Here is a 55936-nt window from a genome sequence, read left to right as displayed (position 1 = left end):
AGCGGTCGGGAACCAAACGGCCCGGAGACACATCCTCCTCCCGCGCATACTCCTCGCGCGCCGTCCAGAGGGCACGGGCTACCGCCAGGGCGCGACGACCGCGGACGGTGTGCAGTCCGCTGAGACGACGCCACGGCTCCTCGCGTGCGGGCTTGGGTGCGCGCGTGCGGACGGCCTCGAACTCCTCCTGGGCGAATCCGGTCTTCTCCTGCTCGTCGAGCTCAGCTGCGAGGGCATCGCGCACATCGATGAGGTGCAGCACGTCGAGGGCCGCGTACTCCAGCCATCCCTGGGGCAGAGGGCGCGTCGACCAGTCCGCAGCGGAGTGCGCCTTGGCGAGGGTGATCCCGAGCGTCTGCTCCACCACGGCGCCGAGGCCGACGCGTTCATGGCCGAGAAGCCGGGCGGCGAGCTCCGTGTCGAAGATCCGGGGCGGCTCGAGACCTGCCTCGCGGAGGGACGGCAGATCCTGGCTCGCGGCGTGGAGCACCCACTCTTCGTCGCCGATCGCTGCCTGCAGCGCCGACAGGTCGCCGATCGCGGGCGGATCGAAGAGATAGACCTCGCTCCCGCGACGGTAGACCTGGATGAGATAGGCGCGCTGCGAGTACCGGAACCCGGACGCCCGCTCCACGTCGACCGCGACCGGACCGTGCCCGGCCGCCAGGCGCGACGCTGCGGCCGCCGCCGTCTCCTGATCGGCGATGACCTCGTATTCAGCCACGTGTACTCCGCTGCCCGCCGAACACGGCGATGTTCTCCGAGCCCGGGGGGAGGCCTGCCAACATGCAGACCAACTCACCCCAGGCATCCATATGACTGGCGAGGTCCCCCTCGGGGGACCACGAAGCGCGGAGCTCGATCTGCGCGCCGTCGCCCTCCGCGGCCAGCGTTCCGAATCCCTTCGAGAGGGTCTTCGTCGCTGTGCCGGATGCCGCGTGGAACGTCGCTCCACGTGCGGCGAGGGCGTCGACCAGCCAAGACCAGGCTACGTCGGCCAGAAGGGGGTCGGTGCCGATCTCGGGTTCGAGCGGTGCCTGCGCGAAGCAGACGATCCGCCACGGTCCGCCCCAGGCATCCGGTTCGGACGCGTCGTGGAGGATCACGATGCGTCCGGTGCCGTAAGGGGATTCGCCGTCGTCGTCGGGACGCACGTCACCGGCGAACGCGATGGCATCGGGAGCCAGCGAGGAGGGGGCGGCGATCTCGCGCACCACGAAGTCGTCGCGGAAGCCCAGCGCGCGGAGCTCGTCGCTGACGGCGGGGAAATCCGGCGTCGCGGACGGAGGTTCGGTCACGGCGACAGACTAGAGTGAGGGCACCATGATGGCTTCCAGGCGCGCCGCTCCCGACGTCGCCCGGCAAGGAACCGTCATCGCCCTCCGAGGCACGGTGGTCGCACTCGCGACCGCGTTCGTGAGTGCGACGGGGCTTCTGGCGCTCCTCGCCGGAGGCGTCGCCCGGAGAGTGGTGACCCCGTCGGCACGCGTCCCCGACACGACGATCATCGACGTCGACACCGCGGCGCAGACGATCACCCTCTCGCGCTCGGACGACACGGTCCTCCCGGGCCGCTACGGCCTCTTCACAACCGGGACGCAGAGCTACATCAAGCTCGGCACGGTGCTCTCCGCACGCGGCGAGACGGTGACGCGCAAGCTGCTGACCCAGATCGACGAGTCCGACAGTCTGGCATCGGCCGCCGCCTTCAGCGGGTGGTACTTCTCCGACCCCGCCGAGCTCCACCTCCCCTTCGAGCGCGTGGAGGTCGGAACAGCGCTCGGCGTCTGTCCTGCGTGGGTGTTCCCCGGCGCTGCGTCCGAGGATGCCGCCCCAACCGAAGACGTGTGGGCGGTCCACATCCACGGTCGAGGCACGACGCGCGCCGAGACGCTGCGTGGCGTGCCGCTGTTCCATGCGGCGGGGATCACATCGATCCTGGCCTCCTACCGGAACGACCCCGACGCTCCCCGGAGCAGAGGGGGCACGTCGGCCCTCGGGGCGACGGAGTGGCGCGACGTCGATCGCGCGATCGGCTACGCCCGTCGGGCCGGAGCCCGACGCATCGTGTTGGTCGGGTGGTCCATGGGCGGCGCCATCGCGATGCAGCTCGCGGTCAACTCCGCTCACCGCGACCTGATCGGCGGGGTCGTCCTCGATTCCCCCGTCGTGGACTGGCGCCAAGTGCTCAGCCACCACGCGGCCCTCAGCGGCATCCCTCGTCCGCTGACCCGAGTGGCCCTCGATGCTCTGACTCGTCGGTGGGCGTCCCCGCTGACCGGCGCCGCCGACCCGATCTCCTGGGACCGTCTCGACGTTCTCGCCCAGGCCCGAGATCTCGTGACGCCGACGCTGATCCTGCACAGCGACGGAGACGACTTCGTCCCCGCGCAGGCTTCGCGGGATCTCCGCGACCTGCGCCCCGACCTCATCGAGCTCGAGGAGTTCGAGGGTGCCCGCCACACGAAGCTGTGGAACTACGACGAGGAGCGCTGGACGAGCCGCATCCGCGAATGGCTCGACGCGCGAGGGCTCAGCGTCGCCGGAGCCGCAGGTAGCTGAAGCCGTCGTCGTCGACGAGGACGCCGGCCGGCCACGTATCGATCGGTCGACGAAGGGGCAGGAACGGCCCGGCCGTGGGAACCAGATGCGGCGCGGCGGTGACGCAGTACTCGTCGATCAGGTCGTCCGCTGCGAACTGGGCCGCCAGGGTGGGGCCGCCCTCGCACACGATGTGCCGCAGCCCTCGCTCGATGAGCGATGACAGGATGCCGGTGGCCGACATCCGTCCCTCGCTCGCCGCGACGGGCACCACGGTGACACCGTGGGCAGCCGGGGGCGGCTCCGCGCCCTCGGGCATGACGAGCAGCACCTGGTCGTCGGGGCCGTCCGGATCCGGGTCGAGGCGGTGACCGGCAAGGTCTCCGGAGCCGGTGATCACCGCCAGTCGCGAGCGACGGGGGAGCAGGTAGCCCTCTGCCCGCACGGTCTCGGCGCCGACGATGATCGCATCGGCGCTGGCGCGGATGACGCCCAGGATCGCCCGGTCAGCGCGGTTGGTGAGCGTGTCGCTCGTGCCGTCGGGCCCGACCGCGGATCCCGTCAGGGACGTGATCATGTTGAGCCGGACCCAGTTCTCCTGAGCGGGCGCGTACCGATCGGCGATCCAGCGACGGCCGTCCGGACTCGCGGCATCCACTCGCTCCCCGGATGACGGCAACACCTCTGTGACCCACACCCGGCCATCCTCGCACGCGGCGAGGGCGCCTGCCCGGGTGACTAGGCTTGACGGGTGCCTGTCACCTCCTCCGGAACCACTCATCTGAGCGAACGCGATCCGAAGGTGAGCGGAGCCGAGATGGTCGCCGCACTCGTACCGCCTCCGCAGTTCGATCACGCGACCTTCGCGACCTACCGTGCCGACGAGTCCTACCCGTCTCAGCAGGGGGCGAAGGACCTGCTCGAGGTGTTCAGCTCGGGCCGCGGGGCCCCCGCGGCCCGCGGCGGGTTCTTCCGCCGGGCCAAGCGCGAGGCTCCGATGAAGCCCGGCGTCTACCTCGACGGTGGGTTCGGCGTCGGCAAGACCCACCTCCTCGCCGCGATCTACCACGCGATGCCGGCCCGTCGGAAGTACTTCGGCTCGTTCATCGAGTACACCGCCCTCGTCGGCGCGTTGGGATATCAGAAGACGGTCGAGCTGTTCCGCGGCGCCGACCTCCTCTGCATCGACGAGTTCGAGCTCGACGACCCGGGCGACACGATGGTGATGACCCGACTGATCGCCGAGCTGGTGCCGACCGGCACGAAGCTCGCCGCGACCTCGAACACACCGCCGAACGCCCTCGGTGAAGGGCGTTTCGCCGCGCAGGACTTCCTCCGCGAGATCCAGGCGATGTCCGAGCACTTCCAGACGATCCGCATCGACGGCACCGACTACCGGCAGCGTGCCGTCGACGGTCACGCCGTGGTCCTCGACGACGCCGCCTACGAGAGCGCGATGACGGATGCCGCGGCATCCGCCCTTGTCTCCGATGACGACTTCAGCGCGTTCATCGGTCACCTGGCGTCGGTGCACCCGTCGCGCTACATCCGCCTCATCGAGGGCATCGGAGCGATCGGTCTGCGGAACGTGGTCGGTTTCGATGATCAGGCTGCCGCGCTCCGGTTCGTGGCGTTCGTCGACCGGGCCTACGACGCGCAGATCCCGATCCGCGCGACAGGCGTGGCCCTGGATTCGGTGTTCCGCGAGGACATGCTCGCGGGCGGGTACCGCAAGAAGTACCTCCGCGCCGTCTCGCGACTGGTCGCTCTCACCCACTCGTAAGCAGCGTCACGTTCTTCTCGGAGTGCCGGGAAACCTGATGTTTACCTCGTCGCCACCCTCGTAACCGGCGCGAAACACGGACGCGCCTCCGGGCGAAACCGCGGACCTCGACACTGGGGGCACCCGACGCTACACCTGCGTCCCTGCAGAGAGGTTCCCTTCGAGATGGATCAAGGCAACACCGCATTCATACTCATCGCGGCCGCACTAGTCCTGCTGATGACCCCAGGTCTCGCGTTCTTCTACGGCGGCCTCGTCAAGGCGAAGAGCGTCATCAGCATGATGATGATGTCCTTCGGCGCACTCGGCCTCATCGGCGTCCTGTGGGTGCTCTACGGCTACGCCATCGCGTTCCCGGGCGAGTCGGGAACGGTCTTCCCGTGGGCCATCGATGGCGGAGCGATAGGCCTGAGCAACGCACTGGAGCTCGCTGACGGGGCAAGCTACCCCGAGCTGGCATTCATCGCCTTCCAGGCGACGTTCGCCATCATCACCGTCGCTCTGGTCTCTGGCGCGATCGCCGATCGGGCCAAGTTCGGTGCGTGGATGATCTTCGCGGGTGTCTGGGCGACCGTCGTCTACTTCCCGGTTGCCAGCTGGGTCTTCAACTTCGGTCTCGCTGACGACGGATCGTTCGAGTACGGCGGCTGGATCACCCACGGTCTCCAGGACGTCTTCGGCGTCGGCGTCATCGACTTCGCCGGCGGCACCGCGGTCCACATCAACGCCGGTGCGGCGGCTCTCGCCCTCGCGCTCGTCCTCGGCAAGCGCGTCGGCTTCCAGAAGGGCGTCCACGTCCCCCACAACCCGCCGTTCGTCCTCCTCGGCGCCGGCCTCCTGTGGTTCGGTTGGTTCGGCTTCAACGCCGGGTCCGAGCTCGCGGCCGACAACACCGCTGCGCTCGCCTTCGTGAACACGATCGCCGCTCCGGCCGCGGCGCTGCTCGGGTGGCTCGTCGTCGAGAAGATCAAGGACGGCAAGCCGACGTCAGTCGGTGCCGCCTCGGGTGCCGTCGCAGGTCTGGTTGCCATCACCCCCGCCTGCGGTTCGCTGGACCCCATCTGGGCCATCGTCCTCGGCATCATCACCGGTGCCGTCTGCGCCCTCGCGATCGAGCTGAAGTTCAAGCTCGGTTTCGACGACTCGCTCGACGTGGTCGGCATCCACCTCGTCGGTGGTCTGATCGGAACGCTGTACCTCGGGTTCTTCGCCCGCGGCACGGGGCTCTTCATGGGCGGAGACGCTTCGCAGCTGATCGTCCAGGCGATCGCGGCCTTCGCCGTGCTGATCTACTCCTTCGTGCTCGCCTTCATCATCGGCTTCGCGATCGAGAAGACGATCGGCTTCCGCGTCAAGAACGAGGACGAGATCGCCGGTATCGACACGATCGTGCACGGTGAGGCCGGCTACGTCCTGGAGGACGCCAAGGTCTGAGCCGTCACAACACACGGAGGGCGTCGCGGGATTACCCGCGGCGCCCTTCGTCGTCGTTCGTGACACGTTTCATTTTCTGCTTGTGCGTTCTCGGCCGGCTGCCCTACGTTGAGCGGGAAGCGCTTTCCACACTGTCTCCGTCCAACGAAGGACGAGAAAGGACGACGATGTCCCGCATCCGTACGACCGCCGCCTGGGCGGCCGCAGCCGTTTTCGCTATCTCGCTGGTCGGCTGCACCCCTGCCACGTCTCAGTCGGGCGGTTCGTTCGACCCTGATGAGAAGGTCTCCCTCGATTTCGCGTGGTGGGGCAACGACGACCGTGCGGCTCGCTACGCGAAGCTCATCGAGGCCTTCAACGAAGAGCACCCGAACATCACGATCAAGACGACGTTCACGGACTTCCCGAGCTACTGGGAGCAGCGGCAGGTCGAGGCAGCGAGCGGCAGTCTCCCGGACGTCTTCCAGTTCTCGGACAGCTACCTGCGCCAGTACGGCGAGAGTGGTGCGATCCTCGATCTGAACGAGGTGGCCGATCAGATCGATGTCACGACGTTCGACGACAGCCTGCTCGGCACGGGCCGATTGGACGGCACGCAGTACTCCCTCCCGACCGGTTACAGCCTCTGGGCGAACTTCGTGAACGAGGACCTCTTGAAGAAGGCGGGTCTCGAGCTCCCGGCGGCGGGCTCGTCGTTCGAGGAGTTCGATGACTGGCTCGCCGAGGTGACAGAGAAGACCGGCGGCGACCCCTTCGGCGGGACCGATTACACGCAGCGCATCCAGGTGTTCGAGCTGCAGCTTCGCGCCGCGGGGAAGGCGCTGTACACCGACGACGGTGAGCTCGGCTTCACGAAGGACGAGTTGGCGACATTCTGGGAGTCCGGAGCGCCGCTGCGCGACGGGATCACCATTCCCCAGCAGCAGCTCGAGGAGATCAGTCCCATCTCGGGCTTCGGCTCGACCCGGACGCTCAGTGAGATGAGCTGGAGCAACTTCCTCGGCGGGTACCTGGCCGATTCGGGTGCGTCGTCCATCGCGATCGTGGCTCCGCCGACGACGGATGCCGGGGCGAAGGACCTCTACCGCCAGGGCGGTCTGCAGGTCGCGATCTCCTCGCGGACGAAGCACCCCGAGGCCGCCGCGATCTTCCTCGACTACGTCGTCAACAGCCCGGAGGCGGGGGAGATCTTCGGCACGACCCTTGGCTTCCCGGCATCCAGCAGCAAGCTGGAGGGCACGAAGCTCGAAGGGCCCGATCAGCAGGTCGCGGACTACATCGAGTCGGTCTCCGACCGGATCGGCGACGCCCCGCCGCCGGCGGTCGTGGGATACGGCTCGCTCGAGCAGAAGTTCTGGGATCTGGGCAAGGAACTCGGGCTCGGAACGAAGTCGGTGGATGCCGCGGTGGACGAGTTCTTCGCCGAGGCGGACGTGATCCTCAACAACTGACCGGACCCGCGGACGAGGGCTAGGGTGACGGCGTGGCATCCCGTCTGATCTCCGCCCTCGTCCGCTTGTTCCGGTCCTCGCCTGACACGACCCGGCCCGCCGGAACCGTGCGTGTGATGCCCGGCGACGTGCGGGACCTCCGCATCAGCTATCGCCCGGAGTCGGACGGGGATCCCGACGCGGGTGAGATCGTTTGGACCTGGGTTCCGTTCGACGAAGCTGACGGGCGTGGCAAGGATCGTCCGGTCCTCGTCATCGGGCAGCACGGTCGTGACCGGCTGTACGCGGTCCGCCTGACGAGCAAACCCCACGACCGTGATGGAGAGCATCTGGCGCTCGGATCGGGGGAGTGGGATGCCTCCGGCCGCCCGTCATGGGTAGACCTCGGCCACCTCTACAGCGTCCCGCCGGTTGCGATGCGGCGCGAGGGAGCGGCCCTGGACCGTCGCCGCTTCGATCAGGTCGCCGCAGCGCTGAAGGCCCGGTACGGCTGGTCCGTCTGAGGCCTGAGAACGACGAAAGCCCCCGGAAATCCGGGGGCTTCTCGGTGGGCGATGCCGGACTCGAACCGACGACCTCTTCCGTGTGAAGGAAGCGCGCTACCAACTGCGCCAATCGCCCGAATGACACTCGGGCCGATGACCGAGCATACCGGATGCCGCGGCCCCGACCGAACCGGCCCGCGCCGTGACGGCGAGACACGCGCGGGGCGGCGCCGGTTTTGCGCTGGCGCGGGAATCGTCTAATGTTTAACGAGTGCCGGAGCGATCCGGAACGAAATGCGGATGTAGCGCAGTGGTAGCGCATCACCTTGCCAAGGTGAGGGTCGCGAGTTCGAATCTCGTCATCCGCTCGAGTGTGGGGATCTTCCTCCGGGGAGATCACGTCACGTGGGTCAAACCACACACGGTGGCGTGGCCGAGTGGCTAGGCAGCGGCCTGCAAAGCCGTCCACACGGGTTCGAATCCCGTCGCCACCTCCACTCACAACTCAACAGCCTTCACAGGCGCGATTGGCGCAGCGGTAGCGCGCTTCCCTGACACGGAAGAGGTCACTGGTTCGATCCCAGTATCGCGCACAGACAAACCCCCGGTTATCCGGGGGTTTTTTGTTGCGCCGACAGGGCGCGCGATCGCGCGCCCCGCGCCGTCAGCCGGCGGTCTCGTCGGACTCCGGCAGCTCGTGCAGGCCGGCAGGCGAGTTCGCCAGGGTCATCAGCCGCGCGACCCAGTCCTGATTCAGCGGGATGCGGGTGTCGTGGCGGCGCCGGAACTCGAGACGCGCCGCGCGGTTCATCCAGACGGTCGTGCGCCCGGTGCCTTCTCCCGCTGCTCGCGACCACGTGAACAGGAACGCCTCACCTCGGCGGAGCTTCGCGTAGATCACGGCTTCGAGGTGCACGAGGGTGCGGTCGTCGATGTCGAATCGAGTGGTGGCGTTGTAAGAGAGGAGTCCCATGGAACCGACCCAGGTCTAGGCGTACAGAGAGGGCGGAGCTGCGGTCTCCTCTGTCATTGTGCCATCCGATCAGCCGTTCCCGTGTCCGGCGCGGCCGTGTCACACCGGGGGATCCCTCGCTGACAGACTGACCCCATGACCACCGCCCGGATCGTCGCCCTCTTCGTCGTTGCCGCCCTCGCCGAGATCGGCGGAGCCTGGCTGATCTGGCAGGCCGTACGCGAGAACCGCGGCTGGTGGTTCGCGCTCCTGGGCATCGTCGCACTCGGGGCGTATGGGTTCGTCGCCGCGTTCCAGCCGGATGCGAACTTCGGTCGAGTCCTCGCGGCCTACGGCGGCGTCTTTATCGCAGGTTCACTCGCCTGGGGAATCGTGGTCGACGGGTTCCGTCCGACGCTCTGGGATTACGTCGGGTCGGCGATCGCCCTGGTGGGGGCCGCGATCATCATCCTGGCTCCCGTCGTCACCGACGCAGGAGAGGCGTGACCGCGAACCCGGGTCGCCTCATGGGACGATGACCGCGCGGCCGCGGACCGTTCCCGCGGCGAGGGCCTCGTATGCCTTCGGTCCGTCGTCGAGCGAGTACCGCTGGATTTCGACGCCGACCTGCCCGGAACGAGCGAGGTCGAGCACCTCGATCAGCTCGCTGCGCGACCCCCAGTAGGGGATGCGGAGAGCCGCGTCGTAGGCGATGGAACCGAAGCCGACGTGCGCTGTTCCGCCGCCGATCCCGACGATCGTGACGTCCGCGTCGAGCGCCGCCGCCGCGACGGCGGTCGCGATCGTGGGCTCGGCGCCGACGAAGTCGAAGACGGCGTTCGCTCCCAGGCCGTCGGTGAGTTCGCGGATCCGATCGACCGCGTTCTCGTCGCTGATCACGGTGTGGTGCGCGCCCACCTCCCGTGCCAGCTCGAGTTTCTCGTCGGTGACGTCCAGCGCGATCACCGTCGCCGCCGAGACGGCACGGAGGATCTGGATCGCGACGTGGCCCAGCCCGCCCGTTCCGATGACGACCGCGGTCGTCCCGGCGCCGAGCTTCGGCAGGGACGTCTTGATCGCGTGGTAGGGCGTCAGACCGGCATCCGTCAGTGACACGTTCTGCACGGGATCGAGGTCGCCCAGCGGCACGAGGTGACGTGCGCTGTCGACGATCATGTACTCCGCCATCGAACCGGGCGCGCCGAGACCCGGAGGCATGATCCCTTCGGCCTGCGCGTTCGTGCAGTAGTTCTCCTTGCCCTGAGCGCAATTGCGGCAACGACCGCAACCCCAGGGCCCGTATACGGCGACCGCGTCGCCGACCTGGAGGTGTTCGACGCCCTCGCCGAGCTCCTCGACGATGCCCGCGCCCTCATGCCCGAGGGTGAGCGGGAGCGGATACCCGGCGGCGGTGTACTCCTCCTCGCTCAGACTCATGACGAACTCGTCCGAGTGGCAGACGCCCGCGGCGGTGACCTTCAGGAGGACCTGACCGGGTCCGGGAGAGGGCTTCTCGATCTCGACGACTTCAGGGTGGGAACCGATGCGCGTGTACTGGAGTGCCTTCATGCTCCGCACGCTACGCCTGCGGATCCCCCGCGCGCACGGCCCTGCGCCCGCGCAGCCGGGACGATAGGATCCGGCCATGGCCCACCTCGTGCTCACTGTGGTCGGCGACGACCGTCCGGGACTCGTCAACGCCCTCGCCGAGCAGGTGTCCGCCGTCGGCGGCAACTGGGAGCGCAGCGAGCTCGCCGAACTCGCCGGCGCGTTCGCCGGCATCGTCCTCGTCACGATCGACGATGACCGCGAAGCCGACCTGGTCGCGGCTCTCGAGGGGCTCGACGGGATGCTGCGCGTCACCGTCCACGGCGGCCGGGCCATCGCGTCCGCTGACGCCGTCGAGCGCTCCCTCGAGGTGACGGTCCTCGGCAATGACCGTCCCGGCATCGTCCGCGACGTCACCGCCGCGATCGCCGCTCACACTCTCAGCATCGACACGTTCCGCAGTCGCACGCTCGACGCGCCGATGGCCGGTGGGACGCTCTTCGAGGCGACTGTCGCGTTCCGTCTCCCGGCTGGAGCGGACGCCGCCCCGGTGACCACCGCGCTCGAGGAGCTCGCGGGCGAGATCCAGGTCGACCTCACCGTCGCCTGACCCCGGGCGCCCGCGGCGCGGGGTCAGCGGAACAGGAGCGGCACCGTGGCTGCGGCCACGACGAGCGGCGCGGCGACGAGACCCCAGAGGATGAACCGACGCCACGGCAGGTGGACGTCTGCGGCGACGAGCCGTTGATGCCACAGAAGTGTCGCGAGCGAGGCCCACGGGGTGATCAGGGGGCCCGCGTTCACTCCGATCAGCAGCGCCGCAAGACGTTCCGGCGTGTCTGCCGTCGTCTCGAGGAGCAGGTACGCGGGCAGGTTGTCGAGCCCATTCGCTGTGACGAGCGCGGTTCCCGACATGCGCAGGAGGTCGAGGGGCTCCGACCCCGAGCCTGCGAGCGCCGTGGCGAGCTGGCCGGAACCCCACGCCTCGAGCGCCGCGACGGCGGAGAAGAGGCCGGCGGCGAAGACCAGCAGCGACCACGGCACCAAGCGGATGCCGAGGGCCCGCGGCGAACGCCAGGCGAAAAGGACGAGCAGCGCGACGGCTGCGCCCGTCGCCGGGATCCATGGCTCGATACCGCTGACCAGCAGGGGGAGCAGTGCCAGGACGACGATGGATGCCGCGACCAGCTGCACCCTGTCGCTCACCCGCGGCGGCGCCGCCACCGTGAAGATCCCGACCAGCGACCGGCGGTGGAACGACCAGAGCAACCCGACGGTCACGAGGATCGCGACCGCGGCGGACGGCCCCAGAAGGAGGACGAACGAGGCAGGGTCGGCGGCCCCCGGCATCCGTGCCAGGGCGAGAAGGTTCGTCAGGTTCGACACCGGGAGCACGAGGGAGGCGGTGTTGGCGAGCCAGACGGTGGTGAGCGCGAACGGCAGTGGGGGCAGACCGTTCGCGCGGGCGACGGCGATGACGACGGGCGTCAGGAGCACGGCTGTCGTGTCGAGGGAGAGGAACGCCGTGGTCACGACGGCGAGCACGACGACGAGCACCCAGAGGAGCGCCGTGCGTCCCCGCGACAGGCGAGCGAGCCACGACGCCGTGACGTCGAAGACGCCGGCCTTCGCGGCGAGCTCTGCGACGATCGTGACTGCCACGACGAACGCGAGGATCGGTAGGACGCGTTCGGCGACGTCGCCGAGGTCGGCGAGGGGGAGGACCCCGGTGACGAGGGCGGCGATCGCCCCCAGGAGCAGGACGAGTCCCGCGAGAGCGAGCTTCACGGCATCCATCATCGCCCCTGTCCGCCGCCCAGTAGACTCGCAGGATGCAGAACGGCCGGTCATCCCACCTCGCCGGTACGCGAACGCCGCGGGCCTGAGCGGGCGGAGCGCGTCGTGCGCTCGAAGCTGACTACTCTGATCCGAGCCACTTCCTGGAGATCCTCCCTTGTCTGATCTGATCGCCCCGGCGGATGTCGACCTTCCTGCCGACGGTTTCGCCCTGTTCCCCGACCGTTCCGTCGTCGCCCTTCGTGTCCGCGGCGAGCTGAAGGACCTCGCGACGGTCGTCGACTCTCTGGACGGCGTCGAGCCCGTGACGGTGTCGAGCCCCGATGGGCTGAACATCCTGCGCCACTCGACGGCCCACATCCTCGCCCAGGCGGTGCAGCGCGTCCGCCCGCAGGCGAACCTCGGGATCGGTCCGCCGATAACGGACGGCTTCTACTACGACTTCGGCGTCGACGAGCCGTTCACGCCCGAAGACCTGAAGGCCATCAAGAAGGAGATGGAGCGCATCGTCCGCGAAGGGCAGCGCTTCGTCCGCCGTGTGGTGACCGATGACGAGGCCCGCACCGAACTCGCCGACGAGCCGTTCAAGCTCGAGCTCATCGGGCTTAAGGGCGGGTCGCAGGAAGCCGCCGAGGGCGCCTCGGTCGAGGTCGGCGCCGGCGAGCTGACCATCTACGACAACGTCACCCGCGACGGCGAGACCGCGTGGAAGGACCTCTGCCGCGGGCCCCACGTGCCGAGCACCCGTGTCGCCGGCAACGGCTGGGACCTCACCCGCGTCGCCGGCGCCTACTGGCGCGGCAGCGAGAAGAACCCGCAGCTGCAGCGCATCTACGGCACCGCGTGGCCCACGAAGGACGAGCTGCGCGCCTACCAGCAGCGTCTCGAGGAGGCCGCCAAGCGCGATCACCGCAAGCTCGGCAAGGACCTGGACCTCTTCTCGTTCCCCGAGGAGATCGGGCCCGGCCTGTCGGTCTTCCACCCCAAGGGCGGCATCATCCGGTACGAGATCGAGCGCTACATGCGCGAGAGTCTCCTCGCCAACGGATACCAGGTCGTGAACACGCCCCACATCACCAAGGGCGATCTGTTCATGACGAGCGGCCACCTGCAGTGGTACGCCGACGGCATGTACCCCCCGATGGTGCTCGACGAGGTGGTGGATGCCGACGGCCACGTCTCACGCGAGGGCCAGGAGTACTACCTCAAGCCCATGAACTGCCCGTTCCACAACCTGATCTTCCGCTCGCGCGGACGCAGCTACCGCGAGCTGCCGCTGCGGCTCAGCGAGTTCGGCTCGGTCTACCGGTACGAGAAGAGCGGCACGCTCGCAGGACTCACCCGGGTGCGGGGGATGACGCAGGACGACACCCACATCTACGTGACCGCCGACCAGGTCAAGGGCGAACTCGAGCACAGCCTCGCCTTCGTGCTGCAGACCCTGCGCGACTACGGGCTGAACGACTTCTACCTCGAACTGTCGACGAAGGAGGAGGGGAACCCCAAGTTCATCGGCGACGACCGCCTGTGGGACGAGGCGACGCGGACCCTCCGCGAGGTCGCCGAGGGCTCCGGTCTGGAGCTCGTGCCCGACCCGGGCGGGGCGGCGTTCTACGGTCCGAAGATCTCGGTCCAGGCGCGTGACGCGATCGGGCGCACCTGGCAGATGTCGACGATCCAGCTCGACTTCAACCAGCCAGAGCGGTTCGAGCTCGAGTACACCGGCCCCGACGGTGAGAAGCACCGTCCGGTCATGATCCACCGCGCGCTGTTCGGCTCGATCGAGCGCTTCTTCGCGATCCTCCTCGAGCACTACGCCGGGGCCTTCCCGGTATGGCTCGCCCCCGTGCAGGTCGTCGGCATCCCCGTCGCCGAGGAGTACGGTCCGTACCTCGACGAGATCGTCGCGCGCCTGCGCGCGGTGGGCGTCCGCGCCGAAGTCGACCACTCCGACGACCGCATGCCGAAGAAGATCCGCACCCACACGACCCAGAAGGTCCCCCTGCAGCTCATCGCGGGCGAGCAGGACCGTTCCGGGGGCACGGTGTCGTTCCGGTTCCGCGACGGGTCGCAGACCAACGGCATCCCGGTGGACGAGGCGATCGACAAGATCGTCGCGGCGATCTCGGGTCGTCTTCTCGTGAACACGGCCGAGGACCTCGTATGAGCGACCCCGACGAGGGTCGTGCGGAACCGGCATCCGCTCTCGCGGGTGTGCCGGACGAGTTCCAGCGACTCTGGACCCCGCATCGGATGGCCTACATCCAGGCGGGACCGGAACCCCTCAAGCACGACTGCCCGTTCTGCGCCGCACCCGGCAAGTCGGACGAGGAGGGGCTCATCGTCGCCCGCGGCGAGACGGCGTACGTCCTGCTGAACCTGTTCCCGTACAACTCCGGTCACCTGCTCGTGTGCCCGTACCGCCACTTCGGCACGTACGACGAGGCGACGCCCGAGGAGGTCGCCGAGATCGGCGCGCTGACCCAGGTGGCCATGCGGGTGCTGCGGAAGGTCGCGAACTGCGACGGCTTCAACCTCGGGATGAACCAGGGCGAGGTCGCCGGTGCGGGCGTCGCGGCGCACCTGCACCAGCACGTCGTCCCCCGCTGGGCGACGGACGCGAACTTCTTCCCGATCATCGCGAAGACGAAGGCGCTTCCCCAGCTGCTCGGCGAGGTCCGCCAGTCGGTGGCGGACGGCTGGCCTGTCCTCTGACGAGCCCGCCGCCCGCGGTGGTCACCGGACCTGAGTGACCTCGAACTGCATCCGCGGGTGCGCGTACGCCTCCTGCGACTCGACGAGCTGCAGTTCGCGCGTGCCGGCGTCGTAGGTGTTCTGCAGAAGGTCGAACACGCTCGAGGTGGTCCTCGCGAGCGCGTCGGCGGCGTTCCCGCTCTCACGGAAGTGGGCGGTGAACAGGGCGGCGGTCACGTCGCCGGAGCCGTTCGCCTTCATCGGGATGTGGGGGGTGCGGACGATCCAGGCGCCGTCATCCGTCACGGCGAGCATCTCGATCGTCCCCTCGGGGCGCTCGGGCCGCTCGACGCTCGTCACGAGCACGGTCGACGGTCCCAGGGCACGCGCCGCGTCCACGGAGGCGAGGGTCGACTCGAGATCGGCCGGGTCGGTCCCGGTGAGGAAGCCGAGCTCGAACTGGTTCGGCGTGATCAGGTCGGCGGCGGGGACGACCCGCTCGCGCAGGAGGACCGGGATGGCGGGGGCCACGAAGCATCCGCTCTTCGCGTTGCCCATGACGGGGTCGCAGGCGTAGATCGCGTTCGGATTGGCGGCCTTGACGCGCGCGACGGCGTCGAGGATGACGTCGCCGATCCCCTCGCCGCCCTGGTAGCCAGAGAGGACCGCGTCGATCTCGCCGAAGGCGCCGCGTTCCTCGATGCCGGTGATGACGTCGGCGACGTCCTGCGGGCTGATGAGCGGGCCGCGCCAGGTGCCGTACCCGGTGTGGTTCGAGAAGTTGACGGTGTAGACCGGGTAGACCTCGACGCCGATGCGCTGCAGCGGGAACACGGCGGCGGAGTTTCCGACGTGGCCGTACGCGACGGCGGACTGGATGGAGAGGATCTTCACGGGGCGGTACTCGCTTCCGGTGAGGGCGCGATCGCTCGCGCCGAGGCGGCGACGTTGGCGGCGAGCCGCGCGAGGTCGGTGTCGGACAGGTCGTGGACGGTGAGGCGCAGGCGGCGACGGGCGTCGTCGTCGGCGAGGACGAATTCGTCGCCGGGTCGAGCGAGCCAGCCGCGTCGCATCAGCTGCTCGGCGACGGCGCGGGCGGGAGCCGGGACGCGCACCCACAGGCTGAGGCCGTCGCCCGCCGTCGTGGGGACACCCTGGCGCGTCAGTTGGTCGGCGAACGCCTCGTTGCGCGATCGGTAGTGCTGAGCCGCGCGTTCGACCCCTGCCATGACCTCGTCGTCGGACACCAGGGTGACGGCGAGGCGCTGCAGGAGATGGCTCACCCACGTCGACCCGGGGCTGAGCCGCCGAGCCAGTCGCTCCGCCGTGTCGCGGTCGCTCGCGGTCACGGCCAGGCACATGTCCGGCCCGAGGAACTTCGAGACCGACCGGATCAGGGCCCACCGACGATGGTCTGGGCCGATGATCGAGTGGTACGGCTCCCGCGAGAGCATCGAGAAGTGGTCGTCCTCGATGACCAGAACGTACGGATGCCGCGCCAGCACGGCGCGGAGCTCCGCCGCCCGCTCGGCGGTCAGGCTCACGCCCGTGGGGTTCTGCGCCCGAGGCGTGCAGACGATGGCGCGGACGCCCGCGTCGAGCGCGGCCTGGAGGCCGACCACCGTCATCCCGTGGTCGTCGACGGGGATGGCGACGGGCCGGTAGCCGCCGATCTTCACGGTCCGCAGTGCCGACAGGAAACAGGGGTCTTCGAGTCCGACTCCGTCGTCGCGGGTGAGGGCGTCGGCGAACAGCCGCTCGAGGGCGTCGACGGCGCCGCCGGTGATCGTCAGCCGGAGGTCGTCGCGGCCCGGCAGGTCGTTCTCGATCCACCGGGCTGCCCACGCTTCGAGGTCCGGGTCGATCGTCGGCTCTCCGTAGAGGATGGGGCGACCGGCGAGGCTCGACAGGGCGAGGGAGGGGTCGGGGATGAGGGTCGGATCGGGGTTCCCGGTCGCGATGTCGCGGAGGACCGTGTCGGCGGCGAACCCTTCTTGGGCGGGGTCCGCGCGCGGCGCCACGCGGGTTCCGGCTCGGCCGGCCGTCTCGACGGCGCCCGCGGCGGCGAGGTGGCGGTACGCCGCGACGACCGTGTTCCGGTTGACGCCGATCGTGTCGGCGAGCGCGCGAACCGGCGGCAGCGCAGCGCCCGGGGCGAGATCGCCGCGGTCGATGAGGGAACGGATACTGTCCGCGATCTCCGCAGCGGTGTCGCCGCTGATCGCCAGGACATCGTTCGTCATGCCGTCGAGTCTATGTCCGGGTCATGCTAACTTTTGGCCTATGCCAACGAATTCGACCGGAACGGCGCGCGTCAAGCGCGGCCTCGCCGAGATGCTCAAGGGCGGCGTCATCATGGACGTCGTCACCGCCGACCAGGCCAAGATCGCCGAGGACGCCGGCGCCGTCGCCGTCATGGCGCTCGAGCGCGTACCGGCCGACATCCGCGCCCAGGGCGGCGTCGCACGGATGAGCGACCCCGATCTCATCGACGACATCATCGCGTCCGTCTCGATCCCCGTGATGGCCAAGGCGCGTATCGGACACTTCGTCGAGGCTCAGGTGCTGCAGGAGCTCGGCGTCGACTACATCGACGAGTCCGAGGTCCTCTCACCCGCCGACTACGTGAACCACATCGACAAGTGGGGCTACACCGTGCCCTTCGTCTGCGGTGCGACGAACCTCGGCGAGGCACTGCGGCGGATCACCGAGGGAGCGGCGATGATCCGCTCCAAGGGGGAGGCCGGCACGGGCGACGTGTCGGAGGCCATGAAGCACATCCGCAAGATCCGCGGTGAGATCGCCGCCCTGTCGGCGCTGTCGAAGGATCAGCTCTACGTCGCCGCGAAGGACCTGCAGGCGCCGTATGAGCTCGTTGCCGAGATCGCCGAGACCGGCACGCTCCCCGTCGTCCTCTTCGTCGCCGGTGGCGTCGCGACGCCCGCGGATGCGGCGATGATGATGCAGCTCGGGGCCGACGGGGTGTTCGTCGGGTCCGGCATCTTCAAGAGCGGCAACCCCGCCGAGCGCGCCGCCGCAATCGTGAAGGCGACGACCTTCTTCGACGACCCGAAGGTCGTCGCGGACGTGTCCCGGGGGCTCGGCGAGGCCATGGTCGGTATCAACGTGTCCGATCTCCCCGCTCCGCACCGGCTGGCGGACCGGGGCTGGTGACGAGACCTCGCATCGGCGTCCTCGCCCTCCAGGGCGATGTCCGTGAGCACTCCCGGGTGCTCACGGACATGGGTGCCGACGTCCTCTCGGTCCGGCGTCCCGGCGATCTCGCCGCGGTGTCCGCGCTCGTCCTCCCCGGTGGTGAGTCGAGCGTGATCGACAAGCTCTCCCGCGCCTTCGGGATGCGCGAGCCCCTGCGTGCCGCGATCGCGGGCGGGATGCCGGTCCTCGGCACGTGTGCCGGCCTCATCCTTCTCGCGGACCGGCTCGAGGACGGCATCGTGGGCCAGCAGACGTTCGGCGGGCTCGACGTGACCGTGCGACGCAACGCGTTCGGCTCGCAGACCGAGTCGTTCGAGACCGATCTCGAGGTTCCGGCGGTGGGGGACCCGCGCGTGAAGGCCACGTTCATCCGTGCGCCGATCGTGAGCGAGGTCGGTCCGTCGGCCGAGGTGATCGCGCGTCTCGCCGATGGCGGCGTCGTCGGGGTCCGGCAGGGGGGCGTGATGGGGCTCTCGTTCCACCCCGAGCTCGACGGCGAGAGGCGCTTCCACGAGCTCCTCCTGGAGGCCGCGCGTGACGCGTAGCGAAGGGGCTCGGCCTCGGTCCTAGACTGGACCCTGCGCTTTTTCCGAGAGGAGTCCCATGAGCGGACATTCCAAGTGGGCGACCACCAAGCACAAGAAGGCCGTCATCGACTCGCGTCGCGCGAAGTCGTGGGCGAAGCTCATCAAGAACATCGAGGTCGCCGCCAAGCTCGGCGGCGCCGATCTGCAGGGCAACCCGACGCTGTTCGACGCCGTCCTGAAGGCGAAGAAGACGTCGGTCCCCAAGGACAACATCGACCGCGCCATCAAGCGCGGCGCAGGCATCGGCGGCGAGTCCGTCGAGTACACCTCGATCATGTACGAGGCCTACGGCCCGAACGGCGTGGCACTCATGGTCGAGTGTCTGACCGACAACAAGAACCGCGCCGCCGCCGAGGTCCGGACCGCCCTCACCCGCAACGGCGGCACGCTCGCCGACCCCGGCTCGGTCGCGTACAACTTCGCCCGCAAGGGCGTCATCGTCGTCTCCGGCGAGGGCACGACCGAGGACGACGTCATGATGGCCGCCCTCGAGGCCGGCGCCGAGGAGATCGAGCCGCACTCCGAGGGCTTCGAGGTCGTCACCGAGGCATCCGACCTCGTCTCGGTCCGCTCCGCGCTGACGGACGCGGGCATCGAGTACGAGTCCGCGGATGTCGAATTCGTCCCGAACCTCAAGGTCGAGATCGACGCCGACACGGCGCGCAAGGTCTTCCGGCTCATCGATGCCCTCGAGGACAGCGAAGACGTCCAGAACGTCTACGCCAACTTCGACCTCACGGCCGAGGTGCAGGCCGAGCTCGAGGACGACGAGTCAGAGTAGAGCCTCACCGGGCGCGCCGACGAGCGGATGCTGCACCTCCCGCCTAGCGTGGGGGAGTGGCATCCGCTCTTCGCGTTCTCGGGATCGACCCGGGCCTGACCCGGTGCGGCGTCGGGGTGGTCGATGTCCGCCCCGACCGGTCGGCCTCGCTCGTCCACGTAGGTGTCGTCCGCTCCTCGCCGGAGGCGCCGATCGAGCAGCGCCTCGCGACGATCGCCGCCGGCATCCGTGCGGTCCTGGCCGAGCACGGGCCCGACGTCGTCGCCGTCGAGCGGGTCTTCGCGCAGCAGAACCGGAGCACGGTGATGGGCACCGCCCAGGCGAGCGGCATAGCCCTGCTCCTCGCGGCCGAGCACGGGCTGCCCGCCGCGACGCACACTCCGTCGGAGGTGAAGGCGGCGATCACCGGATATGGGAACGCCGAGAAACTCCAGGTCCAGACGATGGTCGCCCGCGTGCTGCGTCTGGACGCTCTCCCGCAGCCGGCCGACGCAGCGGATGCCCTGGCGCTCGCGCTGTGCCATGCCTGGCGGCGCGGGTCGTCGGCCCCCGTCGGTGCGGCGCTGACGCCGGCCCAGCGCGCCTGGGCTGAGGCCGAGAAGGCGTCGCGACGCTGACGCGTGTCGCTCGAACATACGTCCGAACGCTCCCGTAGGCTCGTCGCATGATCTCCTCGCTGCGCGGTCGCGTGATCCACCTCGAACCCGACTCCGCCGTCATCGACGTGCACGGTGTGGGATACGCCGTGGCCGTCACCGCTCAGTACGCACGGCAGGTGCACCTGGGCGACGAGGTCTTCGTCCACACGGCGATGATCGTCCGCGAAGACGCAATGCTGCTCTTCGGATTCGAGGACCGCTCCGAGCTCGACGTCTTCGGGCATCTGCTCAGCGTGTCCGGCGTGGGTCCGAAGTCCGCCCTCGGTGTTCTCTCGTCCCTCACTGTCGACCAGATCGCGACGGCGGTCGCCGACGAGGACGACGCTCCGTTCCGTCGCGTCTCGGGCATCGGTCCGAAGACCGCCAAGCTCATCGTGGTCCAGCTGGCCGGCAAGCTCACGGCGCCCACCCGCACCGCCGCGGGCGCCCCGATTCCGCAGGGGCTGGGCGCGCAGGTGTCCGCGGCCCTCATGGCGCTCGGGTGGAACGAACGCGTCGCACTCGAGACGGCGGAGAACGTCCTCGCCGATGCGCCCGCCGGAGCGTCGGTACCGGCACTCCTCAAACTCGCGCTCGCCCAGCTGGGCCCGGCCCGTGCGGAGCGCTCCGGTGTCTGATCCCCGCGACCAGCGCCTCCCCGAGAACGAGACCGAGCTCGCTGTCGAGGGTGCGCTCCGCCCCGGCTCGCTCGCGGAGTTCATCGGGCAGATGAAGGTGCGCGGACAGCTGCAGTTGCTGTTGGATGCCGCCCGCATCCAACAGCGTCCCGCCGACCACATCCTCCTGTCGGGCCCGCCCGGACTGGGCAAGACGACTCTCGCGATGATCGTCGCCCACGAGAGCGAGCGGCCGCTCCGGATGTCGAGCGGTCCCGCGATCCAGCACGCCGGCGACCTCGCCGCCCTCCTGTCGAGCCTCGTGCCGGGTGAGGTGCTGTTCATCGACGAGATCCACCGCATGGCGCGCTCCGCCGAGGAGATGCTGTACCTCGCGATGGAGGACTTCCGCATCGACATCATGGTCGGAAAGGGAGCGGGTGCGACCAGCATCCCGCTCGACCTCGCCCCCTTCACCCTCGTCGGTGCGACCACCCGCTCCGGGCTGCTCCCCAACCCCCTCCGCGACCGCTTCGGCTTCACCGCGCACCTCGAGTACTACGAGCCGGTCGAGCTGGAGCAGGTCATCGCCCGCTCGGCGGTGATGCTCGACGTCGATGTGCCCGCGGCATCCCGGGAGGAGATCGCCCGCCGCTCGCGCGGCACCCCTCGCATCGCGAACCGGCTGCTGCGCCGCGTGCGCGACTACGTCGTCGTCCACGGCGGCTCGTCGACACAGGCGACCACGGGCGACGTCTCGGCGGCCCTCGAGCTTTACGACGTCGACGACCTCGGACTCGACCGCCTCGACCGCGCGGTGCTCGACGCGCTCGTGCGACGTTTCCGCGGCGGCCCCGTGGGACTGAACACCCTCGCCGTCACGGTGGGGGAGGAAGCCGACACGATCGAGTCGGTCGTCGAGCCCTACCTCGTCCGGATCGGGTTCATGGGACGCACTCCCCGGGGGCGGGTCGCGACCCCCGAGGCCTACGCCCACCTGGGGATCCCCCGGCACGACGGGGCGCTGACCCTCGATGACCTATAATCGCTGAAGGCTCCGGCCTCCCACCCTCTTCGCCGCATCGATGCGGCGTGCCCTCCCGAAAGGCGGACCCGCGTCCATGTTGCTTCTCTCCCAGCAGAACACCCAGCAGGCCACCGGAGGAAACTTCTTCATGGACTACGGCCTGCTCATCCTGCTGGCGGCTCTGCTGGTCTTCATGTTCGTCAGCTCGCGTCGCCGCGCGAAGAAGATGAAGGAGCAGCAGGAGCAGAAGGCTCAGCAGATGGTCCCGGGCGTCAAGGTCCTGCTCCAGGGCGGGCTCTACGGCACGATCGTCGAGTACGACCCGACCGACCTCTCCAAGCCGGCTCACGTGGAGCTCGCTCCCGGCATGGTCGTCGAGGTCCACAGCCAGGCCATCCTCCGCATCGTGGAGGACGAGGAGCCAGTCGTCGACGAGGACGAGCAGGTCGCCGGTGACGACGTCATCGTCTCGCGCGACGAGACGATCCTCGACTCGCGTCCCGTCGACAGCACTCCCGACGCGGACGACAAGCCCAAGGCCTGATCTCCTCCGCTTCGGCGGTCCCTGAAGAAAGTTCCCTCCGTGGCTTCATCCACCCCCGTCCGCCGCGCCTGGCGCGCACTCATCGGACTCCTCGCCCTGACCGCCGTGCTCTTCGGGGTGAACGCCGCGGGCGTCATCCTCTTCGAGAAGAGTTCGTGGGTGCCCGAGTTGGCGCTCGACCTCCAGGGCGGCACGCAGATCATCCTGCAGGCGCAGACCCGGGAAGGCGCTCAGCCCACAGCGGATCAGATGCAGCAGGCGGTCTCGATCATCCGTCAGCGTGTGGATGCCTCGGGTGTCGGCGAGACCGACATCACGACGCAGGCGGGCAACCAGATCGTGGTGCAGCTTCCGGGCATCGCCGACGAGGAGACGCGCGACCGCATCGGCCGTTCGGCGCAGATGCAGCTGCGGGCCGTCCTCTACACGGCGGCCCCGAGCAACACGTTCGTCGGTGACGACGGCAAGCAGACCCCGTACCCGACGCCCGGTCCGTCCCTGAACGCGACTCCCACTCCGGCGCCGACGAATGGCAGCGACCTGTCGTGGGCGACGGAAGAGGTGCAGGCCGAGTTCCTCGCCTACGACTGCGCGAAGCCCGCGAACGACCCGGCCCAGGAACCCGCGGACCAGCCACTGATCACCTGCGACGCGGACGGTTCGGCCAAGTACCTCCTGGGACCCGTGGAGCTCACCGGCTCCGCGATCTCCGACGCGACCAACGGTCTGAACTCGCAAAACGGCCAGTGGGCCGTCAACATCGTCTTCAACGGGGCCGGCACAAAGACTTTCGGGGACATCAGCCAGCGGCTCTTCAACCTGCAGTCGCCGCAGAACCAGTTCGCCTTCGTCCTGGACGGCGAGGTCATCTCCGCTCCGTCGATGAACGCCGTGATCACCGACGGCAAGCCGCAGATCACCGGCAACTTCGACCAGGAGACCTCGAAGACGCTCGCGGATCAGCTCAAGTACGGCGCTCTTCCGTTGAGCTTCGAGGTCCAGAGCAGCAACTCGATCTCGGCGACGCTCGGATCGCAGCAGCTGCTCATCGGTCTCGTCGCCGGACTCATCGGGCTCGCCCTGGTCGCCATCTACTCGCTGACGGTCTACCGTGCCCTCGGCTCGGTCATCATCGCGTCGCTCGCAGTGATGGGCGTCCTCACCTACATCACCCTGTGCATCCTCGCGTGGCGGATGGGGTTCCGACTCTCCCTCGCGGGTGTGGCCGGCCTGATCGTGACGATCGGCTTCACGGCCGACTCGTTCATCGTCTACTTCGAGCGCGTTAGGGACGAACTCCGCGACGGCAAGTCGATCACTGGTGCCGTCGAAGACGGCTGGGACCGCGCCAAGCGCACGATCTACATCTCGAAGTCGATCAACATCCTCGCCGCCGTCGTGCTGTACATCCTGGCCGACTCGACGGTGAAGGGCTTCGCCTTCACGCTGGGTCTGACCACCGTGATCGACGTGCTCATCTTCGTGCTCTTCACGCACCCCGTGATGCAGCTGCTCGCTCGGACGCGTTTCTTCGGTGGGGGGCACCCGCTCTCGGGTCTCGATCCGACCGCACTCGGTGCCGTCTACCGTGGTCGTGCGCAGTTCCGCGCGCCCGTCGCCGCCGGCGGCAAGTCCCAGGCCGAGAAGCGCTCGTCGCGATCCCGCAGCGAAGCCGTCCGCCGACAGACCATCGCTGAGCGCAAGCTCGCGGAGCAGAGCGGCACCAACCGCTCGGCAGGGGAGGGGAACGACTGATGCGTTCCATGAGTGATTTCGGTAACGACCTCTACACGGGCAAGGTCTCCTTCCCGTTCGTCGGCCGCCGCCGTCTCTGGTTCCTGATCGCGGCGATCCTCGTGATCGGTTCGGCGCTCGTGCCGGTCTTCCGTCCGGTCCAGTTCTCGATCGAGTTCACCGGCGGATCGCAGTTCACCGTCAACGACGTCGCCAAGCCCGACCAGCTGCTCGCGACCAAGGCGGTCCAGTCGGTCGTCCCGGACGCCGCGCCGCGCGTCACGACGGTCGGCGACGACAGCCTCCGCATCCAGACCGACCAGATGGGTGAGATCGAGACCCGCGAGGTCACCTCGGCTCTCGTCGAGGCGTACGGGGTGTCGGACAAGAGCGTCAGCTCGTCGTTCATCGGGCCGAGCTGGGGGGAGAGCGTGACTCGTCAATCCCTCTGGGGCCTGGCGATCTTCCTCGTACTGACGTTCGTGATCCTCGCGTTGTACTTCCGTACCTTCAAGATGTCGGTCGCCGCCATGATCGGTCTGGTCGACGTCCTCGTCGTCACCGTGGGCGTCTACGCGCTGTTCGGCTTCGAGATCTCGCCCGCGGCCGTGATCGGCTTCCTCACGATCTTGTCCTACTCGCTGTACGACACCACGGTCGTCTTCGACAAGATCCGCGAGAATACCTTCGAGGACGGTGAGAAGTCCGGTCGGACCTTCGGCGAGTCGGTCAACCTCGCCGTGAACCAGACCCTCATCCGATCGATCAACACGACCGTCGTGGCGGTGCTGCCGACGGGGGCGATCCTCTTCATCGGCGCCCTGTGGCTCGGGGCTCAGACTCTGACCGACATCTCGCTGTCGATCTTCGTCGGAACGATCGTCGCGGCATACTCCACGCTGTTCGTCGCCGCGCCGCTGTACTCGCTCCTGCGCGAGAACGAGGCCGACCTCAAGGCGCGCGACCAGCGTGTCGTGGAGGCTCGCTCGGCAGCCGTCGCCGCGGTCTGAGCCGGATGCGCGCGGGCGTAGGATTGACCTCCAGTTCCAAGCGCGTACGGGCATACAGGAGGCGATCGCATGGCTGAAGCGGTCACTCCGACAGGCTCTGCGACGGGTGGGCAATCGCTGCGCAGGCTCGTGCCGCGCATCTTCTCGCGGGCCCCGTCGCGCGACGCCCTCGAAGAGCTTATGCGGACGGTTCGCGTCCACCACCCCAAGGGCGACATCGCGATCGTCGAGCGCGCGTACCGGACGGCGGCGAAAGCGCACGCGTCCCAGAAGCGCCAGAGCGGCGAGCCGTACATCACGCATCCGCTCGCGGTCGCGCAGATCCTCGCCGAACTCGGCCTCGGTCCGCGCGCGATCGCCGCGGCCCTCCTGCACGACACGGTCGAGGACACGGACTACTCGCTCGATCAGCTGACCGCCGACTTCGGCGACGAGGTCGCGATGCTGGTCGACGGCGTCACGAAGCTCGACAAGGTCAAGTACGGCGACGCTGCGCAGGCGGAGACCGTCCGCAAGATGATCGTCGCGATGTCCAAAGACATCCGCGTTCTGCTGATCAAGCTCGCGGACCGCCTGCACAACGCTCGCACCTGGGGGTTCGTCCCTCCCGAGAAGGCCGCCAAGAAGGCCCGCGAGACGCTCGAGATCTACGCGCCGCTGGCGCACCGTCTCGGCATCCAGACCGCCAAGAGCGAGCTCGAGGATCTGTCGTTCGCGGTGCTCCACCCCAAGCTCTACGCCGAGATCGACTCGCTCGTGAAGCAGCGCACCCCGCAGCGCGAGCAGTACGTGCACACGGTCATCGACAACGTCGAGGCGGACCTGCGAGACCTCCGCATCCGCGGACGCGTCATGGGGCGGCCTAAGCAGCTGTACTCCGTCTACCAGAAGATGGTGGTCCGCGGTCGCGAGTTCGACGACATCTACGACCTCATCGGCATCCGCATCATGGTGGGCACGGTCAGGGATTGCTACGCCGTCCTCGGTGCGATCCACGCACGGTGGACGCCGATCCCCGGCCGGTTCAAGGACTACATCGCGACGCCGAAGTTCAACCTCTACCAGTCGCTCCACACGACGGTCATCGGTCCTGGCGGACGCACGGTTGAGATCCAGATACGCACGCACGAGATGCACCAGCAGGCCGAGTACGGCGTCGCGGCGCACTGGAAGTACAAAGAGCAGATCGCCGGCGGCAAGGCGGACTCCAAGGCGATCGACCAGGACATGGCCTGGCTCGCGCACATCTCCGACTGGCAGGCAGAGACCGCAGACCCAGGTGAGTTCCTCGACTCGCTGCGCTTCGAGATCGGTGCGAAGGAGGTCTACGTCTTCACCCCGAAGGGTCGTGTCGTGGGGCTTCCCGCGGGGGCGACCCCGGTCGACTTCGCGTACGCGGTGCACACCGAGATCGGCCACCGCACGATGGGGGCGAAGGTCAACGGCAGGCTCGTTCCCCTCGAGTCTGAACTCCACTCGGGTGACGTCGTCGAGGTGTTCACCTCGAAGAATCCGGATGCCGGGCCGAGCCAGGATTGGCTGGCCTTCGTCAAGAGCACCCGAGCGCGCAACAAGATCCGCGGCTGGTTCACGAAGGAACGCCGAGACGAGGCCGTCGAGCAGGGCAAGGACGCGATCGCTCGCGCGATGCGCCGACAGAACCTACCGCTGCAGCGGCTCATGAGCCAGGACTCGTTCACCGCCGTCGCCCACCAGCTCCGGTACGAAGACGTGACCGCGCTCTACGCGGCGGTCGGCGAAGGCCACGTCTCGACGCAGTCCGTCATCGAGAAGGTGACCGCGCTCGTCCGTTCCGAGGAGGAGGAGACCTCCACCGGTCCCATCGACCTGCCGGCCGTAGGGCGCTCGAAGGCGCCGCGCGGCGGCGACTCCGGTGTCCTCGTCCGCGGTGCCCCCGACATCCTCGTCAAGCTCGCCAAGTGCTGTACACCGGTGCCGGGCGACGAGATCGTGGGCTTCGTGACCCGTGGAAGCGGTGTGTCGGTGCACCGAGCGGACTGCACGAACGTCGGCTCGCTCCGCGATCAGCCCGATCGACTTATCGACGTGTCATGGGCTCCGACGTCGAAGAGCGTCTTCCTCGTGCACATCCAGGTGGAGGCGCTCGACCGTTCGGGCCTGCTCAGCGACATCACGCGGGTGCTCAGCGAACACCACGTGAACATCCTGTCGGCATCGGTCCAGACGACCAACGACCGTCTCGCCCTCAGCCGTTACGTCTTCGAGATGGGCGACACCGTCCACCTCGATCGCGTGCTGAACGCCGTCCGGCGCATCGACGCCGTGTACGACGTCTACCGGGTCACCTCTTCCTGACGCCGCCGTAGTTCTGCGGCCGCCGCCCGTTTGTGGTGGATGGGACCCGCCGCGTCGATCCAGATGACGGCATCGGCGAGGAGGTCCGGTCGCCACGCGAGCATGTCATCGACCAGGTGGCGCGGCGATCCGCCGACCACGGCGTCGCGGACGAGGTCGACGAGGGTGCGGACGGGCGTCGTCACAGCGACGCCGCTGATGACCTCGACGTCGCCGGCGGGTAGCGCGACATCCCGGAACCGGATGCGCGCGTCGACCGGGAAGGCTGCTCGCCGCCGGCCGGCGCGCTGCAGAGTGTGGATGAGCGGCGGGTCCGGGATGGCACCGTGCACCCACGCCGCGCTCGCGTGGGTGACTGCGCGCTCCGGCCCGCCGATGGAGCGGAAGGATGCTGCGCGCAGCTCTCGTGTCTCGACGGCGTCCGCCGGCATGAACGCCTCGCCGACCTCCACCAGGTCGCCGTCGAGACGGGCGGCAGTCAGCTCCGCAGTCGACAACCGATCATCGGCGAAGTAGAGGAACGGCCACATGAGGGCAGTCTGCGCCATCGAGGTGCGTCGCCGTCGGGCTGCCGACACCTCTGTGGAGAACACAGAGAGCGGAGCACCCCGGGGGAGTGCTCCGCTCTCTGTCGGTACGAGGTGTCAGCCGCCGAGGGCGCGCAGCCAGCCCTTGCGGGCTTCGAGGGCGTCCTTCGCCTTGGCGATGGCGGCTTTGTCCTTCGTGGCCTCTGCGGCCGCGAGTTCTTCTTCGAGCTTGGTGATGGCGTCCTGGAGCTGGCTCGTCATGTCGTTCTGACGCGCCTTCGTCTCGGGGTTGTTGCGCTTCCAGTCCTCGTCCTCGCGGGACTTCAGCGTGGTCTCGACCTTGCGGAGCTGGTCGTCCAGCCCGCGCTCGGTGTCGCGCGGGAACACCCGACCGATCTCGTCCCAGCGGCGCTGGATGTTCGTGAGGAGTGTGCGCGCCTTGGCGTTGTCCTTCTCCTTCGCGACGGCGGCAGCTTCGTCGAGCAGAGCGCGCTTGGCCTCGATCTTCTCCTTCGATGCTTCTACGTCCGCGTTCTCGCGTTCGATGCGCGCGCCGTAGAGGACGTCGCCGGCTGCCTTGAACCGGGCCCAGAGCGCGTCGTCCGCCTTCTTTCCGGCGCGGCCGGCGCTCTTCCACTGGTCGAGCAGCTCGCGGTACGCCGAGATGCCATCCTCACCCCTCGGCGCCAGCGCCTCGGCGCGCTCGACGAGGCGCGTCTTCGCATCGCGGGCGCTCTTGTGCTGCTCGTCGAGGCTCGAGTAGAACTCGCGCCGGTTCTTGTCGACGACGGCACGTGCGTCACGGAATCGCTTCCAGAGCTGCTGACCGACCGCCTTGGGCAGGCGGGGGCCGGTGCTCTGGTGCTCCTGCCAGCGTGCGAACAGCGCGGCTACGTCCGCCGTCGTCTGCTTCCATTGGATGGAGCGCGGGTCCTTGGCGGCGATCGCCTCGATCTCGGCGACGATGCTCTCGCGCTCGGCGACGGCGGCATCCACTGCTGCCCGCTGCGCCTGCGCCTCTTCCGCGCTCGCCTCGGACAGTGCCCCCTCGAGTGCGGTGACGCGTGCCTCGAGCGTGGCCAGGTCGCCGACTGCGGCAGCGCCGTCGAGCCGTTCACGGATTGTCCGGGCGGTGCCGCGCAGGTCGGATGTCGAGGCGCCGCCCCGACGGTGGCGCACCTCGAGCAGCGTCACCTCGGAGGCGAGGTCTGCATACTTGCGCTCGAAGTAGGCGAGCGCCTCTTCGGGGGTGCCGTCGGGGTACTGGCCGACGACGCGCCACTGGTCGCCCTCACGGACGGAGACGGTGCCGTCGTCGTCGACGCGGCCCCACGGCTGGGTCTCGGCGGATTCGGGGGTGGCGGAACTCACGGGGGTCACCTCGTCGGCGGCATGCGCCGCATGGGGGTCGGATTAGTGACTCAGCCTAGTACGCGGCGGTCACGGGGTCGGAGTGGGCGTCGGCGAATCCGTCGCCGTGGGCGACGGCGCGGGTGTCTCGCTCGTCGTCGAGGTCGGGGTCGGGCTCGGTGCGGGTTCGGGAGTTCCGGGGCCCACGGTGTAGTAGGCCGCCTGACCCGCCAGGATCCCCAGAAGAAGGATGCCGCCCGCGACGCCGGCGATCACGTTGTCGCGGCGGCGGCGCTGCACCAGCGACGCGTTGAAGCGTCGGCGCGCCTCATAGAGGCGGGCGCGCTCCCGTTCCTGTGCGCTTGCGCGCGGCCTGCTCTTGCCCGCTGCCACGGCGATCCTTCCGTCGGGGCTGCGCACGAGCCCAGCCACCTGCAGATTATTCGGCTCGCGCGCTCGCGACAAAACCCGGGGGCCATGCCTCGACCCGGGATGACGGTGACGGCGATTAGCCTGGGACGATGGCACAGAGTGACGCGCTTTTCCGTGGAGCGACGCCACTGGCCGTCAGGATGCGACCGGCATCCCTCGACGAGGTGGCCGGTCAGACGCATCTGCTGCGCCCCGGTTCGCCGCTCGTCGCCCTCGCAGATTCGGGGCGCGCGACCACCGGCGCGGTGTCCGTGATCCTGTGGGGGCCGCCGGGGACGGGGAAGACGACGCTGGCGCAAGCGATCGCGCGGACGTCGGGCCGTCGGTTCGTGGAGCTGTCCGCGGTGACTGCCGGCGTCAAGGACGTCCGCGAGGTCATGCAGGAGGCGATGACGCAGCGCGACCTCTACGGCGCCTCCACGATCCTCTTCCTCGATGAGATCCACCGCTTCACGAAGGCTCAGCAGGATGCGCTGCTCCCGGGTGTCGAGAACGGGTGGGTCATCCTCATCGCCGCGACCACCGAGAACCCTTCCTTCTCGGTCATCTCGCCGCTGCTGTCGCGGTCGCTTCTGCTCACCCTGCAGCCGCTCACCGATGAGGACCTCGGGATGCTGATCGACCGAGCCGTCAGCGACGCGAGGGGACTCGCGGGTGCGGTCAGCCTGTCGGACGAGGCGCGCGCCGCGTTGGTCCACCTCGCATCCGGTGACGCGCGGCGTGCGTTGACCTCGCTCGAGGCCGCGGCGTCCATGGCTGAACCCGCGGAGCCGACCGACGAATCGGATGACGGCGCCGAGGAGACCGCCCCGCCGGTCATCACGGCGGAGCACGTCGCGCAGGCCGTCGACCGCGCGCTGCTGCGGTACGACCGGCAGGGCGACGAGCACTACGACGTCATCAGTGCCTTCATCAAGTCGATCCGCGGATCCGACCCGGATGCCGCGATCCACTACCTCGCCCGGATGATCGAAGCCGGTGAGGATCCCCGGTTCATCGCGCGGCGCCTCGTCATCTCCGCCGCGGAGGACATCGGACTCGCCGACCCGCAGGCGCTCCAGATCGCGGTCGCCGCGGCTGACGCGGTTGCGTTCATCGGGATGCCGGAGGGACGCATCCCCCTGGCGGAAGCGACCGCCTACCTCGCGACCACGGCGAAATCGAACGCCGCGTACACCGCGATCAACGCGGCGATCGCGGACGTCCGTGCCGGCGGTTTCGGCCGGGTGCCGATCCACCTGAGGGACGCGCATTACGCCGGAGCGAAGCGCCTGGGTCACGGCAAGGGGTACGTGTACCCGCACGATCTCGATGTCGGCGTCGCGACGCAGCAGTACCTGCCCGACGAACTGCGTGGTCGCCGCTATTACGAGCCGACCGGTCGGGGTGTGGAGCGGGACATCTCCGCCCGACTCGAGAAGATCCGGAAGATCCTCGGTGACTGATCCTCGGTGGGTGCGCGAATCGGGTGAGGTCGTCTACGACGGCTTCACCCGGATCCGGCGCGACGTGTACCGGATGCCGGACGGCGCGCGCGCCGACTGGGACGTCCTCGACCAGGGCGACACGATCGCGGTCATCGCCTTCACCCCGCATGGCACGGTGGTTCTCTTCGATCAATTCCGGGTCGGCCCGCAGCGTGTCATCGCCGAGATCCCCGGGGGCGCCGTCGATCCGGGTGAGTCTCCGCGAGAGGCGGGCGTCCGGGAACTCCGCGAAGAGACCGGCTATCGGGCGGGCATCGTCGTGGAGGCGGGCTCCGAGTGGAGCGGCGCCAACTCGACGCGGCGTCAGCACGTCCTGATCGCCGCGGACTGCGTCCCGGAAGGCCCGCCGGAATGGGATGAGCTCGAGCACGGCACCGTGCGCGAGGTCCCGGATGCCGCCTTCTTCGCCCATCTGCTGTCCGGCGAGCTGAGTGATGCCGGCGTGGCGCTGCGCGGACTCACCGTCTTCGCGCGTGACGCGAACGTCGACGTGGGGCTGGAACCGCTGCAGCGGCGCGTCCGAGCGATGCTGAGCGGCGATGCACCTGCAGCAGGCGGGGCCGATGACCTCGGCCGGAGGATCGACGATGTGTGGGCGGCGGCCGACGAAGAGAAGCCCGACGAGCTCCGCGCCGCGATGAGCGGCGCGCTCGCGGGGACTCCCGGCAGCGACCCTCGAGCCCTGTTCGAGCGTGCGTCCGTCGAGGACTTCCTGGGGGAGGAGGCGGCGGCGATCCCGCTTTATCGCGCGGCGCTCGCTGCGGGGCTCGAGTCTCCCTACGAGACGCAGGCGAGGATCCAGCTGGCGAGTTCCCTGCGCAACGTGGGGGATGCCTCGGGCGCGATCGCCATTCTGAGGGACGTCCCGCCGACCGACCCGTTGGCGGGCGCCGCGGCCGGCTTCCGAGCGCTCGCCCTGTACGACGACGACAAAGCCGTCCGTGCGCTCCGCACCGCCCTCGCGGCTCTCGCTGACGGGATACCGCTCTACGGCCGGGCGCTCCGCGCCTACGCAGCCGAGGTCCGTTCCCGCCCTCGCATCCGCGTGATCTCGGTGGCGGTCGTCATGAGGGACGGGTTCATCCTGGGGGAGCTGTATCCGGCGACGACGGTCCGCCCGGCCTTCTTGCGGGCTCCGGGCGGCGGTGTGGAACCGGGGGAGACGGCCGAGGCGGCCGTCCGCCGAGAGCTCGCAGAGGAACTCGGGGCGACGGTGACGGAGTCGCGGCTCCTCGGGGTCATCGAGAACATCTTCGACAACGAGGGCCGGCCCGGACACGAGATCGCGTACCTCTTCGCGGTGAGTAGTCCCGAGCTCGATGCCCTGAGCGTCGACGAGCGGATCCAGGTTCTCGACGGTGAGACGTCGGTCGGCTGGTACCGGCTCGATGACCTCCACCCGGATGCGTTCCCCTTCTACCCGCCCGGTGCGCTCGATCTGGCTCACGGCCAGGGATGATCCCACCCGTCTGTTAGGCTTAATCGGCTCGAAACCGTGTTTTCGGGCATCCTCTTCTCTCTTTCCCACCTTTCGGCGTGCCCCGGCGTGCAGTCCGAGAGGGCGAGAGACGGCGATACGCCCGTGAGCCGTGAAAGACATGGCCACGTCATGGAAGGAAGATTTCGTGGCAACGAAGTCCCAGGACCGCCGCAAGGTGCGCCTCTCGCGCGCCCTCGGCGTCGCACTGACCCCCAAGGCCGCCCGCTACCTCGAGAAGCGTCCCTACGCTCCCGGTGAGCACGGCCGCACCAAGCGCAAGCAGGACAGCGACTACGCCGTCCGTCTTCGCGAGAAGCAGCGTCTGCGCGAGCAGTACGGCATCCGCGAGAAGCAGATGCGCAACACCTTCAACGAGGCCCGCCGCACGGAGGGTCTGACCGGTGAGAACCTCGTCGAGCTCCTCGAGATGCGTCTCGACTCGCTCGTGCTCCGTTCGGGCTTCGCCCGCACGACGGCGCAGGCGCGTCAGCTCGTCGTGCACCGTCACATCCTCGTCGACGGCCAGCTCGTCGACCGCCCGTCCTTCCGCGTGAAGCCGGGCCAGACGATCCACGTCAAGGGAAAGAGCGAGGCTCTCGAGCCGTTCCAGGTCGCAGCCGCCGGCGGTCACGCCGAAGTCCTGCCCCCGGTTCCCGGTTACCTGTCGGTCGAGCTCGACAAGCTCCAGGCCCGTCTCGAGCGTCGCCCCAAGCGCGCCGAGGTCCCGGTGACCTGTGAAGTCCAGCTCGTCGTCGAGTACTACGCCGCGCGCTAAGCGAGGTTCGACCGCTCAGCGGTTCGAAGGGGCGTCGGGTTCACCCGGCGCCCCTTCTGCTTTGCACCTAACATGGACCCCATGAAGAAAGTCCTCTGGTTCCTGATGGGCATCGTCGCCGGCTTCGTCGCCGCGCACCTGGTCAACAAGGACCCGCGAGGCCAGGAACTCCTCTCCGAGGTCGACCTCCGCATCTCCGAGTTCACCGACCGGATGGGCGAGGCCTACCGGACGCAGGAGGCGAAGATCGAGGGCATCGTCGCCGACGCGCAGGACGCCCTGTCGAAGGATGCCGCGTCCGCCCCGCAGGGCGACTGACCCACTTCCCCATCTCCCGGTCGCGGCCCCTGGGACGCGACCGATCCCGCATGCAGTTTGAGGACACACGATGAAGACCGCTGAGATCGCCCGGCGCTACCTGGACTACTTCGAGAAGCGCGGGCACACGATCGTGCCCTCGGCATCCCTCGTCAGCGACGACCCGGCGCTGCTGTTCACCGTCGCCGGCATGGTCCCCTTCATCCCGTATCTCTCGGGCGATGTTCCCGCGCCCTACAAGCGTGCGGCGGACAACCAGAAGTGCATCCGCACGAACGACATCGAAGAGGTCGGCAAGACCCCGCGTCACGGCACGTTCTTCCAGATGCTGGGCAACTGGTCGTTCGGCGACTACTTCAAGAAGGACGCGATCCGGTACGCCTGGGAGCTCCTCACCACGCCCGACGACGACGGGGGGCTCGGATTCGATCCGAAGGACCTCTGGGTCACCGTCTACGAGGAGGACGACGAGGCGATTCAGCTCTGGCTCGAGCACTCGAGCCTCCCCGAGGAGCGCATCCAGCGCCTGGGCAAGGACACCAACTACTGGACCACGGGGCTTCCCGGTCCCGCCGGCCCGTGCTCCGAGATCTTCTTCGACCGCGGTCCCGAGTACGGCGTCGACGGCGGACCCGCCACGGATGACGACCGCTACGTCGAGATCTGGAACCTCGTGTTCATGCAGTACGAGATCACGAACGTGCGCTCGAAGTACGAGTTCGACATCATCGGGGATCTGCCCGCGCAGAACATCGACACCGGTATGGGGCTCGAGCGCGTCGCGTTCATCAAGCAGGGTGTCGACAACATGTACGAGACGGACCAGGTCCGTCCCGTCCTCGACAAGGCCGTGGAGCTCTCGGGCAAGCGGTACGGCGAGAACCACGACGACGACGTTCGCTTCCGTGTGGTGGCGGACCACATCCGCTCGTCGCTCATGCTCCTGTCCGACGGCGTCACTCCGGCCAACGACGGCCGCGGCTACATCCTGCGCCGTCTCATGCGCCGCGCGATCCGCTCGATGCGTCTGCTGGGCGTCGAGGGACCGACGTTCGCGGAGCTCTTCGCCGTCTCCCGGGACGCCATGAAGGAGTCGTACCCCGTCGTCGAGACCGACTACGCCCGGCTGTCCCAGTACGCGCTGGCCGAGGAGGCGACGTTCCTGCGCACCCTCGCGAGCGGGTCGGAGATCCTCGACACCTCGATCGAGTCCGCGAAGTCCACGCAGTCGACCGCGCTGAGCGGCTCGCAGGCGTTTCTGCTGCACGACACGTACGGCTTCCCGATCGACCTCACGCTCGAGATCGCCGAGGAAGCCGGCCTCACGGTCGACCGCGCCGGATTCGACACCCTCATGAAGGAGCAGCGGGACCGCGCCAAGGCCGACGCCCGCTCGCGCAAGCGTCAGCTCGCCGACACGAGCGTCTACCGCGACTTCCGCGCGCTGGGTGAGACGGTCTTCACGGGATACACGGATCTCGAGACGGAGTCCCGGATCCTCGGCATCCTCGTCGACGGCGCCCCGGCCGATCGTGCCGCGCAGGGGCAGATCGCCGAGGTCATCACCGCCGAGACCGCCCTCTACGCGGAGTCCGGCGGCCAGGTCGCTGACAAGGGCGTCATCGTCGGTCCGGGCTACGAACTCGAGGTCCTCGACGTGCAGAAGCCCGTCCCCGGTCTCATCAGCCACACGGTCGAGGTGACCACGGGCGAGGTCGCCGTCGGTCACGCCGCGACGACGGTGGTGGATGCCGCGAACCGCCGTGCGGCGGCGCAGGCCCACTCCGCCACCCACCTCGTTCACGCCGCTCTGCGCGACACCCTCGGTAAGAGCGCCACCCAGGCGGGCTCCCTCAACCGCGCCGGATATCTGCGGTTCGACTTCTCGTGGGGTCAGGCGCTCTCGCCCGAGACCCGGAGCGAGATCGAGGAGATCGCCAACAACGCCGTCCGCGACGACCTCGAGGTCACGACCCGGGTCATGTCGCTCGACGAGGCGAAGGCCGCGGGCGCCATGGCGCTGTTCGGCGAGAAGTACGGCGACACCGTGCGGATGGTCGACATCGGCGGCCCCTGGTCGCGCGAGCTGTGCGCCGGCACTCATGTGTCCTCGAGCGCCCAGGTAGGGCTCATCAACCTCGTGGGGGAGTCGTCGGTCGGCGCCTCCAACCGCCGCGTCGAGGCCCTCGTGGGTCAGGATGCGTTCCGCGAGCTCGCGGCCGAGCGGGCGATCGTGTCCCAGCTCACCTCGGGACTGAAGATCCCGCGTGACCAGCTGCCCGCCCGCATCGCGGAGCTCCAGGCGAGCCTCAAGGCGGCAGAGAAGAAGATCGCCCAGTTCGAGGCGAAGGCCCTCGGCGAGCGGGTCCCGACTCTTGCGGCATCCGCCGTCTCCGCCGGTTCCTACCGTGTGGTGGCGCAGTCGATCGGCTCGGTCGCCTCCGCAGACGACCTGCGGACGCTCGCGCTGCAGGTGCGCGAGCGTCTCGGTTCCGACGCCGGTGTCGTCGCCCTCGCGGGTGAGGCCGGTGGGCGTCCGATCGTCATCGTCGCCACGAACGAGGCCGCGCGTGCCGCGGGTGCCAAGGCCGGCCTGCTCGCGAAGACCGCTGCCGGTGTGCTCGGCGGCGGCGGCGGCGGCCGTGACGATGTGGCTCAGGGAGGCGGAACGGATGCGTCCGCTCTGCCGACCGCGCTGAGCGGCATCGTCGCGGCACTGGAGGGTGCGACCGCGTGAGCGGTTTCCGTCGCGGGGTCCGACTCGGGATCGACGTCGGGCGAGCCCGCGTCGGGGTCGCCCGGTGCGATCCGGACGGGATGCTCGCCGTCCCCGTCGAGACCGTGCCCCGGGCCGAGACCTCGGTCGCGCGCATCGTCGAGATCGCGCGCGAGTACGACCCGCTCGAGATCCTTGTCGGTCTCCCGATCAGCCTCGGCGGGTCAGAGACCGCATCGACGACGGATGCGCGCGAGTTCGCCACCGAGCTCTCCGCCGCCGTCGATGCGCCCATCCGACTGGTCGACGAGCGGCTGAGCACCGTTTCGGCGAACGCCGTGCTCCGTCAGAACGGGCGTTCGCAGAAGTCGTCTCGTAGGATTGTCGACCAGATCGCCGCGGTCGTCCTCCTCCAGCAGGCGATCGACGTCGAGAAGAGCACCGGTAACCCGGCCGGTGCGGCGCTGTAGGAGACGCAGGAGTCCACCGATGTCCGAGACCCCCTCGCGCGACGACCGCCCCGAGACCTTCCCGGCAGATCCTTCCGCTCCGACGGACGGGGCGATCCCGTCGTCGCGTCGGGCTGCCCGGAGGGCGCAGAGCCAGGAGCCGACGGGGTCGGCGACGGACGCCGGAGCCGTGCCCGGTGGGCAGCGGGAAGAGGCAGCATCCGTTGCTGCTCCACGTCCTCGTCCGGCCGAGCGGGCGACCGCCTCGTCGACCGCCCCGATCGATGCGCTCTTCGAGGACGAGGGACTGAAGGCCCCGTCCGCCGCACCGCACCGGCAGGACCGTGACCGGCGCAAGAGCCGGGTCGCCGCGTGGGGCGTCTTCGTCATCATCATCGCCATCATCGGCGGACTGGTCGGCGGCGGGTTCGCCGTGTTCAACACCTACGAGGATCAGATCCGGAAGGTCCTCGGATGGGAGGAGCCGAAGGATTACGAGGCCGGTCTCGCCGAAGGCGAGGCGAGCGTCACGGTCCTCTCGGGCCAGACGGGTGCCGACATCTCCCGCGCGCTCTTCGATGCGGGGGTCACGAAGACCTCCGATGCGTTCTACTCGTATCTGATCGACAACGGAGAGGATCCGAACGTCCTCAAACCGGGCGTGTACTCCCTGCAGAAGAAGATGACCTCGCAAGCGGCGTTCGAGGCTCTGCTCGATCCCGCGAACAAGCAGGAGTACACCGCCCAGCTGCGCGAGGGCCTGACGGTCGCGCAGTCGGTCCCGCGCATCGCCGAAGGCGTCGGACTGCCCGTCGCCGATGTCGAGGCGGCCGTCAAGGACCCCGCTGCTTACGGGGTGAAGGCGCCGAGTCTCGAAGGATGGCTGTTCCCGGCGACGTACACCTTCAACCCCGGCGTGACCGCGAAAGAGGTCGTTCAGACGATGGTCGACCGGACCATCGCAGCCCTCGACGACGCCGGCGTGCCCGCCGATCAGCGGGAGAAGATCCTCACGATCGCGTCGATCATCGAGAAGGAAGGCCGCTACGAGGACGACTTCTACAAGGTTTCCCGCGTGATCCAGAACCGGTTGGATCCGGCGATCAGCGACACCAACGGTCTCCTGCAGATGGACTCGACCGCCCAGTACCCGTTCGCCGACCGCGAGGGCGGGACGAGTTCGCGCGCCGAGGAGCTCGCGGACGACAACGGGTGGAACACGTACAAGAAGAAGGGTCTGCCGGTCACCCCCATCGCGAACCCGGGAGAGCTCGCCATGAAGGCGGCTCTGAACCCGGCCGAGGGACCGTGGCAGTACTTCGTCACGGTCAACCTCGACACGGGGGAGACCGTCTTCTCGGCGACCTTCGCCGAGCATGAGAAAGCCGTCGCCCAGTACCAGAAGTGGTGCCGCGACAACCCCGACGGAGGCTGCTCCTGATGACGGCCACCGCCCCGGAGGCCACCGCTCTGGAAGTCTGGGGCGATCCGATCGGGCACAGCCTGTCGCCGGCCATGCACACGGCCGCGTACGCGTTGCTCGGCTGGGAGTGGACCTACGGCCGACGACGCGTCGACGAGGCGTCGTTCGCGGGCGAGCTCGCCGCCCTCGGCGCCGACCACCGCGGACTCTCGCTGACGATGCCGCTGAAGCGCGCGGCGTTCGACGTCGCGTCCGAGCGCGACGTGCGCGCCACCCTCGTCGGTGCGGCGAACACGCTGGTGCGGACGCCCGCGGGGTGGCGGGCGTTCAACACGGATGCCGGGGGCATCGTCGCCGCGCTCCGTGAACAGGGTGTCGAGGCCGTCGACCGCGCACGCATCGTCGGCGCGGGGGCGACGGCATCCGCTGCGCTCGTGGCGCTGTCCGAGCTCGGCGTCCGCGACGTCGAGGTCGCCGCACGTCGCCCCGAGGCGGTCCAGGGACTCGTCGACCTGGGGGAGCGGCTCGGTGTCCGCGTCGTCGCCGCACCGCTCGCGGGCGAACGGACCGACGCCGTCGATGCGACGATCGCGACGCTGCCGGGCGGGGTATCGGTGGATGCCGGGGCCGCGGACGCCCTGGCGGCGGCGGGCGGCGTCCTCATGGACGTCGTCTACGGTCACTGGCCGACCGACCTGTCCCGGGCGTGGGACCGCGCCGGGCGGCCCGCGTCGGGGGGAGAGGGGATGCTGTTGCACCAGGCGGTCCTGCAGATCCGGGCATTCGCCACGGGGGGCGTCGACGAACCGCTCCCGCGCGAGCCCGACGTGGTGGCGGTCATGCGCCGCGCGCTCGTGGGAGACTAGGGCAATGCTCCGCGTGCTCACCGCCGGCGAATCCCACGGCCCCGAACTTGTCGCCATCATGGAGGGCCTGCCCTCCGGCGTCCCTGTCTCGCTCGACGCGATCCGCGCCGACCTCGCTCGACGCAAGCTCGGCTACGGCCGCGGCTCGCGGATGAAGTTCGAGGAGGACGAGCTGAACCTCTCGGGCGGCGTCCGACACGGCCTCTCGCTCGGCAGTCCGATCGCCCTGCGTATCGGCAACACCGAGTGGCCTAAGTGGGTCGAGGTCATGAGCCCCGAGCCGACCGAGCTGAGTGAACGCTCCCGTGGCCGCGGCGCCGCGCTCACCCGGCCCCGCCCCGGTCACGCCGACCTCGTGGGCATGCAGAAGTACGACTTCGATGAGGCCCGTCCGATCCTCGAGCGCGCCAGCGCCCGGGAGACGGCCGCTCGTGTCGCGCTCGGCGCGATCGCCCGCAGCTTTCTGTCCGAGCTCGGCATCCGCCTCGTGAGCCACACCCTGTCGATCGGTCCCGTGCAGGTGCCCGAGGGGGCGGAGCTCCCCGGTCCCGACGACGTCGACGCGCTCGACGCCGATCCGCTCCGCTGCTTCGACCCGGCGACCTCCGAGCGCATGGTCGCCGAAGTGGATGCCGCGAAGAAAGACGGCGACACCCTCGGCGGCATCGTCGAGGTGCTCGCCTACGGTCTTCCCCCGGGGCTCGGATCGCACGTGCACTGGGACCGCCGTCTCGACGGCAAGCTCGCCCAGGCCCTCATGAGCGTCCAGGCGATCAAGGGCGTCGAGGTCGGCGACGGGTTCGAGACGACGCGTCGCCGCGGGTCCGCCGCGCACGATGAACTCTTCGCAACGGAAGGCGGCATCACGCGCGCCTCCGACCGCGCCGGCGGGACCGAGGGCGGCATGTCGACCGGCACGGTGCTCCGCGTCCGGGCCGGCATGAAGCCGATCGCGACGATCCCGCACGCGCTGCGCACGGTCGACGTGGCCACCGGCGAGACCGCTGCGGCCCACCACCAGCGTTCGGACGTCTGCGCGGTACCGGCTTCGGGCGTCGTCGCCGAGGCGATGGTCGCGATCGTGCTCGCCGATGCCGTGCTCGAGAAGTTCGGCGGTGACAGCATCCGTGAGACGCGTCGCAACCTCGAGACCTACCTCGCGGCGATCCCCGAGACGCTCAAGACGACCCCTGCGTCCGAGGCGGCACTCCTCGCGCATGACCTCGCCTGAGCCGTCGTCGATCGTCCTGATCGGTCCGATGGGGGCCGGTAAGACGAGTGTCGGCAAGCGGGTCGCCAAGCGGCTCGGCCGGACCTTCCACGACACCGATGCGATGGTCGTGAGAGCGCATGGACCGATCGCGGAGCTCTTCGCGACGCAGGGCGAGCCCCGCTTCCGCGAACTCGAGCGCGATGCGGTCGAGGAGGCGCTGTCGCGCGGCGGCGTCGTGTCGCTCGGTGGCGGAGCGGTCCTCGACGAGACAACACGCGAGCGGCTTCGCGCCCATCGCGTCGCGCTCCTCACCGTCGCTCCTCGCGTCGTCGCGCGTCGATTGGGCGAAGCGGCATCCCGCCCCCTGCTCTCGGCGGGCGACGAGACGCCGATCCAGCGCTGGGAGCGCATCTACGCCGAGCGCCGACCACTGTACGAATCCGTCGCCGACGCGACGTTCGACACCTCATCCGGGCCACTCGAGAACATCGTGACCGCCATCGCGGACTGGGCCGAGCCCGCCGCCGACATTCCGGGAGTCACCCCATGACCCACACGACCATCAGCGTCACCGGCGCGACTCCCTACGACATCCACGTCGGGCGGGGACTCCTCGCCGGAGTCCGCGATCACCTCGCCCCGACGGTGAAGAAGGTGCTGATCGTCCACACCCCGCGCCTGGGGGCGAAGGCCTCAGAGCTCCGAGACCTCCTCGTCGCCGACGACGCGCTCGAGGTGCTGATCGCAGAGATCCCCGACGCCGAGGACGGCAAGCGCATCGAGGTCGCGGCCTTCTGCTGGCAGGTCATGGGCCAGGCCGACTTCACTCGCACCGACGCGGTCATCGGCTTCGGCGGCGGCGCTGTGACGGACCTCGCCGGGTTCGTCGCGGCATCCTGGCTGCGCGGCGTGCAGATCGTGCAGATCCCGACGACGGTCCTCGGGATGGTGGATGCCGCCGTCGGCGGCAAGACCGGCGTCAACACGGCCGAGGGGAAGAACCTCGTCGGCGCGTTCTGGGCGCCGCGGTCGGTGATCTGCGACCTCGACGTGCTGGACACGTTGCCGCGCAACGAGATCGTCGCCGGATTCGCCGAGGTCGTGAAGGCCGGCTTCATCTGGTTCCCCGAGATCCTCGACATCGTCGAGCGCGACCCCGAGGCCGCCGTCGACCCCTCGACCGACGAGTTCCGCCGCTGCATCGAGCTCGCGATCGAGATGAAGGCGCGTGTCGTGAGCGAGGACTTCCGCGAGGCGGGGCTCCGTGAGGTCCTGAACTACGGGCACACCCTGGGGCACGCCATCGAACACGCCGAGCGGTACCGCTGGCGTCACGGCGCCGCCATCTCGATCGGCATGATGTACGTCGCCGAACTGTCGCGACTGGCGGGGCGTCTCTCCGACGAGGACGTCGCCCGGCACCGTCGCATCTTCGACATGCTCGGCCTCCCGACGACCTACCGCATGGACGGCTGGCAGCACCTTCTGGGCGTCATGCAGCGCGACAAGAAGTCGCGCGCCGGCATGCTCCGCTTCATCGTCCTCGACGCGATCGGCAAGCCGACCGTCATGCAGGCCCCCGACGAGTCGCTGCTGTTCGCCGCGTACCAGGAGATCGCCGGGTGACGGATGCCGCGGTCCGCCGCATCCGCCTGCAGGAGTGGCGCGAGGTCCGCGACCTCCGCATCCGCGCAGTGAGCGACCCGGCGGCATCCATCGCCTTCCTGACCACGCGCGAGCAGGAGTCGGCCCGCGACGACGCGCACTGGCAGGCACGGACCGCGGAAGCAGCCCTGGGACAGAACGCGGCGCAGTTCGTCGCGATCTCAGGGGAGAGGTGGATCGGCTCCGTGACGGTCCTCGTGCGGGATGCCGGCGCGACGGACGCGCTCGGACGCGGCGTCGCCGCCCCACGGGCCGAACTCGTCGGGGTTTTCGTCGACCCGGGCCATCGCGGTCGCGGCGTCCTCGACGCCCTGGTGGCGGAGGCATCCGTCTGGGCCGAGACCGCCGGCGCTGACGGGCTCACCCTCGACGTCCACATCGACAACGCCCGCGCGCAGGCGGCCTACCGCCGGCTCGGTTTCACGGCGACCGGGCTCGCCCTCGACACAGAGGTTGGGCGCGAGATCCAGATGCACCGCCCCTCCCACTAGGGTCGTCACGTGTCGACCTCCCGCCGCCTGCTCCTCGTCAACGGACCGAACCTGAACCTGCTCGGCATCCGGGAACCCGACGTCTACGGGCATGCGACCCTCGACGACGTCGTCGCCCTCGTCGAGCGGACGGCCGCGGAGTCCGGCTACGAGGTGCGGGCGGTGCAGAGCAACCACGAGGGCGTCCTCATCGACGCGATCCACGCGGCCCGCACGGACTGCGCGGGGATCGTCATCAACCCGGGCGGGCTGACACACACCTCCGTCGTGCTGCGCGACGCCCTCTCGGGGGTGGCGCTGCCCGTCGCCGAGGTCCACATCTCCGACGTTTCGGCGCGCGAGCCCTTCCGGCACCACTCCTACGTCGCCGACGTCGCCGTCGTCCACGTGGCCGGCCGAGGGGTCGCCGGGTACGCCGACGCGACCCGCGAACTGCTGTCGACCCTCGCGAGCTGACCGCTTTCCGGGGCGGATGCCGCGGCATCCCGTAGAATCGATCGTCGGCCGCATCGGCCCCGAACTCACCGAACGGAAAATCGCACTCTCATGGCATCCACTGCAGACATCAAGAACGGCGTCGTCCTGTCCATCGACGGACAGCTCTGGAACGTCGTCGAGTTCCAGCACGTGAAGCCCGGCAAGGGTGGCGCCTTCGTCCGCACGAAGCTCAAGAACGTCGTCTCCGGCAAGACCGTCGACCGCACGTACAACGCGGGCGCCAAGATCGAGATCGAGAACGTCGACCGCCGCGATTTCACCTACCTGTACAACGACGGCGACAGCTACGTCTTCATGGACGTCGCCGACTACGACCAGCTGAGCGTGACGGCCACCGTCGTCGGCGACGCCGCCAACTACCTGCTCGAGAACCAGCAGGTCCAGATCGCGCTCAACAACGGCAACCCGCTCTACGTCGAGATGCCGGCCTCCGTCGTCCTCGAGATCACCTACACCGAGCCGGGCTTGCAGGGCGACCGCTCGTCGGCCGGCACGAAGCCCGCCACGCTCGAGACCGGCTACGAGATCCAGGTCCCGCTGTTCGTCGAGCAGGGCACCAAGGTCAAGGTCGACACGCGTACCGGGGACTACCTCGGCCGCGTGAGCTGACCGCGCGATGAGCGCACGGAGCAAGGCGCGAAAGCGCGCCCTCGACATCCTGTACCAGGCCGACATCCGCGGTGACGACCTCGGTGTCACGCTCGCCGCAGAGGCGAAGCGCGCGGCGAACGAACCCGCCCGCGAAGCCTCCTGGCTCTACGCCCGCGAGATCGTCGACGGCGTCATCGACGCTCAGAGCGAGATCGACGAGCAGATCATCACGCACGCGCGCGACTGGAAGCTCGAGCGGATGCCGGCGGTCGACCGCGCGATCCTGCGAATGGGCGTCTGGGAGATCCTGCACAACGACCAGGTCCCGACCGCCGTCGCGATCGATGAGGCGGTGGAGCTCGCCAAGGAATTCTCCACCGACGACTCCGGCTCGTTCGTCCACGGCGTCCTCGCGCGCATCGCGCGCTCCTGAGCCGGGGCGTGGGCTGCGCTCACGCGGAGATCTGCGCTCCCGAGGACGATCGCGTGCGATGCCGTCCGCTGGAACGCAGATCTCCGCTGAACCGCTGATCCTCATGAGAGGTGCAGCCCCTGCGCCAGGGCGCGCAGGATGCGGTCTTGGACCTCCGGCCACCGATGCATCACGTCGGCGTAGCCGACCCGGATGACCGTGTAGCCGTGCAGGGTCAGCAACGCGTCATGGGTGTTGTCGGCGTCGCGCTGGGCGCCGACATGATGACCCCCATCGATCTGCAACACGAGCCTCTCGCCGATGAGGAAGTCGACACGGTGGCCGAGCAGGTGGACCTGCGGGTGGACGGCGGCAGGAATCCATCGGAGTCGCACGAAGACGAACGTCTCGAGTCCGGAGTCGAGATGTGCACACGCGTCTGCGAGCACGCGCCGCGCCGCCGGGCGGAGGTCGAACCTCCGCATGACCTCGCCGGATGCCAGGCCCTGCCGGAACGCGGAGTCCCAGACGGCGAGCGCCTGCTCGAACGGGCGGCACTCGGCCACGATCGCCAGGACGTTCTCGACGGGGTCCTCGAGGGACCCCGGGATGCGTGCGATCAGGGGGGTGCTCCAGTGCACCCGCGCGTGAGGGGCTGAGACCGAACCGGATGCCGCCGGCGCACCCACGTGCGCCCGGCTGCCGTCGTCGTTTACGCTCCAGAGACCGAGGCGTCGCGCCTGCGTTACGCACGTGAGGACGACGCCCGCGCGCGCCGCGCTCCGCAGGAGCGGATCCGCCTCGGGCACGGCGACCCATCCGCGACGCGGCCGTTCGAGTCCTGCGGCACCGATGCGATGGCGCGAGTAGCCGGCATCCCTCAGATCTGCAGTCCGCACCACTCCGCCGTGACGCCGCACCCACTCCCGCACGTCCATGCGTTTAGCGTGGCTTGCCCCCAGGCCGGCACCACGACCGCGGGCGCCCCTGTGGGCGGGTGGCCATCCGCTCGGGCTGTGGAGACGTCTCGCGCCGGCGCTCGAGCGGAGATACCGGTTCCCGCGGACGGTCGGCCCGCGATCCGTCCCCGGGAAGGCGGATGTCCGCGGGAAGGACGGCCGGACAGGGCGAGCGGATGCCGCGGCTCACCGCCCGGCCCCGCTAGAGTGGTCTCGAACAAGCAACCTTTAACACCGTCCTGTGAGGCGGAGAAGGGAGCGGCGGATGACTTCGCGCATCGTCTTGCACGACGCTGACATCGCCCGCGCACTCACGCGCATCTCTCACGAGATCCTCGAGTCGAACAAGGGCCCCGACGGGCTCGTGCTCCTCGGGATCCCCACCCGCGGCGTCACCCTCGCCGAACGCATCGCCGAGCTCATCGCCTCGTTCACGGGCGTGACCGTCCCGGTCGGCTCGCTCGACGTCACGATGTACCGCGACGACCTGCACCGCAATCCCACGCGGACGCCGCGCCCGACCGAGATCCCGCCCGGCGGCATCGACGCGAAGACCGTGGTCCTCGTCGACGACGTCCTGTTCTCGGGCCGCTCCATCCGCGCCGCCCTGGACGCGCTGCAGGACATCGGACGGCCCGCCGTGGTGCGTCTCGCGATCCTCGTCGACCGGGGTCACCGCGAACTGCCCATCCGCCCGGACTTCGTCGGCAAGAACCTGCCGAGCTCACGGGAGGAGCGCGTCAACGTGCGGCTGACCGACGTCGACGGTGCCGAAGAGGTGACGATCGCCTCATGAGACACCTCCTCGACACCCGCACCCTTGCGCGCGAGGACGCGCTCCGCATCCTCGACGTCGCCGAGGACATGCGCGACACGCAGTCCCGCGAGGTGAAGAAGCTGCCGACGCTGCGCGGTAAGACCGTCGTCAACCTCTTCTTCGAGGACTCGACGCGCACGCGCATCTCCTTCGAAGCGGCCGCGAAGCGGCTCTCGGCCGACGTCATCAACTTCTCTGCCAAGGGGTCCTCGGTCTCCAAGGGCGAGTCCCTCCAGGACACGGCGCAGACCCTGCAGGCGATGGGCGCCGACGCCGTCGTGATCCGCCACGGCGCGTCGGGCGCTCCGCACACGCTCGCGACGAGCGGTTGGATCTCCGCCGGGGTCCTGAACGCCGGAGACGGCACGCACGAGCACCCCACGCAAGCGCTGCTCGACGCCTTCACCATCCGCAAGCGTTTCTTCGGCGACGACAGCAGGGGCCGCGACCTCGCGGGGTTCCACGTCGCGATCGTCGGCGACATCCTGCACTCGCGCGTCGCACGGTCGAACGTCTGGCTGCTCACGACGCTCGGCGCGCGGGTCACCCTCGTCGCACCTCCGACGCTGGTCCCGCAGGACGTCTCGGCCTGGCCTGTGACGATCTCCTACGACCTCGACCAGGCGATCGCCTCGGCGCCGGACGCCGTCATGATGCTCCGCATCCAGCTGGAGCGGATGAACGCCGCCTATTTCCCCACTGAACGGGAGTATTCACGCCGTTGGGGATTGGATGCCGCGCGGATGGGATCTCTTCCGACCGCTAGCATTGTGATGCACCCCGGGCCCATGAACCGGGGTCTGGAGATCTCCGCCGACGCCGCCGATTCGCCACGATCGACTGTGCTCGAGCAGGTCGCGAACGGTGTCTCGGTCCGCATGGCGGCGCTCTACCTGCTCCTGGCGGGGGAGCGACCCACCACCCATCCACAGGAGGAGGCCCGATGAGCGAGAGCATCCTCATCCGCGGGGCGCGGATCGATGGCGGCGTCGCCGCGGACATCCTGATCACGGACGGCGTCATCGCCGAGCTCGGCACGGGTGTCAGCGCGAACGGCGCACGGACGGTGGACGCGGACGGCCTGATCGCGCTGCCCGGCCTGGTCGACCTGCACACCCACCTGCGCGAGCCCGGCTACGAGGCATCCGAGACGATCCTGTCGGGGTCGCGAGCGGCCGCCGCCGGCGGCTACACGACGGTGTTCGCCATGCCGAACACCTCACCGGTCGCCGACACCGCCGGCGTCGTCGAGCAGGAGCTCGCCCTGGGCGAGGCCGCCGGCTACGCCCACGTCCAGCCGATCGGCGCCGTGACCGTCGGGCAGAAGGGCGAGCGACTCGCCGAGCTCGGTGCGATGGCCTCGTCGCGAGCACGGGTCCGCGTCTTCAGCGACGACGGCTTCTGCGTCTTCGACCCGCTCATCATGCGCCGGGCGCTGGAGTACGTGAAGTCCTTCGACGGCGTCGTCGCGCAGCACGCGCAGGATCCCCGCCTGACCGAGGGTGCCCAGATGAACGAGGGCACTGTGTCGGCCGAGCTCGGCCTCACGGGATGGCCGGCCGTCGCCGAGGAGTCGATCATCGCGCGTGATGTCCTCCTGGCCGAACATGTCGGATCGCGCCTGCACGTCTGCCACCTCTCAACCGCCGGCTCCGTCGACCTCATTCGGTGGGCGAAGAAGCGCGGCATCAACGTCACCGCCGAGGTCACGCCCCACCACCTGCTGCTGACCGAAGACCTCGTGCGCGGCTACGATCCGCGGTTCAAGGTGAACCCGCCGCTGCGGCGGGACGAGGACGTGCGCGCGGTCCGCGAGGGACTCGCCGACGGCACGATCGACATCGTCGCGACCGACCACGCCCCGCACCCCGCCGAGGCGAAGACCTGCGAATGGCAGGCGGCTGCCAACGGGATGGTCGGACTCGAGTCCGCCCTCCGCGTCGTGCACGCCGCGATGGTCGACACCGGCCTGCTCGAGTGGTCCGACGTCGTCCGCGTCATGTCCGCAGCCCCCGCCCGCATCGGCCGGCTCGCGGATGCCGGGACCCCGATCGCGGTCGGATCCCCGGCATCCCTCGCCCTCTACGACCCGGCGCCGGTCCGCGCGTTCAGCACGGACGACCTGCGGGGAGGCAGCGTGAACTCGCCCTACCTCGGGCGGGAACTGCCGGGCGAGGTCCGGGCGACGTTCTTCCGCGGCCGGCAGACCGTCGCCGATGGCGCGGTCGTCGCCGAGGTCGTCTCGTGACCCGCGAGGCCGCCGTCCTCGTCATGGCGGCGGTCGCCGTCCTGCTGATCGTGGTCGGACTGATCGCCTGGCGACGACGATCGAGGCGGGACGCGGGCCTGTCCGCCCCGGTCGGTGACGCCCCGGACGGCGCCGTCACGAGCCTCCGTTCGGAGGGCCTGTACGTCGCCACGACCCGTCACGGCGATCCGCTGGAGCGGCTCGCGATCCGCGGGCTCGCCTTCCGATCCCGCGTCGACGTCACCGTCACCGACACCGGCGTGGCGCTCGATCTGACCGGCCAGCCGCGGATCTTCCTCGCCGCGGACGCCCTCGTCGCGGTCGACCAGGCGACGGTCGCCATCGACCGCGTGGTCGAGCGCGACGGCCTCGTCCGTCTCGCGTGGACCACCCCCGAGGGCACGGTCGTCGACAGCTACCTCCGCCCGCAGGATCTCTCGGCACGATCGCTCAGCGACGCGATCAGCCGGGTCCTCCCCGCCACCTCTTCTCCCACCTCTCCCCAGCAGATTCCCGGAAGCGACGCATGAGCATTCAGAGATTCCAAGCTCCCGAACCCGCCGTCCTCGTCCTCGAGGACGGTTCCCGACACCCCGGACACGCCTACGGTGCCCGCGGCACCACCCTCGGCGAAGTCGTCTTCGCGACGGCGATGACCGGGTACCAGGAGACGATCACCGACCCGTCGTACGCGGGTCAGATCGTCCTGCAGACCGCACCCCACATCGGCAACACCGGCATGAACGGCGAGGACCACGAGTCCCGCCGCATCTGGGTCGCCGGCTACATCGTCCGCGACCCCTCGCGCATCGTGTCGAACTGGCGCGCCGACCACTCGCTCGAGGACGCCCTGGTCCGCGACGGCATCGTCGGCATCAGCGGCGTCGACACGCGTGCCGTGACCCGCGTGCTCCGCTCGGCCGGGTCCATGCGCGGCGGCGTCTTCTCGGGGGATGCCGCATCCCTGACCGATGACGAGCAGCTGCGCATCGTGCGCGAGGCTCCCGAGATGAGCGGACAGAACCTGTCCGCCGACGTCTCGGTGCCCGCCGCCGAGGTGACTCCCGCGGTGGGGGAGAAGATCGGCAACCTCGCGATCCTCGACCTCGGCGTCAAGCAGGCCACCGTGAACAACCTCGCCGCCCGCGGGTTCGAGGTCCACGTCCTGCCGCAGACGATCTCGTTCGCCGACATCCAGGCGGTCGACCCCGTCGCGGTCTTCTACTCGAACGGACCGGGGGACCCCGCGGCATCCGATCGTCACGTCGCGCTCCTGCGCGAGGTCCTCGACGCCCGCCTGCCGTTCTTCGGGATCTGTTTCGGCAACCAGCTGTTCGGTCGGGCCCTCGGGTTCGGTACCTACAAGCTGCCGTTCGGACACCGCGGCATCAACCAGCCGGTCCTCGACAAGACCACGGGCCGGGTCGAGATCACCGCGCACAATCACGGGTTCGCCGTCGACGCGCCCCTCGAGGGCGTCATCGACAGCCCCCACGGCTACGGCCGCGTCCAGGTCAGCCACGTGGGCCTCAACGACAACGTGGTCGAGGGGCTCCGCGCCCTCGACCTCCCGGCGTTCAGCGTGCAGTACCACCCCGAGGCCGCCGCCGGCCCGCACGACGCCAACTACCTGTTCGACCGCTTCCGCGACCTCGTGGTCGCCACCCAGGAGACGAAGAATGCCTAAGCGCGACGACATCCAGAGCGTCCTCGTCATCGGATCCGGCCCGATCGTCATCGGTCAGGCCTGCGAGTTCGACTATTCCGGCACTCAGGCGTGCCGGGTCCTCCGCGAGGAGGGCGTGCGCGTCATCCTCGTGAACTCGAACCCCGCCACGATCATGACCGACCCCGACTTCGCCGACGCGACCTACGTCGAGCCGATCACCCCCGAGGTGATCGAGACGATCATCGCGAAGGAGAAGCCCGACGCGATCCTCCCGACCCTCGGCGGCCAGACCGCGCTGAACGCCGCCATGGCGCTTCACGACCGCGGCATCCTCGACAAGTACGGCGTCGAGCTGATCGGCGCGAAGGTCGAGGCCATCCGCAAGGGCGAGGACCGCCAGGTCTTCAAGGAGCTGGTGCTCGAGTGCGGCGCCGACGTCGCCCGCAGTGTCATCGCGCACACGATGGACGACCTCCTCGCCGGCGCGGCGGAGCTCGGCTACCCGCTCGTCGTCCGCCCCTCGTTCACGATGGGCGGCCTCGGATCCGGTTTCGCGTACGACGAGAACGATCTCCGCCGCATCGGCGGAGCGGGTCTGCGCGACTCTCCCACGACCGAGGTGCTGCTCGAGGAGTCGATCCTCGGGTGGAAGGAGTACGAGCTCGAGCTCATGCGCGACACGGCCGACAACACGGTCGTCGTCTGCTCCATCGAGAACGTCGACCCCGTCGGCGTGCACACGGGCGATTCGATCACGGTCGCGCCGGCGCTGACCCTGACGGACCGCGAGTACCAGAAGCTCCGTGACATCGGCATCGACATCATCCGCGCCGTCGGCGTCGACACCGGTGGCTGCAACATCCAGTTCGCCGTCGACCCGGCGACCGGCCGCATCATCGTCATCGAGATGAACCCGCGCGTCTCGCGCTCGTCGGCCCTCGCCTCGAAGGCGACCGGTTTCCCGATTGCGAAGCTCGCCGCGAAGCTCGCCATCGGGTACCGGCTCGACGAGGTGCCCAACGACATCACGAAGGCGACGCCGGCGAGCTTCGAGCCGACACTCGACTACGTCGTGGTGAAGGTGCCCCGCTTCAACTTCGAGAAGTTCCCCGCCGCCGACACGACGCTCACGACCACCATGAAGTCGGTCGGTGAGGCCATGGCGATCGGCCGCAATTACACGACCGCCCTCCAGAAGGCGCTCCGCTCGCTCGAGAAGCGCGGCTCCAGCTTCCATTGGGGGCCCGAGGAGCGCTCGATGGAGGAGCTCCTCGAGATCTCGAAGACGCCCACCGACGGCCGCATCGTCGTGTTGCAGCAGGCGCTCCGCAAGGGCGCCACGCTCGAGCAGGCGTTCGACGCCACCGCGATCGACCCCTGGTTCCTCGACCAGATGATCCTCATCAACGAGGTCGCCGAGTACATCCGCGAGGCGGACGATCTGACCGAGGACGTCCTGCGCCTCGCGAAGGACCACGGCTTCAGCGACGCGCAGATCGCGGAGCTCCGCGGCCTCGGCGAGGCGGACGTGCGCGGCATCCGTCACGGCTTCGGCCTCCGCCCCGTCTACAAGACGGTCGACACGTGCGCGGGGGAGTTCCCCGCGCTGACGCCGTACCACTACTCCTCGTACGACCGCGAGACCGAGGTCACCCCCAGTGAAGGACGCAAGGTCGTCATCATCGGGTCGGGTCCCAACCGCATCGGGCAGGGCGTCGAGTTCGACTACTCGTGCGTCCACGCGTCGTTCGCGCTGTCGGATGCCGGTTTCGAGACCATCATGGTCAACTGCAATCCGGAGACGGTCTCGACCGACTACGACACCAGCGACCGGCTGTACTTCGAGCCGCTGACACTGGAGGACGTCCTCGAGGTGCTCCACGCGGAGGCGCAGTCCGGCGAGATCGTCGGCGTCGTCTGCCAGCTCGGCGGTCAAACGCCGCTCGGACTCGCGAAGGGGATCGAGGCCGCCGGCTACACGATCCTCGGCACGAAGCCCGCCGCGATCGACATCGCCGAGGAGCGCGAGCTCTTCTCGCAGCTGCTCGACCGCGCGGGCCTCACCGCCCCGCGCCACGGCACCGCGACCGACGAGGCGGGCGCCATCGCGATCGCGGAAGAGATCGGCTACCCCGTGCTCGTGCGTCCGAGCTTCGTTCTCGGCGGCCGCGGCATGGAGATCGTCTACGACACCGAGAGCCTGCGCGACTACTTCGTACGCATCGCCGACCAGGCGATCATCCGCGACGACGCCCCGCTTCTCGTCGACCGCTTCCTCGACGACGCGGTGGAGATCGACGTCGACGCGCTCTTCGACGGCGAGCAGCTCTACATCGGCGGCGTCATGGAGCACCTCGAAGAGGCCGGCATCCACTCCGGCGACTCGTCGTGCACCCTGCCGCCGATGTCGCTCGGGCGCGGTGAGATCGATCGCGTCCGCATCGCGACGCTCGCCATCGCCGAGGGCGTCGGCGTCCGCGGGCTCCTGAACGTCCAGTTCGCGGTGTCGGCGGGCGTGCTGTACGTCATCGAGGCCAACCCCCGGGCGTCGCGCACCGTGCCGTTCGTGTCGAAGGCTCTCGGCATCCCGATGGCCAAGGCGGCGAGCCGCATCATGGCCGGATCGTCGATCGCAGAGTTGATCGCGGAAGGGCTCCTTCCCGAGCAGGATGGCTCGCGAGTGCCGCTCGACGCGCCCGTCGCCGTCAAGGAGGCCGTGCTGCCGTTCAAGCGGTTCCGGACCGCAGACGGTCGCACCGTCGACTCGGTCCTCGGACCCGAGATGCGCTCCACCGGTGAGGTCATGGGCATCGACCGCGACTTCCCGACGGCGTTCGCGAAGAGCCAGGCCGCAGCCTACGGCGGGATGCCGACCTCGGGAACCGTCTTCCTCTCGGTCGCCGACGACGACAAGCGCGCCGTCATCCTGCCGGCGCACCGGCTGCAGGAGCTCGGCTACACCCTCATCGCGACGGAGGGCACGGCGGAGATCCTGGCTCGCAACGGCATCACGGTGAAGGTGGTCTCCAAGTACTCCGAGACGCAGGCCTCGGGCGAGCAGAACGTCGTCGATCTGATCAACGCGGGTGAGATCGACATCGTCGTGAACACCCCGTCGGGCGGCATCGCCCGTGCGGACGGGTACGAGATCCGCGCCGCCGCGGTGGCCGCGGACAAGGCGCTGTTCACCACGATGGCCGTCCTCGGCGCCGCCGTCTCGGCGATGCCGGTCCTCCGCGAGGGCTTCGCCGTCCGGAGCCTGCAGGAGTACGCCGCCGACCGGAAGGCGTCGGTGTGACCTCATTCGGTTCGCGGCTGGCCGCGGCGGTCGACGCCCGCGGTCCGCTGTGCGTCGGCATCGACCCCCACGCGTCGCTCCTCGACGCGTGGGGGCTCCCGGCATCCGCTGCGGGTGTCCGCGACTTCGGCCTGCGCGTGGTGGATGCCGCGCGCACCCGCGTCGGCGTGGTCAAGCCGCAGGTGGCGTTCTTCGAGCGCTACGGGGCCGCCGGGTACGCCGCGCTCGAGGAGGTCATCGGGACGGCCCGCGCGGCGGGCCTCGTCGTGATCGCCGACGCCAAGCGCGGCGACATCGGGACGACCATGGACGGCTACGCCGAGGCGTGGCTCTCAGCGGGATCGCCCCTGGAGTCCGATGCCGTGACCGTGAGCCCCTACCTCGGACCGGACTCGCTCCGCGGCACCATCGCGACCGCCGTCCGCGAGGGCAAGGGCGTCTACGTCCTCGCCGCGACGAGCAACCCCGAGGCCGCCGGCCTGCAGTCCGCCGAGCTCACGACCGTCGACGCCGAGCGCGGTCAGACGGTCGCGGACTGGGTGGCGCAACGCGCCGGTTCGGCGAATTCGTCCGCTGTGGTCGCAGGCGACCGTTTCGGCCCGGTCGGCTTCGTCGTCGGGGCTACAGTGGAGCGCGCCGATCTGGGACTGACGGATGCCTCGTTGCACCGCGCGTCCCTCCTCGCCCCCGGTTTCGGAGCGCAGGGTGCCCGCCTTCGCGACATCTCCGAGCGCTTCGGGTCCCTGGCCCCCCAGGTCCTCGCCAGCGCCAGCCGCAGCATCCTCGGCGCCGGTCCCGACGGGATCGCCGCCGCCATCGACACCCACAATTCCGAACTCCAGGACGCCCGACATGCCTGACTCCCGCACACCCCCCGAGGTCGACCGCGCCGCCGCGTCCCGTCGCGCCGTCGCCGCGCGCCGTGAACGTGCCGCGCTCAAGCGCGACGTGTCGACGCGCGTCATCAGCCCGCAGGACCTGCTGCGCCACGCGTGGGCGGAGCCGCAGTCGGCCGCCGCGGCGATGCGCGTGACCGAGTTCCTCACCGCGATCCCCGCGATCGGCGAGGGCAAGCGCGACCGCATCCTGGCCGATCTGCAGATCGCTCCGGTCAAGAAGATCGGGGGCCTCGGCATCCGTCAGCGCCAGGTGCTGCAGGACTACCTCGACCGTCGCCTCCCCGAGCCGCGCGCCCGTGACGCACGCAGCCGTCTGATCGTCCTCGCCGGCCCCACCGCAGTGGGGAAGGGGACGGTCGCCGCCCACATCAAGGAGCACCACCCCGAGATCCTGCTGTCGGTCTCGGCGACCACGCGACCGCCGCGACCGGGCGAGGTCGAAGGCGAGCACTACTTCTTCGTCGACGACGCCGAGTTCGACCGGATGGTCGAGGCGGGCGACCTCCTCGAGTACGCGACGGTGCACAACGCCTACCGCTACGGCACGCCGCGTCGCCCGATCGACGCCGCCCTCGCCGAGGGACGGACGGTCCTCCTCGAGATCGATCTCCAGGGCGCCCGCCAGGTGCGCGCCGCCGCTCCTGACGCGACGCTGGTCTTCCTTCTCCCGCCCAGCTGGGACGAGCTGGTGAACCGGCTCGTCGGGCGGGGGACCGAGGGCGAGGAGGAGCGTGCGCGCCGTCTGAAGACCGCGCGCGTCGAGCTCGCCTCGCAGGGCGAGTTCGACTACCGCGTCGTGAACGACGACGTCGCGCGTGCCGCGGCGGAGATCGCCCGACTCGCACGCTGACCCCGGGGGACGGCTCCCGCCACTGCTTCGTTTCACACCGTTACGACGCGATGCGGTCGATCCGGCACCTTCCGGAAGGCTGGGGGGCATGTCCGCTGTCCTCACCGCCTCCGACGCCGTCCGACGCGCTGCCGCCCCGCGCGGCGCCGTGTCGCTGTCGGGTGTCCGCCGGACGTTCGCGGGCGCGGCGGGACCGGTGCCCGTCCTCCGCGGCGTCGATCTCGACATCGAGCCCGGTGAGATCATCGCGGTCGTGGGGCCCTCGGGATGCGGGAAGTCGACGCTGCTCCGGCTCCTCGCGGGGCTCGACGCCCCGTCCGCCGGGTCGGTGACCGTCGACGGCACGCCGCTCCGCGACACCGACGCGCGCACTGCCGTCGCCTTCCAGGAGCCGCGCCTGCTGCCGTGGCGCACCCTCACGCAGAACGTCGAGATCGGGATGCCGCGCGGCACCGCGCGCCCCGATGTGTCGGCGCGCGTCGCGGAGCTGCTCGAGCTCGTCGGGCTCACCGGTGCCGCGTCACTCCGGCCGCGTGAGGTGTCGGGCGGCATGGCGCAGCGGGCGTCGCTCGCGCGCGCCCTCGCCCGCGGTCCCGAGGTGCTGTTGCTCGACGAGCCGTTCGGAGCACTCGACGCGCTCACGCGGCTCCGCATGCAGGACCTGCTCCTCGACATCCATTCCGCCGAACCCACGACTGTCGTCCTCGTGACGCACGACGTGGAGGAGGCCCTGTACCTGGCAGATCGCGTGCTCCAGCTGCGCGCGATCGATGCCGATTCTGAGGATTCCTCGATCGCGCGTGTGATCGAGGTCCCCGGCATCCGTCCCCGTGACCGCGCAGATCGCGGCTTCACGGACCTCCGCGCCGAGCTCCTCGACGGACTCGGCGTCGACACCCACCGCTCAACCCCTCAGGAGACCCGATGAGCACCGTCATCCGCCGCACCGTTCCCGCCCTCGCCGTGGGTGCTGTGGTGATGCTCATGGCCACGGGCTGCCTCGCGGGTGAGAACGCGAGTTCGTCCTCCGATGGCGCGAGCGCCGGATCGTGGTCGACCGACACCCTCTCGATCGACTTCGCGACTTACAACCCGCTCAGCCTCGTCGTGAAGGACCAGGGGCTCATCGAGAAGGCTCTCGGCGACGACGTCGACGTCGAGTGGACCCAGTCCGCCGGGTCGAACAAGGCGAACGAACTCCTCCGCGCCGGCGCCCTCGACGTCGGTTCGACGGCCGGTTCGGCCGCGCTCCTCGCTCGGGCGAACGGTTCGCCGATCAGGGTCATCGATGTGTACTCGCAGCCTGAGTGGTCGGCCATCGTCGTCG

Annotated in this window: 56 protein-coding genes and 4 tRNA genes (2 of these 60 cut by a window edge); 47 read left to right on the top strand and 13 right to left on the bottom strand. The window is 69.4% G+C overall.

Annotated elements, in window-relative coordinates; translation table 11 throughout:
* On the bottom strand, positions 1-724 hold the 5' portion of the coding sequence (locus MRBLMI1x_RS12095) for a ribonuclease D (RefSeq protein ID WP_018186697.1). It extends 473 nt beyond the left edge of the window; only the first 724 of its 1197 coding nucleotides appear in the window; the start codon lies at positions 722-724; its stop codon lies beyond the left edge, outside the window.
* A complete protein-coding gene (locus tag MRBLMI1x_RS12090) occupies positions 717-1298 on the bottom strand; it encodes a DUF3000 domain-containing protein (protein ID WP_363458998.1) in 582 nt (193 codons plus the stop codon). Before MRBLMI1x_RS12090 ends, MRBLMI1x_RS12095 begins: the two co-directional genes overlap by 8 nt.
* Before the next feature lie 25 nt (positions 1299-1323).
* Here MRBLMI1x_RS12090 and MRBLMI1x_RS12085 point away from each other — a divergent pair, with 25 nt between their 5' ends.
* Complete coding sequence (locus tag MRBLMI1x_RS12085) at positions 1324-2562, top strand: alpha/beta hydrolase (protein WP_414685612.1); 1239 nt, start codon at positions 1324-1326, stop codon at positions 2560-2562.
* Here the strand turns inward: MRBLMI1x_RS12085 and MRBLMI1x_RS12080 are convergent.
* Positions 2534-3238, bottom strand: coding sequence for a dihydrofolate reductase family protein (locus tag MRBLMI1x_RS12080; protein ID WP_256335388.1), 705 nt, complete (start codon positions 3236-3238; stop codon positions 2534-2536). The two genes, MRBLMI1x_RS12085 and MRBLMI1x_RS12080, sit on opposite strands and share 29 nt — an antisense overlap.
* A gap of 54 nt (positions 3239-3292) precedes the next feature.
* Here MRBLMI1x_RS12080 and zapE point away from each other — a divergent pair, with 54 nt between their 5' ends.
* The 4 genes from zapE to MRBLMI1x_RS12060 all read left to right on the top strand — a co-directional run bounded on the left by zapE (position 3293) and on the right by MRBLMI1x_RS12060 (position 7712).
* Positions 3293-4324 (top strand): cell division protein ZapE, encoded by a 1032-nt coding sequence (zapE, locus tag MRBLMI1x_RS12075; protein WP_311870323.1) that lies wholly within the window; start codon positions 3293-3295, stop codon positions 4322-4324.
* A 165-nt stretch (positions 4325-4489) separates the two neighbouring features.
* Complete coding sequence (locus MRBLMI1x_RS12070) at positions 4490-5758, top strand: ammonium transporter (RefSeq protein WP_020097330.1); 1269 nt, start codon at positions 4490-4492, stop codon at positions 5756-5758.
* A gap of 167 nt (positions 5759-5925) precedes the next feature.
* Positions 5926-7209, top strand: coding sequence for an ABC transporter substrate-binding protein (locus tag MRBLMI1x_RS12065; protein ID WP_363458993.1), 1284 nt, complete (start codon positions 5926-5928; stop codon positions 7207-7209).
* Between the two features lie 32 nt (positions 7210-7241).
* On the top strand, positions 7242-7712 hold the full coding sequence (locus MRBLMI1x_RS12060; protein ID WP_363458991.1) for a type II toxin-antitoxin system PemK/MazF family toxin: 471 nt from the start codon (positions 7242-7244) through the stop codon (positions 7710-7712).
* Positions 7713-7757: 45 nt separating this feature from the next.
* On the opposite strand, the gene MRBLMI1x_RS12055 is transcribed toward MRBLMI1x_RS12060, so the two are convergent.
* Positions 7758-7830, bottom strand: a tRNA-Val gene (locus tag MRBLMI1x_RS12055).
* Between the two features lie 160 nt (positions 7831-7990).
* Here MRBLMI1x_RS12055 and MRBLMI1x_RS12050 point away from each other — a divergent pair.
* From MRBLMI1x_RS12050 to MRBLMI1x_RS12040, 3 genes are all read left to right on the top strand, one after another.
* Positions 7991-8062: transfer RNA gene (locus MRBLMI1x_RS12050), tRNA-Gly, on the top strand.
* A 55-nt stretch (positions 8063-8117) separates the two neighbouring features.
* A tRNA-Cys gene (locus tag MRBLMI1x_RS12045) sits at positions 8118-8191 on the top strand.
* Between the two features lie 24 nt (positions 8192-8215).
* Positions 8216-8287, top strand: a tRNA-Val gene (locus MRBLMI1x_RS12040).
* 71 nt (positions 8288-8358) lie between these two features.
* On the opposite strand, the gene MRBLMI1x_RS12035 is transcribed toward MRBLMI1x_RS12040, so the two are convergent.
* On the bottom strand, positions 8359-8667 hold the full coding sequence (locus MRBLMI1x_RS12035) for a hypothetical protein (RefSeq protein ID WP_363458989.1): 309 nt from the start codon (positions 8665-8667) through the stop codon (positions 8359-8361).
* 135 nt (positions 8668-8802) lie between these two features.
* Here MRBLMI1x_RS12035 and MRBLMI1x_RS12030 point away from each other — a divergent pair, with 135 nt between their 5' ends.
* A complete protein-coding gene (locus tag MRBLMI1x_RS12030; protein ID WP_116229134.1) occupies positions 8803-9153 on the top strand; it encodes a YnfA family protein in 351 nt (116 codons plus the stop codon).
* Positions 9154-9171: 18 nt separating this feature from the next.
* Here the strand turns inward: MRBLMI1x_RS12030 and MRBLMI1x_RS12025 are convergent, their stop codons facing one another.
* Entirely contained in the window at positions 9172-10215 is a 1044-nt protein-coding gene (locus tag MRBLMI1x_RS12025; protein WP_336123614.1) for an NAD(P)-dependent alcohol dehydrogenase, read from the bottom strand.
* A gap of 76 nt (positions 10216-10291) precedes the next feature.
* Here MRBLMI1x_RS12025 and MRBLMI1x_RS12020 point away from each other — a divergent pair, with 76 nt between their 5' ends.
* Positions 10292-10804, top strand: coding sequence for a glycine cleavage system protein R (locus MRBLMI1x_RS12020; protein ID WP_018186710.1), 513 nt, complete (start codon positions 10292-10294; stop codon positions 10802-10804).
* Between the two features lie 23 nt (positions 10805-10827).
* Here the strand turns inward: MRBLMI1x_RS12020 and MRBLMI1x_RS12015 are convergent, their stop codons facing one another.
* Positions 10828-11994: an SLC13 family permease gene (locus MRBLMI1x_RS12015; protein WP_363458986.1), complete on the bottom strand. Its 1167-nt coding sequence runs from the start codon at positions 11992-11994 to the stop codon at positions 10828-10830.
* Positions 11995-12148: 154 nt separating this feature from the next.
* Here MRBLMI1x_RS12015 and thrS point away from each other — a divergent pair, with 154 nt between their 5' ends.
* Both thrS and MRBLMI1x_RS12005 read left to right on the top strand, forming a co-directional pair.
* On the top strand, positions 12149-14158 hold the full coding sequence (gene thrS, locus MRBLMI1x_RS12010) for a threonine--tRNA ligase (protein ID WP_363458984.1): 2010 nt from the start codon (positions 12149-12151) through the stop codon (positions 14156-14158).
* The gene (locus tag MRBLMI1x_RS12005; RefSeq protein ID WP_020097321.1) at positions 14155-14706 is read left to right on the top strand and encodes an HIT family protein; all 552 of its coding nucleotides are present in this window, start codon (positions 14155-14157) and stop codon (positions 14704-14706) included. Before thrS ends, MRBLMI1x_RS12005 begins: the two co-directional genes overlap by 4 nt.
* A 21-nt stretch (positions 14707-14727) precedes the next feature.
* Here the strand turns inward: MRBLMI1x_RS12005 and pdxY are convergent, their stop codons facing one another.
* Positions 14728-15579 carry a pyridoxal kinase PdxY gene (pdxY, locus tag MRBLMI1x_RS12000; protein WP_363458981.1) on the bottom strand — a complete coding sequence of 284 codons (852 nt, stop codon included), beginning with the start codon at positions 15577-15579 and terminating at the stop codon, positions 14728-14730.
* A complete protein-coding gene (locus tag MRBLMI1x_RS11995; RefSeq protein ID WP_363458979.1) occupies positions 15576-16928 on the bottom strand; it encodes an aminotransferase class I/II-fold pyridoxal phosphate-dependent enzyme in 1353 nt (450 codons plus the stop codon). Before MRBLMI1x_RS11995 ends, pdxY begins: the two co-directional genes overlap by 4 nt.
* Positions 16929-16968: 40 nt before the next feature.
* Between MRBLMI1x_RS11995 and pdxS the strand changes: the two genes are divergently transcribed.
* From pdxS to MRBLMI1x_RS11945, 10 genes are all read left to right on the top strand, one after another.
* Positions 16969-17859 carry a pyridoxal 5'-phosphate synthase lyase subunit PdxS gene (gene pdxS, locus MRBLMI1x_RS11990; protein ID WP_018186716.1) on the top strand — a complete coding sequence of 297 codons (891 nt, stop codon included), beginning with the start codon at positions 16969-16971 and terminating at the stop codon, positions 17857-17859.
* The gene (gene pdxT, locus MRBLMI1x_RS11985) at positions 17856-18446 is read left to right on the top strand and encodes a pyridoxal 5'-phosphate synthase glutaminase subunit PdxT (protein ID WP_363458977.1); all 591 of its coding nucleotides are present in this window, start codon (positions 17856-17858) and stop codon (positions 18444-18446) included. The genes pdxS and pdxT overlap by 4 nt, the downstream gene beginning before the upstream one ends.
* Positions 18447-18504: 58 nt before the next feature.
* Positions 18505-19269 carry a YebC/PmpR family DNA-binding transcriptional regulator gene (locus MRBLMI1x_RS11980; protein ID WP_363458975.1) on the top strand — a complete coding sequence of 255 codons (765 nt, stop codon included), beginning with the start codon at positions 18505-18507 and terminating at the stop codon, positions 19267-19269.
* Between the two features lie 56 nt (positions 19270-19325).
* Entirely contained in the window at positions 19326-19886 is a 561-nt protein-coding gene (ruvC, locus tag MRBLMI1x_RS11975; RefSeq protein ID WP_018186719.1) for a crossover junction endodeoxyribonuclease RuvC, read from the top strand.
* 47 nt (positions 19887-19933) lie between these two features.
* Positions 19934-20545 carry a Holliday junction branch migration protein RuvA gene (ruvA, locus tag MRBLMI1x_RS11970; RefSeq protein WP_018186720.1) on the top strand — a complete coding sequence of 204 codons (612 nt, stop codon included), beginning with the start codon at positions 19934-19936 and terminating at the stop codon, positions 20543-20545.
* Complete coding sequence (ruvB, locus tag MRBLMI1x_RS11965; protein WP_018186721.1) at positions 20538-21569, top strand: Holliday junction branch migration DNA helicase RuvB; 1032 nt, start codon at positions 20538-20540, stop codon at positions 21567-21569. The genes ruvA and ruvB overlap by 8 nt, the downstream gene beginning before the upstream one ends.
* A 76-nt stretch (positions 21570-21645) precedes the next feature.
* Entirely contained in the window at positions 21646-22095 is a 450-nt protein-coding gene (locus tag MRBLMI1x_RS11960; RefSeq protein WP_018186722.1) for a preprotein translocase subunit YajC, read from the top strand.
* A 39-nt stretch (positions 22096-22134) separates the two neighbouring features.
* On the top strand, positions 22135-23850 hold the full coding sequence (gene secD / locus MRBLMI1x_RS11955) for a protein translocase subunit SecD (protein ID WP_018186723.1): 1716 nt from the start codon (positions 22135-22137) through the stop codon (positions 23848-23850).
* Complete coding sequence (gene secF / locus MRBLMI1x_RS11950) at positions 23850-24839, top strand: protein translocase subunit SecF (protein ID WP_028497396.1); 990 nt, start codon at positions 23850-23852, stop codon at positions 24837-24839. The genes secD and secF overlap by 1 nt, the downstream gene beginning before the upstream one ends.
* A 69-nt stretch (positions 24840-24908) precedes the next feature.
* Entirely contained in the window at positions 24909-27176 is a 2268-nt protein-coding gene (locus tag MRBLMI1x_RS11945) for a RelA/SpoT family protein (protein WP_018186725.1), read from the top strand.
* Here the strand turns inward: MRBLMI1x_RS11945 and MRBLMI1x_RS11940 are convergent.
* The 3 genes from MRBLMI1x_RS11940 to MRBLMI1x_RS11930 form a co-directional block, all read right to left on the bottom strand.
* Entirely contained in the window at positions 27155-27724 is a 570-nt protein-coding gene (locus MRBLMI1x_RS11940) for an SAM-dependent methyltransferase (RefSeq protein WP_363458971.1), read from the bottom strand. The two genes, MRBLMI1x_RS11945 and MRBLMI1x_RS11940, sit on opposite strands and share 22 nt — an antisense overlap.
* A 96-nt stretch (positions 27725-27820) precedes the next feature.
* Entirely contained in the window at positions 27821-29083 is a 1263-nt protein-coding gene (locus MRBLMI1x_RS11935; RefSeq protein ID WP_414685611.1) for a DUF349 domain-containing protein, read from the bottom strand.
* A 60-nt stretch (positions 29084-29143) separates the two neighbouring features.
* Positions 29144-29485 carry a dioxygenase gene (locus MRBLMI1x_RS11930; RefSeq protein WP_363458967.1) on the bottom strand — a complete coding sequence of 114 codons (342 nt, stop codon included), beginning with the start codon at positions 29483-29485 and terminating at the stop codon, positions 29144-29146.
* Between the two features lie 89 nt (positions 29486-29574).
* Here MRBLMI1x_RS11930 and MRBLMI1x_RS11925 point away from each other — a divergent pair, with 89 nt between their 5' ends.
* From MRBLMI1x_RS11925 to nusB, 15 genes are all read left to right on the top strand, one after another.
* Positions 29575-30930 (top strand): replication-associated recombination protein A, encoded by a 1356-nt coding sequence (locus MRBLMI1x_RS11925; RefSeq protein WP_081626443.1) that lies wholly within the window; start codon positions 29575-29577, stop codon positions 30928-30930.
* Positions 30923-32431 carry a tetratricopeptide repeat protein gene (locus MRBLMI1x_RS11920; RefSeq protein WP_256335390.1) on the top strand — a complete coding sequence of 503 codons (1509 nt, stop codon included), beginning with the start codon at positions 30923-30925 and terminating at the stop codon, positions 32429-32431. The genes MRBLMI1x_RS11925 and MRBLMI1x_RS11920 overlap by 8 nt, the downstream gene beginning before the upstream one ends.
* Positions 32432-32570: 139 nt before the next feature.
* The gene (gene rpsD / locus MRBLMI1x_RS11915) at positions 32571-33227 is read left to right on the top strand and encodes a 30S ribosomal protein S4 (protein ID WP_414685610.1); all 657 of its coding nucleotides are present in this window, start codon (positions 32571-32573) and stop codon (positions 33225-33227) included.
* Between the two features lie 81 nt (positions 33228-33308).
* Complete coding sequence (locus MRBLMI1x_RS11910) at positions 33309-33545, top strand: hypothetical protein (protein ID WP_018186732.1); 237 nt, start codon at positions 33309-33311, stop codon at positions 33543-33545.
* A gap of 70 nt (positions 33546-33615) precedes the next feature.
* A complete protein-coding gene (alaS, locus tag MRBLMI1x_RS11905) occupies positions 33616-36282 on the top strand; it encodes an alanine--tRNA ligase (RefSeq protein ID WP_116229121.1) in 2667 nt (888 codons plus the stop codon).
* Positions 36279-36731: a Holliday junction resolvase RuvX gene (gene ruvX, locus MRBLMI1x_RS11900; protein ID WP_018186734.1), complete on the top strand. Its 453-nt coding sequence runs from the start codon at positions 36279-36281 to the stop codon at positions 36729-36731. Before alaS ends, ruvX begins: the two co-directional genes overlap by 4 nt.
* Before the next feature lie 19 nt (positions 36732-36750).
* Complete coding sequence (gene mltG / locus MRBLMI1x_RS11895; protein ID WP_363458961.1) at positions 36751-38151, top strand: endolytic transglycosylase MltG; 1401 nt, start codon at positions 36751-36753, stop codon at positions 38149-38151.
* On the top strand, positions 38151-38999 hold the full coding sequence (locus tag MRBLMI1x_RS11890; protein ID WP_363458959.1) for a shikimate dehydrogenase: 849 nt from the start codon (positions 38151-38153) through the stop codon (positions 38997-38999). The genes mltG and MRBLMI1x_RS11890 overlap by 1 nt, the downstream gene beginning before the upstream one ends.
* A gap of 4 nt (positions 39000-39003) precedes the next feature.
* Positions 39004-40230: a chorismate synthase gene (gene aroC / locus MRBLMI1x_RS11885; RefSeq protein ID WP_363458957.1), complete on the top strand. Its 1227-nt coding sequence runs from the start codon at positions 39004-39006 to the stop codon at positions 40228-40230.
* Positions 40217-40762, top strand: coding sequence for a shikimate kinase (locus MRBLMI1x_RS11880; protein ID WP_311870292.1), 546 nt, complete (start codon positions 40217-40219; stop codon positions 40760-40762). The genes aroC and MRBLMI1x_RS11880 overlap by 14 nt, the downstream gene beginning before the upstream one ends.
* Complete coding sequence (gene aroB, locus MRBLMI1x_RS11875) at positions 40759-41838, top strand: 3-dehydroquinate synthase (RefSeq protein WP_018186739.1); 1080 nt, start codon at positions 40759-40761, stop codon at positions 41836-41838. Before MRBLMI1x_RS11880 ends, aroB begins: the two co-directional genes overlap by 4 nt.
* Complete coding sequence (locus MRBLMI1x_RS11870) at positions 41835-42368, top strand: GNAT family N-acetyltransferase (RefSeq protein ID WP_363458954.1); 534 nt, start codon at positions 41835-41837, stop codon at positions 42366-42368. Before aroB ends, MRBLMI1x_RS11870 begins: the two co-directional genes overlap by 4 nt.
* 9 nt (positions 42369-42377) lie before the next feature.
* Complete coding sequence (gene aroQ / locus MRBLMI1x_RS11865; protein ID WP_018186741.1) at positions 42378-42824, top strand: type II 3-dehydroquinate dehydratase; 447 nt, start codon at positions 42378-42380, stop codon at positions 42822-42824.
* A 90-nt stretch (positions 42825-42914) separates the two neighbouring features.
* The gene (gene efp / locus MRBLMI1x_RS11860) at positions 42915-43475 is read left to right on the top strand and encodes an elongation factor P (RefSeq protein ID WP_018186742.1); all 561 of its coding nucleotides are present in this window, start codon (positions 42915-42917) and stop codon (positions 43473-43475) included.
* Between the two features lie 7 nt (positions 43476-43482).
* On the top strand, positions 43483-43890 hold the full coding sequence (gene nusB / locus MRBLMI1x_RS11855) for a transcription antitermination factor NusB (RefSeq protein WP_018186743.1): 408 nt from the start codon (positions 43483-43485) through the stop codon (positions 43888-43890).
* A 101-nt stretch (positions 43891-43991) separates the two neighbouring features.
* On the opposite strand, the gene MRBLMI1x_RS11850 is transcribed toward nusB, so the two are convergent.
* Entirely contained in the window at positions 43992-44807 is an 816-nt protein-coding gene (locus MRBLMI1x_RS11850; RefSeq protein ID WP_363458951.1) for a type IV toxin-antitoxin system AbiEi family antitoxin domain-containing protein, read from the bottom strand.
* 286 nt (positions 44808-45093) lie between these two features.
* Here MRBLMI1x_RS11850 and pyrR point away from each other — a divergent pair, with 286 nt between their 5' ends.
* The 10 genes from pyrR to MRBLMI1x_RS11800 all read left to right on the top strand — a co-directional run.
* Positions 45094-45624: a bifunctional pyr operon transcriptional regulator/uracil phosphoribosyltransferase PyrR gene (pyrR, locus tag MRBLMI1x_RS11845; protein ID WP_311856719.1), complete on the top strand. Its 531-nt coding sequence runs from the start codon at positions 45094-45096 to the stop codon at positions 45622-45624.
* A complete protein-coding gene (locus MRBLMI1x_RS11840; protein ID WP_018186745.1) occupies positions 45621-46592 on the top strand; it encodes an aspartate carbamoyltransferase catalytic subunit in 972 nt (323 codons plus the stop codon). The genes pyrR and MRBLMI1x_RS11840 overlap by 4 nt, the downstream gene beginning before the upstream one ends.
* On the top strand, positions 46589-47893 hold the full coding sequence (locus tag MRBLMI1x_RS11835; protein WP_018186746.1) for a dihydroorotase: 1305 nt from the start codon (positions 46589-46591) through the stop codon (positions 47891-47893). Before MRBLMI1x_RS11840 ends, MRBLMI1x_RS11835 begins: the two co-directional genes overlap by 4 nt.
* Positions 47890-48423, top strand: a complete 534-nt coding sequence (locus MRBLMI1x_RS11830) for a hypothetical protein (protein WP_018186747.1) — start codon at positions 47890-47892, stop codon at positions 48421-48423. Before MRBLMI1x_RS11835 ends, MRBLMI1x_RS11830 begins: the two co-directional genes overlap by 4 nt.
* Positions 48420-49580 (top strand): glutamine-hydrolyzing carbamoyl-phosphate synthase small subunit, encoded by a 1161-nt coding sequence (carA, locus tag MRBLMI1x_RS11825; protein ID WP_363458947.1) that lies wholly within the window; start codon positions 48420-48422, stop codon positions 49578-49580. Before MRBLMI1x_RS11830 ends, carA begins: the two co-directional genes overlap by 4 nt.
* Positions 49573-52860 carry a carbamoyl-phosphate synthase large subunit gene (gene carB, locus MRBLMI1x_RS11820; RefSeq protein ID WP_363458945.1) on the top strand — a complete coding sequence of 1096 codons (3288 nt, stop codon included), beginning with the start codon at positions 49573-49575 and terminating at the stop codon, positions 52858-52860. The genes carA and carB overlap by 8 nt, the downstream gene beginning before the upstream one ends.
* A complete protein-coding gene (gene pyrF / locus MRBLMI1x_RS11815; protein ID WP_018186750.1) occupies positions 52857-53720 on the top strand; it encodes an orotidine-5'-phosphate decarboxylase in 864 nt (287 codons plus the stop codon). The genes carB and pyrF overlap by 4 nt, the downstream gene beginning before the upstream one ends.
* Entirely contained in the window at positions 53713-54609 is an 897-nt protein-coding gene (gene gmk / locus MRBLMI1x_RS11810) for a guanylate kinase (RefSeq protein WP_018186751.1), read from the top strand. The genes pyrF and gmk overlap by 8 nt, the downstream gene beginning before the upstream one ends.
* Before the next feature lie 88 nt (positions 54610-54697).
* Complete coding sequence (locus MRBLMI1x_RS11805) at positions 54698-55537, top strand: ABC transporter ATP-binding protein (protein ID WP_018186752.1); 840 nt, start codon at positions 54698-54700, stop codon at positions 55535-55537.
* Positions 55534-55936 carry the 5' end (the start) of an aliphatic sulfonate ABC transporter substrate-binding protein gene (locus tag MRBLMI1x_RS11800; RefSeq protein ID WP_363458942.1) on the top strand. The gene runs 626 nt beyond the window's last position, so the window shows 403 of its 1029 coding nt (coding positions 1-403); the start codon lies at positions 55534-55536; its stop codon lies beyond the right edge, outside the window. Before MRBLMI1x_RS11805 ends, MRBLMI1x_RS11800 begins: the two co-directional genes overlap by 4 nt.

It is taken from the genome of Microbacterium sp. LMI1x-1-1.1 (genome assembly GCF_040676205.1).
Lineage (GTDB): Bacteria > Actinomycetota > Actinomycetes > Actinomycetales > Microbacteriaceae > Microbacterium > Microbacterium aquilitoris.
The sequence above is the reverse complement of the archived record's forward strand: the minus strand, read 5'-3'. Positions and strand labels throughout refer to the sequence as shown.

What these genes read in the sequence shown, in the direction of transcription:
- MRBLMI1x_RS12030 (WP_116229134.1), top strand. Translation starts at nt 8,803, where the DNA reads ATGACCACCGCCCGGATCGTCGCCCTCTTCGTCGTTGCCGCCCTCGCC.
- MRBLMI1x_RS11945 (WP_018186725.1), top strand. Translation starts at nt 24,909, where the DNA reads ATGGCTGAAGCGGTCACTCCGACAGGCTCTGCGACGGGTGGGCAATCG.
- carB (WP_363458945.1), top strand. Translation starts at nt 49,573, where the DNA reads ATGCCTAAGCGCGACGACATCCAGAGCGTCCTCGTCATCGGATCCGGC.
- MRBLMI1x_RS12065 (WP_363458993.1), top strand. Translation starts at nt 5,926, where the DNA reads ATGTCCCGCATCCGTACGACCGCCGCCTGGGCGGCCGCAGCCGTTTTC.
- MRBLMI1x_RS11910 (WP_018186732.1), top strand. Translation starts at nt 33,309, where the DNA reads ATGAAGAAAGTCCTCTGGTTCCTGATGGGCATCGTCGCCGGCTTCGTC.
- MRBLMI1x_RS11880 (WP_311870292.1), top strand. Translation starts at nt 40,217, where the DNA reads ATGACCTCGCCTGAGCCGTCGTCGATCGTCCTGATCGGTCCGATGGGG.
- secF (WP_028497396.1), top strand. Translation starts at nt 23,850, where the DNA reads ATGCGTTCCATGAGTGATTTCGGTAACGACCTCTACACGGGCAAGGTC.
- aroB (WP_018186739.1), top strand. Translation starts at nt 40,759, where the DNA reads ATGACCCACACGACCATCAGCGTCACCGGCGCGACTCCCTACGACATC.
- aroC (WP_363458957.1), top strand. Translation starts at nt 39,004, where the DNA reads ATGCTCCGCGTGCTCACCGCCGGCGAATCCCACGGCCCCGAACTTGTC.
- MRBLMI1x_RS11805 (WP_018186752.1), top strand. Translation starts at nt 54,698, where the DNA reads ATGTCCGCTGTCCTCACCGCCTCCGACGCCGTCCGACGCGCTGCCGCC.
- mltG (WP_363458961.1), top strand. Translation starts at nt 36,751, where the DNA reads ATGTCCGAGACCCCCTCGCGCGACGACCGCCCCGAGACCTTCCCGGCA.
- MRBLMI1x_RS11960 (WP_018186722.1), top strand. Translation starts at nt 21,646, where the DNA reads ATGTTGCTTCTCTCCCAGCAGAACACCCAGCAGGCCACCGGAGGAAAC.
- pdxS (WP_018186716.1), top strand. Translation starts at nt 16,969, where the DNA reads ATGCCAACGAATTCGACCGGAACGGCGCGCGTCAAGCGCGGCCTCGCC.
- MRBLMI1x_RS12085 (WP_414685612.1), top strand. Translation starts at nt 1,324, where the DNA reads ATGATGGCTTCCAGGCGCGCCGCTCCCGACGTCGCCCGGCAAGGAACC.
- MRBLMI1x_RS11925 (WP_081626443.1), top strand. Translation starts at nt 29,575, where the DNA reads ATGGCACAGAGTGACGCGCTTTTCCGTGGAGCGACGCCACTGGCCGTC.
- alaS (WP_116229121.1), top strand. Translation starts at nt 33,616, where the DNA reads ATGAAGACCGCTGAGATCGCCCGGCGCTACCTGGACTACTTCGAGAAG.
- MRBLMI1x_RS12015 (WP_363458986.1), bottom strand. Translation starts at nt 11,994, where the DNA reads ATGATGGATGCCGTGAAGCTCGCTCTCGCGGGACTCGTCCTGCTCCTG.
- MRBLMI1x_RS12035 (WP_363458989.1), bottom strand. Translation starts at nt 8,667, where the DNA reads ATGGGACTCCTCTCTTACAACGCCACCACTCGATTCGACATCGACGAC.
- MRBLMI1x_RS12070 (WP_020097330.1), top strand. Translation starts at nt 4,490, where the DNA reads ATGGATCAAGGCAACACCGCATTCATACTCATCGCGGCCGCACTAGTC.
- MRBLMI1x_RS11840 (WP_018186745.1), top strand. Translation starts at nt 45,621, where the DNA reads ATGAGACACCTCCTCGACACCCGCACCCTTGCGCGCGAGGACGCGCTC.
- MRBLMI1x_RS12025 (WP_336123614.1), bottom strand. Translation starts at nt 10,215, where the DNA reads ATGAAGGCACTCCAGTACACGCGCATCGGTTCCCACCCTGAAGTCGTC.
- MRBLMI1x_RS11890 (WP_363458959.1), top strand. Translation starts at nt 38,151, where the DNA reads ATGACGGCCACCGCCCCGGAGGCCACCGCTCTGGAAGTCTGGGGCGAT.
- ruvA (WP_018186720.1), top strand. Translation starts at nt 19,934, where the DNA reads ATGATCTCCTCGCTGCGCGGTCGCGTGATCCACCTCGAACCCGACTCC.
- pyrR (WP_311856719.1), top strand. Translation starts at nt 45,094, where the DNA reads ATGACTTCGCGCATCGTCTTGCACGACGCTGACATCGCCCGCGCACTC.
- rpsD (WP_414685610.1), top strand. Translation starts at nt 32,571, where the DNA reads ATGGCCACGTCATGGAAGGAAGATTTCGTGGCAACGAAGTCCCAGGAC.
- carA (WP_363458947.1), top strand. Translation starts at nt 48,420, where the DNA reads ATGAGCATTCAGAGATTCCAAGCTCCCGAACCCGCCGTCCTCGTCCTC.
- MRBLMI1x_RS11995 (WP_363458979.1), bottom strand. Translation starts at nt 16,928, where the DNA reads ATGACGAACGATGTCCTGGCGATCAGCGGCGACACCGCTGCGGAGATC.
- nusB (WP_018186743.1), top strand. Translation starts at nt 43,483, where the DNA reads ATGAGCGCACGGAGCAAGGCGCGAAAGCGCGCCCTCGACATCCTGTAC.
- MRBLMI1x_RS12005 (WP_020097321.1), top strand. Translation starts at nt 14,155, where the DNA reads ATGAGCGACCCCGACGAGGGTCGTGCGGAACCGGCATCCGCTCTCGCG.
- MRBLMI1x_RS11835 (WP_018186746.1), top strand. Translation starts at nt 46,589, where the DNA reads ATGAGCGAGAGCATCCTCATCCGCGGGGCGCGGATCGATGGCGGCGTC.
- MRBLMI1x_RS11980 (WP_363458975.1), top strand. Translation starts at nt 18,505, where the DNA reads ATGAGCGGACATTCCAAGTGGGCGACCACCAAGCACAAGAAGGCCGTC.
- MRBLMI1x_RS11940 (WP_363458971.1), bottom strand. Translation starts at nt 27,724, where the DNA reads ATGGCGCAGACTGCCCTCATGTGGCCGTTCCTCTACTTCGCCGATGAT.
- MRBLMI1x_RS12020 (WP_018186710.1), top strand. Translation starts at nt 10,292, where the DNA reads ATGGCCCACCTCGTGCTCACTGTGGTCGGCGACGACCGTCCGGGACTC.
- efp (WP_018186742.1), top strand. Translation starts at nt 42,915, where the DNA reads ATGGCATCCACTGCAGACATCAAGAACGGCGTCGTCCTGTCCATCGAC.
- gmk (WP_018186751.1), top strand. Translation starts at nt 53,713, where the DNA reads ATGCCTGACTCCCGCACACCCCCCGAGGTCGACCGCGCCGCCGCGTCC.
- MRBLMI1x_RS11850 (WP_363458951.1), bottom strand. Translation starts at nt 44,807, where the DNA reads ATGGACGTGCGGGAGTGGGTGCGGCGTCACGGCGGAGTGGTGCGGACT.